Here is a 56,703-nt window from a genome sequence, read left to right as displayed (position 1 = left end):
CGGAATTTGGGCCTCGGGGCCGCGTAGCCCCGGCCGATCAGGCACACCCAGAACGAGTCCTCGATCGCCGGCGTCAGCCGGTGCGCCTCGATGGGCAGGCCCTGCTCTTCGGCCGCCCTGCGCATCGCGGCCAGTGAGGCATCCACCCAGGCTGCGACGACGGGGTTCTCCACGCCGGTGTCCGTGCTGATGACGTGGACGACCTTGGTGCGCTCGGCGGCGGGCAGGCCGACGAGCGCCATCCACACGAGCATCAGGCACAGCGTTGAATCCTTGCCGCCGCTGTAGCCGACGACCCAAGGCACGGAGTCAGCGCGATACAGCTCACGGATCTCGTCGAGGATGCCGCGGAGCCACTGCCCCATGCTCCCTCCCGCGAACGGGACGGTGCGCGTGGGGGAGAGGCCCAGGAGTACAGGAGGACGCATACGGAAGCCTTCGTGTAGAAAGCCGGTCGAACCGGCTGCGGTGGCCCGTCCCGCCGGAAGCGAGGCCGGTTCGGACAGGGACGCGGACGGCGCGCCCCTGCCGCAGGAAGCGATCAGTGGTCGTCGTGGATCCTGCGCACGATGGCGGCGGCGGAGGCGCCGAGGGTCTCCAGACTGTCGGAGGTGGACACGTCGGTCAGGACGGTGCGGCTCTCGTCGCGGAGGTTCGCCGAGACGTACAGGTGTCCGTCCTGGACTGCAAGGTTGTACCCGCCGCCGACGTCGTCCCGGTGCTCGATGCACGCGCCGTCGTGCCACTCCCAGGGCTCCGCCGACCAGCCATCGCCGAGCAGCCGGGCGGCGGCGCTCCCGATATCGCTGACGCTGAACCGCGCGGGATCCTGCACGAGGCCCGCTGCCGTGCGCAGCAAGGCGAGCACCGCAGCGGCACCGTGCGCACTCGTGATCTCGATAGACGGCGAGGAGATGTGGCCGTCGTCGCCCGCCCACAGCACCGCGTGGCCGCCGTTCCAGCGGATGTCGGCCACTCCGGGACGGGAGCCGTAGGTGACCGAGGCACCGCCGACCACCTCGGCAGCGAGGGCCGCGAATTCCCGGACCGTTGAGCGGGTCTGCACTGTGCGGGCTTCCAGCTCCGTCACCAGCTTCTTCCAGGCCGGAAGGATCTCCGTGCGGATGGCGTCGGCGACCGCTGCCGGGTCACCTATGGTTCCCGACACCTGCCCGTCGAAGTCCGTGCGCCTGCGCCACACCAGGTCGCCCCGGGATCGGATCTGCACGCGGACCTCGGCGCGCGAACGTATCGGCGAGGTGGTGGAGACACCGAGTTCGATGCCGGGGCCGTCGAGGACGGCGAACGTCGACGAACCGCAGCCTGACGCGCTCCAGCCGGACCCCAGCAACTGGGCGAGCTGGACGGCGTACTGGAGTGCGTAGCGAGCAACGGGCATGGAAGGCTCCTGAAGAAGAGAAGAGAGGTGGTGGGGTGCGGGCACGGGTTAGTTTTGGAACGGGTGCCAGTGGGCCGCCGCTCGGTGCGGGAAGACGGCGGCCACGATCGCGGGCCAGTCCGTTCCGCGGTGCTCACGGGGTGATGCCGGGCGGGCCGTCCAGTCCTGCGCGCCGGTGTCGTCGGCGAGAAACGCCTCACGTAGGCACTCGCCGCACAGGCCGGCGACCGGGGAGGGGTACTGCTGGTCGTCCTCGGCGGGGCGGTCGGGGTGCAGCAGCGCGTGGCGGGACGCCGCTTCGAACAGCATCCGGGGCCAGTTGACGGCCCCGGCTGAGCGTTCGAGGATCGCCGCCGCTCCGTCGCGCATGTCGTAGTAGGCGCTGGTGGGCATGGACTCGTACTGACGGGTCCGGCCGTTCCAGCGCTGGTTGCCGAGGACGTCCTGGGTCAGAACGCGCACGACCGCTTCGCGGTTGGGCATGGGTGACTTTCTGGTGCGGGCCGGTCAGTAGCAGAGCGCGGCGCCGTCGAACCAGGCATGGTCGGGCACCCGCGCGCCGGGGAGGACACCCGAGATGACGGGGCAGGGTGCGAAGGGGACCTCGGCCAGGCGGACTTCGGAGGCGAGCGGCTTCAGTGCCGTGAGCATGTTCAGGAAGTCCTGGCCGATCAACGGGTTCGGACTGGGGAGGTTCATCAGGAGACCGGGGTGCGAGGCGTAGCCGAGCCGCTGGTAGAAGGGCTCCAGCGACGGGCCGTGGATGAGCATCGATAGTCCCCAGCCGGCTTCCCGGTAGCGCCGTTCGGCGCGGCGGATCAGGGCCTTTCCGATGCCTCGCCCGCGGTACTTCGCGTCGACGGCCACCCCCTGGATCATGGTCACGCGATGCACGAGGGCCAGGGTCAGCGGGGATCCTCGGAGTCCCGGGTGCTCCACGAGCCAGTCCGGGGGCCCGGCCAGCAGTGCGCCGACCGGCTTTCCGCGCTGGTCCTCGGCGATGAGGCAGAGGTTGAGGTTGTGGGAGAGCGGGGGTTCGGGAGCCAATCCGAGCATGAGCCGGGCCGAGTGGAAGGGCGAAGGATGATCAGGGTCCGCGTGTCGGATCAGGCTCATGAAGGCCTCACGATCGCGGTGTCCGGCGTCGCGGATGCGGAACGGGGGGCGGGGGCGTCGAGAAGACATACAGGTGGTCCTGAGATGAGGAAGGAGAACGGGCGCCGAGCGCCCTGAAGCGGATACTCGGCGAGCGCCGCATCCGTTGCTCTAACTGTACATGAATAAAAGCAATTAAGCAATACACCTAAGAGTTGTCGGTCGTCCACCGGTCGCCGGTCCGGACGTGGCCGGCGCGCACCCACTTGGCCACGCGGTCGGTGAACTCCGCCCGCGCGAACCCTTGCCCGTCGCGGACGACGAACCCCTCGTCCAACTCGGTGTCCGTCCGGCTCTCGAAGGCTCCAGGCAGAAGGCGGGCGTCTGCGGGGCGGGGGCCCCGCGCGAGCACGGGCACGGTCGGCAGTCCGAGCATGTCTGCCCAGGCCGCCGTCTCGTCCCACGACAGGCAGTCCTCACCCTCCCAGACGGAGAACACCATGAACGGTGGCAGATCCCGCTCGTAGGCGATGGAGTGCGGGACGGTCAGGTCCTCGCCGCACACACGGACGCCCGGCGGGATCGATGGGCACACGGCGCCGGCGAAGGCCCGCATCCGGCTCTGCCACGGCCTGCTGCGCCCTGAGGGGGAATGCCCGTACATTCCGCCCGCGTGAAGAGTCGTGTTGGCTCCGTCCATCTTCATTGTGGTGACGAGTTCGCGGCCCGGCTCGGGAACGAACCGGGGCCAGACGCACCAGACGTCGTCGGCGGTGGCACCCGGAGAGCCCGGCAGATGCGGAGTACGGGGGTAGCGCGGCAGCGGCTCAGTCACGGTAGAGCCCCACGGATGCCGAAGAACCGGGGATCTCGGGGCCGCCCTGTTCGCGGGCGAGGGAGTGCAGCAGTGCGCGGTGGAAGTCGGTGAGATCACCGGTTCGCCACAGTCCGGCCATGCGGCCGGCGCCGAGCACGACGACCGGCCCGCGGAGGGGCTGCGGCGGCACCTGCCGGGTTGCCCGGTGGACCAAGGTGGTGGCCAGTTCGTTGACCGGCAGAATGGCGCCGGGATCGGCGGCGTCCTGCCGGGAGATCACGCACAGGGCCGTCTCACCGTCGGCTGCCGCGAACCGGACGAAGCGCGGGTCGCCGCCCAGTTCGTCGCGCAGTACGGCTTCCTTCAGCGGCCAGGGGCCGGGCACGTGTGTATTGGTGGTGACGGAGTCGGTGTCGATGCGGACTCCGGAGCGAGTGGGTGTCACGGGTGGATCTCCTTGGGTGAAGGGCGGTGCTGGGCATCGGTGGTCGTGGGTGACCAGGTGTCCCGGGTCACCCGGCCGCGCGGTGTGAGCGACCACATCTCGTCGGGCTCCTCGCCGTGCTTCGGGACGGCTTGCGATGCCGTGCGCTTCCAGACGAGCAGACAGGCGGTGGAGTCGGCGTCCGGGAAGTCAGCCATCGGCTTCGCCGACGGCGGCACGGCGTGGTTCACGCCGTCGTAGTAGGTCGGGCCGTGCCGGTGAGCCGCGCGCCACTTGAGGGCCCATTCGGGAATGGCCTGGTTCGGGGCGAACTCCAGCGGGCCGCTTTCGGCCGGCCGCAGCCGACGCGATGGGATGAAGGCGAAATAGACAGTCAAGGGCCTGGAATCTCGTGCGCGGCGTAGTGCCGTGGGTCGGAAGAAGCCAATCTGGCGACGCGGCGGTCAGATCGACGGCATCGCCAACAAGCAGCTGTAGTCACAACCTACTCTATGCAATCCAATTAAGCAATTTGCTTCTCGGTGTCCCCGGCCCTCGCAGCCTGGCATGATCGACACCATGGATGGTCTCGTGATCGCGGCATGTGACGGTGCGTCCAAGGGCAACCCCGGTCCGGCCGCCTGGGCGTGGGTCGTGGCGGACGCTGATGGGTCCCCGGTGCGCTGGGAAGCGGGGCCGCTGGGCATCGGCACCAACAACGTGGCCGAACTGACCGCCCTGCAGAAGCTGCTGGAGTCGACACCGGCCAAGGCGGCGCTCCAGGTGCGCATGGACTCTCAGTACGCGATGAAGGCCGTCACTGTCTGGCTGCCCGGATGGAAGCGAAACGGCTGGAAGACCGCCAGCGGGAAGCCGGTGGCCAACAGGGATCTTGTCGAAAGTATCGACCGTGAACTCCACGGCCGACAAGTCGAATTCGTCTATGTCCCCGCGCATCAGGTCGGCGGAGATCCGCTGAACGCCATCGCGGACCATGCGGCGAGCCAGGCCGCGGTTACCCAGGAGGCAGCCGGAACGGTCCACGGGGCGAAGACGGTTCCCACAGCGCCCCCAGCCGCGCCAGCAGCAGGCCGTGCTGGGAAAGCCACGAGCTCCCGGGCGGCCGGCAGCAGAAAGGCCGGGCGAGGATCCCGGACCATCGCCGCGAAGTTCAACGGCAAGTGCCAGTGCGGCCGCGCCTATGCGGCAGGGAGCCAGATCGCCAAGTCGGCCCGTGGTTGGGGGCACCCGGAGTGCGTGATCAACTGAGGGGCCCCGCACTCCTGCGCTTCCTCAGAACAGGCCCACCTGGCCCGCCTCCGCCAGCTCCTCGCTCCGGGTCCGGGACGCGGGCGAGGTGCCTGCGGGCGCGTGTGGTGCGAGCGCCCGGCGACTGCGCAACTCATCCGCGTTCGCCCGGCGAACCATGACCTCGTGCTCAGCGAGCCCATCGAGGGCCCCCACCGAGTATCCGACGGTGGGCTTCTCCAGATGCGCTCGAAACCGGGCCAGCAACGCCATTCGGTCCGGGCCGTACGCGGCAAGGATGGCAACGACGACTCCGGACGGATGGCGGGTGTCGCGCAGGGTGAAGCCGTCCGGCTGTTGCGCCGCGGGCAGATCCTCCACCTCGTACTGCGACAGCCGTTCGGCACCGAGGCCGGTCAGCGCCTGAGCGACGGTGTGACTCCGGGTGGGACGCACTGCCGCCGTCGCCGGTTGGACCGGCGGCCTGCGAGAGGCCGTCTGGTCGTCGCCGTACGCACCGCCGCCCCCGGGTGACCGGTCCATACCGGACTCACCGGTCTCGACTCCTTGTGGCATGGGCTGTCTCCTCGCGCTGTCAGAGGTTGGCTGGCAGGGGCGGGCCGCCCCTGCCAGCAATGAATCGTGGTGCGGACGTGGCGCTCAAGGCGCGTCGTCAGGGGCACCGCTGGTCTTGGATCCGGGGCAGCCTTCGTGGTCTTCAGTGCAGGCATGCACACCCAGGATCGTGACACCGCCCTCTGCCGTGGCCAGCAGCGCCATGGCCTTTGCCAGGGCTACCCGGGCCGATCTCTGGTGGGTGCCGCCGAACTGCAGATCGTCTCCGTGCGCCGCGATCGTGTCGAGAAGCTCTTCGCGTATGCCGTCGATCTGCTCACGGGATTGTCGGCTCTGCTCCTCGATCGCCAGAGGAACGAGGAAGCACAGGAAGTCGGCAAGGCGGGAGCGAAACAGTGGTCCGGGCAGAAGCGGGCGTACCGCCTCGTCCGAATCCGTCGAGTCAGGCACCCGGATCACCCGGCCGAACACTCCGATCGCGTCACGCGGCATGTTCTGCCTCGCCTTCGCTTTCCTCGGTGACCTGGGTGTCGAGGACCTCAAGCAGCTCGGCGAACCGGGAGTAATCGACGGTGTCCGAGGTGCATGCGTTGTCGAGAATGGCCGGATCGAGGTCCCGGATGTGCCGCTCGATCTGGGTGCGGCTCGGCACGCGGCCCCCGGGTACCTGGAGGGTGAGCTGAACGTCGTGCAGGGTCACCCGCAGGGCCTTCACCTGGACGGTATCGGTGTGGTGGGTCATGTGTGGCTTTCTTGAGAGTGGGGCACCGCAGTCCGGTGCCCCTGATCAGGCGGCGCGCGCCGGCTCGGGCCGCAGCACCGGGGTGAAGCGGGCGTACGGGGCGAAGTCGCTGGCGGTGACGCTGGTCTCGTAGATCGTGGAGCCGACGGCCTCCACCGTGGCGACACCCTTGCGAAGACAGGAGTAGATGCCCTTGAGGAGCGACGTAGCCGATTCGCGGGGCTGGAGTGCCCAGTCCGACTCCGGCCAGCGCGTTTCCACCTCGTATGTGGCAGCCAGCTGGGGAATCGGGGGCATGAGCCCGCTGCTGGTGAGCGTGACCGGCTGCGGCCGGGCCGCGAACCGGGTTCCGTCGAGCGTCCCCCCGCAGCTGTACCAGCCGTTGCCGCTCAGTGCGGCACGGGCCGACGCCATCAGCTGTACCCAGTGCTGCCGCCGGGTGTTGAACCACTCTCCGCCCGTGGGCAGCCGCTCAAGTCCGTCGACGACAGGGCGTACCTCAACGATGTCGGGATCGTCGGGAACGGCGTAGAGCCGTACGCCCGTCGCGGGCTGGGGGCCCTTCAGTACCTGGATGTCGGCCTGGAGAAGAGCGTGAGTCATGCGGTCGACCGTCCCGGTCATCGCGCGGGGGAGGAAGCGCCACCCGATCCCGTCGGGCCCGCACTGCACCGTGAGGATGTGGCCGCTCGCCGTTCCCGAGCACCCGCCGCGTCCCGCGTCGCGCAGATGGAGGCGGAGTGTGTCGAGGACTGTCTCCGCCGCCATGGGACGGCCGCCCCGGAAGGCGCCGTGCTCCTTGCTGAACGGCTGCGCCTCGTATGCCTCGAAGAGGTTGGGCGGCAGTCCTTCGAGGTCGCCGGTCAGTGTCACGGTCAGCGGCACGGAGGGTCGGAGAGGGCGGGAGGGCGTGTAGAGGGCGGACGGAACGCGGACATGCATGAAGATTCTCCGGGAGAGTGTGGCGGGGCGGCGGGAACGGCTGTCCGCCGCGGGTCTGTCTCCGTCCGGCCGGGCTCCGTCAAAGGCGCGTCGGCTCAACGGGCGGGAGAGGAGCGGCATTTCGCCGCTACACACCAACCTACAGAAGTAATTGCAATTATGCAATATCAATTCCGGTGGTTTGACTGACCCGGCACGATCACCCCTGCCTCCCCCGGCCGGCGGTCGGGCAAGTCGGCAGGGAGATACGCGCGCAGGATCCGGCCTCGTCGAACGAACCACCTCCCGGTCGCGGTCACCGACCACCGGTGGGCCTCATCGGCAACTGGCATCTCAGCACACGCCTGGTGGCGCTGTGCCAGCCCCCACGGCCCCAGCGGGCCGGGAGCGCCGAGCAGCAGCCCGTCATCCTCGCCCTCGCACCACAGGTAGGTCACGCCTCCAGCGAGAACCCAGTCACCCGGGCGCAGGACCGCGCCGGGCAGCGCACTGCTGTACGGAACCGGGCCGGGCGCGAAGAAGGGCGCTCCGGCTTCGGCGAGCGATTGCCGCGAGCGGTAAGCGGTGCGTACCTCCTCGTCCGAACCGAAGGGCCGACCGCGCTCGTCGGCCCAGGCACCGTCGCCATCGCGGGTGTACGTCGCGGAACGCAGGGTGAACCGGTCGCCGGTCTCAAGACTGCGTGGCATCGGGGGAAGGAGCAGGGAGTTGGACATGGTTCCTCCAGGGTGAGCCGGCCGCGAAGGGCGTGCGGTGCCGCGGGTTCGTCGCAGAAGCCGGGAAGGCGCAGGCGGCGGCCGTCGAGGTGACGGCCGCCGCGGTGCACCGAGACGGTGGGTGGTGTACGGGTCAGGCGGGCAGCGCGGTGCCATACGGGCGCAGCAGCCTCGGGCCGAAGACGTCCAGGAGGTCCCACTGCTCCGGGTGTGCAGAGTCAGAGAGGAGCATGCACACGGGCTGTTCGGCATCGTTGCCGAAGAACGGGTGCCCGTACAGGTGGAACTGCTCGGGATAGTTGTCGAGGATTAGACCTGCGGCGCGCATCGGCTGCAGGAGGTTCGTCAGGTCATCGCCGGTCCGCGGAAGTCCAGCGGCCCGCCAGACGTGGATGAGCTCGCGGTGGCGGTCCGCGTCGAGCTCTGGAAGAGGGTCGTGGAAGTGGTGAAGGATGCTGCCGTCGGCGGCGCGGATGCTGTGTAGTTCCAGGTCGCGGCCGGTCTCGGCGTCGTAGCTGTCGTTGATGTGGAATACCAGGTAGGCGGCGCCGGGGATCTGGGCCCGCAGCGTGTCGGCGATCAGGAGCGCGAGGCCCTGCGCGTCGTGCTGCTGGTCCTCCTGGGTCCGGCGCCAGGTGATGGGGTCTGCGTAGTGAACGGGCGCACCGCCCAGGGCGTCCCGCAGCCCGCGCACGGCGCGGACCGCCCGCCCTTGGAGAAGGGCGTAGACGACGGGTGCGGCATCACGGTACGCGTCGAGATCGGCGTTCTCGTCAAGGAGCGCCAGGGCGGCCCTGATGTCGTCGGCGAGGTGGCTCGGAGGGCTCGTCGTCATGGTGGTGGAGATCCGTTCGTGCGGTGGCGGGGGAAAGGCCGAGAGGGACGTGGACGTTGAGGGTCAAGGGCGGGGAGCCGGCCGCTGCTCCAGGCGCGCGGAATCGGCACGCGCGTGCTGGGCTGTGTAGCCGGAGTCGCAGTGCGAGTAGCAGTACGCCCCGGCCGGCGCACCGCACCCTTCGCAGCTGTCGTCGAAATCGGAGGGGAGGAAGGGGCGCAGCGGTGTCCCCGCTCGGTCAGGGTGGGTCACTGCTGTGGTTCCGTTCATGCGGGGTGGGGCCGGGCGGCCATGTCGGCGAGGACGTGCGCGGCGAGCCGATGCTCGAACAGCGCTACGACGAGCAGCAGTTGGGTGGTGCTGGCTGCGTAGTCGCGGAAGTGCGTGCTGGTGAGGGCCCTCACGTAGCCCGGCCAGATGCGGTCCGGCCTGCGATCCGGGAGGACTTGGAGATGGTCGGGAAGTGTCTCGCCGTCGGGGCGTACCCAAAGCTGGCTGCTGGGCGATTCCATCTCCTCCTTGGTCCAGCCGCGGTTCTCCAGATAGCTCTCCACCTGGGAGGGCGTCAGTTGGTCGACGGCTGTGCTGTCGAGGAATACGTACTGCTGCAAGAGCAAGGGTGCCTCCGGAGGGCGTGAGGTGTGGTGAGGGGAACGGCGTGCGGGATCAGGCCTTGGTAATGCGGCGTCGGGTGCTCCCCATGCACCCTGCGTGTCGGCAGAAGCGGCTCGCGTCCGCTTTCGAGGCCCAGCTCAACGACGGCTTCGCCAGTCGTCGAGCGAGGCCGCATCCGGCCCAGGGGTCGGGGCCGCTGCGGTAGACGACGGTCCGGTGGAGCTTGCCGCCGGGGGCCGCCTGTGCCTCGCCGACCACCGGGCCGGTGCCGTCCAAGAGGTACGCGGAACTCACTCGTCGTCCTCTTTGGTCTCGCGCCGCCAGGCGCGCTCTTCCCACCGCTTGATCACCCGGCGGGTCTTGCGGCGGCTGTTGCGGCGCCTCTGGCCCCGCATGCCAGCACCCTGGACGTGGGGAAATTCGTCGCGCTCATGGCTGAGGCGCTTGTAGTTCAGGATTGTCAACGAATGATCTCTCGGTTCGTGCGGCCCCGTCGCACCGTGCGGTCGGCGGCCATCGATCCCACGGGTGCGGGCTGGGGTTCCGTGCCCGGCTCCTACGGGATCGGCGAGGGGCGTGGTCGATGCCGCGCCCTGCCTTCTGATCACATCATACATGAAATAAATCAATTAAGCAATTCCTGTTTGGTGGGGAAGGCATTCGGTGAGATCGCACCCGCCCACGCTGCAAGAAACCAGAGCGCCGCATGTCACACGGAGCGCCGTCTGCACACCTCTATGGGCATCACCGGCCATCAGACCAGGGAGACGCGTTGCCCAGCACCTTGACGACCCCGCCCCGTCGTGACAACCCCTTCGACCTCTCCGACACCGTGCCCTCGCTGGACGACCGGACCGCATGGCGCCGTTGGGCCACACGCGAGTCCTACCCCACGGCGATGAGTGAGGTACCCGCGGCTGGCCCGCTCATTCCGGAGGCCAGCGACGCGCAGGCCACCGCCGAGGCGCAGATCATGGCTGCCCTCATCGACGAGTACGGCATGCACCGGCCCTACACCACGGAAGGGCCCTACGGCGTCGTCAGTGTGACGCCCCGGCGGCACGTCCTGAGAATACGAATTTCAAGCAAGCAGCTTCCCCGCTGGTTCCGCGTCCTTACGACGGCGCTCGGCTCCCCCCGATCCACCGGCCTGCCGGTCGAGGTGACGGACGACGGGCTCGCTCTCGCGGTGCTCGGGGCCCGCATCGAGCTCCTGGGCGTCACTGAGGCGCAGTGGCAGAGCGTCGTGGCGAGCACACCCGCAGAAGCTGGCGCACGCCGCCCCCTGGACGAGAGCCTGACCCGGCAGATGTCGGCGACGCTGCGCCGGATCGGCCTGCTGTGGGACGTGGCTGAGCGCTACTCAACTGTCGAACTGCTCCTGGCGGAGCATGCGGGAGCGTCCTATCTGCTGGATGCTTCACCCGGGCCCCACGGCCCCAGCGTGATTCCGCTGTGGACCGCGCTGTCGCTGCCCCTGGAGCTGTGGCCGTGCCCGCCGGCTCCCGCAGTCATCGACGCGCGAGCGGCGGTGCTCGCAGCCGTCAACGCCGCACACCCGTCCCGCGCGGCGACCGACCCGGTGCTGGCTCTCTGCTACCTGGCTGACGTCGAGGCGGCGGAGGCCTCCCTGCGGGCGGCCGAGCATGCTCTGACGGTCGCGCAGTCCGTACTGACCGACCCGACCTACACCTCGGTCTGGGACGGTGGCGGATGGGCCGGCAACTGCCGGCGCCGGGACGGGAGCGAGAAGTTCGTGGCGCACGTGGAGGAATTCCTCCCGCCCGGGACAGAGATCCTGCTCATGGCACCGGAGACCGACATTGTAGAACTCGGACATGTGGTCCTTCGGCCGCATCACACGGAGCTGGGCCCCGAGCGGCTGGTAGGGGATGAGGTCCATGAAGTCCCTCTCTCCTGGGGGACGAGCGCCTACATCGACCTGCTGGACTGGGCGCTGGCCGCGGCAACGAGCCCGCCACCGCGCGAGGTATCACCGGCGCAGCTCAGGGCGGTCGACGACGACGGCGGGCTCCGGGCCGCAGCCAGCCGCGCCGCAGTGCAGATCACCGAGGCGCACGAGGCGATCGAGAGCGCGGCGAAGCACTCGAAGCACCGCCAGCCACACACTCACCGCCTGGTCCAGCAGGTGCGGGTCGCAGCCGACGCCGATCCGAGCTTCCATGACCTAATCCTTGCCGCCCACGAACGCGACGTCCTGAGCATCATTCCGCTGCTCGAATCCCTCACCTACCTCTGGGGAAAGGTGTTCTCCGCCGCCGGCGCGAGCGACGGGCACTGGAACCGAGACGAAGACGGGGAGTTCCCCCACAGCTTCACGGGCACCATCAGCTGCTGGACCGACCTTCCGCCCGCCACCCTCAGCAGCGAGGAGGCCAACACCAGCTCCGTGGACAGCGCGTCGTTCCGCCGCCACCTTGCCGCCCACCGGGCCGCGCTGGACCCCTTCGTCTCCTGTTACCTGGCGGCCGCCGACAGCGCCACCGGAACGCAAGACTTCGAGGACCGCCACCGCGCCGGTGTCGAAGCGCTCCGCCGAGCCGACCTGCCCGCGCTCCAGGCCCTCGACCCGCGGCAGCCTCCCCGCGACAACGGCCGGTTCCTCCGCTTCCTCGCCACCCTGCCGCTGGGCCTGCACGAGCTCGACGCGTGGTTCGACACGGTGTACCCCAGCGGGGAGGCCGCCGCCTGAGCCCGGGGCGGAGCGGGCGAGCCCCGCTCCGCCCCGGGCCACCGCCTCGCACTTCCCCGCCCGTTTCCCCAGGTCCCGACGCTCCTCGGACCCGCCGAAGACCGGGTATCCACCAGTCGGCCAGCCTGGCGAAAGCCCTGTCCGCGAGGCCACTGCCTGGCAAAATGAGCAGCCGGGGAGAATGCACCGGCAACGGTGCTGAGCGAGGAGCAGTGCGTGGGGGCAAAAACGATCAGCGGCAGGTTTTTACTGCTCCCGAACACTCCCCGGACTGGCGGCTTGTCCGAAGTCCGCAAGGCCGTGGACACGACCAGCGAAGAGGGCGACTACGCAGCCGTCAAGCTCCTCAAGCAGCGCGACGACGAAGTCACCCAGATCTTCCTTGAACGGGAGACCGCGGCACTCAGGGCCCTCGACCACCCCCACATCGTGCGAATGCTCGACTCCGGCTGGGATGCCGAGCACGACCGGTACTTCATCGCCCTCGAATGGATCGACGGGAGCCTCAAGGGCGAAATGGCCGAGGGCCGGCCGGTCGCCTGGGCATCCTTTTTCTCCCGCATCGGCAAACCGCTCGCTTCGGCTCTCGCCTACGCGCACGAGCACCAGATCGAGCACCGGGACCTGAAGCCGGGCAACGTCCTGATCGCCGACGACGGCACGGTGAAACTCGCCGACTTCGGCATCGCCAAGATCCTCTCCAAGGCCGTTGTCAGCGACCACACCGTGGCCGGGTACCGCTCCAACCTCTACGCGCCACCGGAACAGGGCGATGCGATCCCCTACGTACGGGACGTATACAGCTTCGCCGTCCTCACGATCCAGGCACTGTCGGGCGGTAAGGCGGCCGACTACCCCGACCTCGCCCCGATCCTCGACGAGCTGGAGCTTGAGACCGAGGTCCGCAACATCCTCCGGTCCTGCATCGACTACGACCCCAAGCTGCGCCCCGCGAACGCGGCCGTACTCGAGTACCAGCTCCTGGAGGCCGAGCAAGTCTGCGGCAGCCGGCAGGCCCGGCGCCGGAACTTCGTGTGGCTGAAGATGACCCGCCGGGCCGCCGAATCCCTCGGCGATGTCTCACAGGACAGCAGCGACATCGACTGGGACCAGGCTCGGTCGGCCGTCCTGGCGGACCTATCCGGCCCGGTCCATGCCGACTACGGCTACAACCAGCAGACCGGCGAGGTCGACAGCGCAACCCTTCGCATCTTCGGGCGCTCCCGCTTCCTGCGTCTGGTCTCCGACGAACACAACCCTGACCGCTGCGTGATCATCTCAGCCGAGGACCGCCCGGAGGAGTGGATGGCCAAACGGCGTGAGCGCTCCGTGCCCGTCGGGCCGGTCCTGACCTGGACCTTCGATGACCCCGGTGAGGACCCCGCCTACGACGGGCTCACCCTCCTGTTGCAGCGCCTCGACACGCATCTCGACCAGCGGGAGAAAGCAGCTCAGGACCGCCAGACCCACAACCTCGGAGACCTCTTCAACGGTTGGCGGCGCCTGCTCGAAGCACGCGAGGAACTCGCCGCCGGCGGACGCCAGCCCCAGGAATACGACCGCGTCGACGGTCACGGCCGCACCCGCGTCTTCCACTTGGCCACGCCGACTGCCACTTCACTGATCGGCGAGGAATGGTCGGTGGCCGCCTACCCCTACAGTCGGCCCGTCGACCGCGGAGAAGTGACCGCCCAGACCGAAGACACCCTCGTCGTCCGCTTCGCCCGCCCCGATGCCGCCCTGCCAGGCCGCGGCGTACTGCTCCCCTTCCTCGGGCCCAGCCAGAGCGCCATCAACCGCCAGCGCGACGCCCTGACCAACGTCGCGGCCGGCCAGAGCGTCAACCCGGCTCTCCGGCAGATCATCGACAACCCGGCCAGCATCACCCACCGGCCGCCCACCGACGTCACCACCTGGTTCCGTGCCGACCTCGACAAGAGCAAGCGCGACGTCGTCGCCCATGCCCTGGGAACCCAGGACCTGCTGCTGGTCGAAGGACCACCGGGCACCGGCAAGACCACCGTCATCGCAGAAATCGTCGAGCAGACCCTCAAACGCGACCCCCACGCCCGCATCCTCATCGTCAGCCAGACCCACATCGCCATCGACAACGCCCTGAAGAAGATCGAGGACGCAGGCATGACCGGCCTCGTCCGCTTGGGCCGCCCGGATGACCCACGCGTTGCCGAGAGCGCCCAGCCCCTCCTCCTCGACCGGCAGGTCAAACGCTGGACCCAGGGCGTACGCACCCGCGCAGAGAAGTACCTCGACGCCGTCGCCGCGGACAACGGGATCGAAGCCCGGCACCTGAAAGCAGCCCTCCTCCTGGAGGAGATCGCCGCTGTCGCCGGCGACCTCGAGCACGTGAGCCGCAAGCTCGACGCCCTTGCCAGCCAACCGGCCCCGGACCGTACTACCTCGGCCCGGGAACTGGGCGAGGAAGTCGTGACCATCCGCGCCCGCCGAGACCAACTCCACGACCAGCGTGCCGATCTGTTCGCCGATGCGCAACGCATGCTTGCCGGGGAACTCACCCTGCGCGAGGATCTCAGCACGGTCGATGCCCGCGATGCAGTCGAAGCTCTCCTGGGACCCGCCGGCCAGGGCCGCGAGCTCATGCGGCTGTTGCGCCTGCAGGGCGAGTGGCTGCAGCGCATCGGCACCGACCAGAACCTGATCACAGCGTTCCTGCGGACCCGCCAGGTCATCGGTGGTACAGCCCTGGGATTCCTCGGCCACCCCGCTGCCCGCGACCTCGAGTTCGATGTGTGCATCTTCGACGAGGCGTCCAAGGCGACCGCCACCGAAGGCCTCGTTCCCCTGGCCAAGGCCAAGCGGTGGGTACTCGTGGGCGACACCAACCAGCTCCCGCCGATCGACGAAGATCTCCTCCGCGACGAGCAGATCATGTGCGACCACCAGCTCATCCCTGACCTGGTGACGACGACCCTGTTCCAGTACCTCGCCAACAACACCGACTTCCCCGTCAAGCACCTGCTGCGCGAGCAGTACCGCATGACGCCGGCCATTGGAAACCTGATCTCCACATGCTTCTACGACGAGAAGCTGCTTTCCCCCAACCACCACAGCCTGCCGGGCTACGACCAGATCAACAGACCCGTCCTGTGGCTCGACACCAGCGAGTTGCCCGGACGGCGTGAGTCGGAGCGCACTGCAGCCGAGACCAGCATTTCCAACCTGCTGGAGTCCAAGCTGGCAGCCAGACGCCTGGAAGTCATCGACCAGGCCATCGACAAGCAGATCATCAAGATCCCCGACGGCCGCCCGTTCGAAGTCCTCGTCATCGCCCCGTACGGACGACAGGTTGAGGAACTCAGCCGCCGTCTGGCCTCCCTCCGGCTCAAGCACATCACCCCCGAGGTCCTGTCCGTCGACGCCGTCCAAGGCCGCGAATGCGACCTGGCAGTCTTCTCGGTCACCCGGAGCAATGCCCGCTCCCAGTTCGGATTCCTCGGCCAGCCGTACTGGCGCCGCATCAACGTCGCCCTCTCCCGCGCCCGCTACGGCCTCATCGTCGTCGGAGACGCCGCCTTCTGCCGCAGCAAACCCGGCGCCCTGCGCGACGTCCTCGACTACATGAGCTCCCACCCCGAGGACTGCGAGATCCGCAATGCCTACCTTTAGCCCCGACAGCCTCCTCGCGGTCCGCTTCCACAACGCCCGCCCCGGCCTCGAACTCGCCGCGATCATCGACGCTGCACTTCCGGTCGCACTGATCACCGCAGACGTCCTGGCCCAGGACCGCAAGCGCCTGGCGCTGCTCGATGAGTTCGTCCTGCGCTTCGTCAACAACAAGGTCCCCAGCGAAACCGCCATCGCGGGGATGCTCGGCCTCTCCGAACGCATGGTCAGCCAGACCGTCGCCGACCACTTCAGCGCGGACAACCTCACCTACGCCCTCCCAGCCCCCAGCCAGCCCGGCATCCGCACACTGCGACTGACCGCCCGCGGCGAACAGACGGCCCGCGAGATGGCCGCCATCACCCCCGTACGAGTCGACCAGCCTGTCGTCTACGACCAGCTCCTGGGCAAGGTGCGCCCCTACGACCGGCACACCGTCATTCCCCGCGGGCAGGCCGAGGAAGCCGGGATGCTGATACTGCCCGCTGTCCACGGAGCGCTGGTGGAGATCGGCGACATCAGCGCTGGCGACATCAACGCCTTGCTGCGCGAACGCGGCAACACCGACCGCGAAGTCCTCCAGGTCCGAGACGTCACCCAGGCCAAGGCCCGGCGAGTCATGCCGGCAAAGCTCCTCGTGTACGCCGACTCGGACCGCACCGACATCCAACTCGGCGTCGTCGTTGACGGGGAACTCAGCCACCATCACGAGATCACTCTGATCGGTCTCGGCGGGGCTGCCTTCCTCGGCATCGTCGTTGAGCCGGCCGCCGAGCGGCCCGCCCTGGAACCCGAACTGGAAGAGGCCCGAGTCGCCCTGCCGGAAGTCACCCAGCAGCGCGCCGAGCAGGCGGCACTGCAACTCGGCTCCGCACCACCCGCGCCGGCCGTCCCCGCCGAGCCCGGCCCCCAGTACGACGAGATCCGGGCCATCGGCGTCTTCGAACATCCCGAATTGCTCGACGACGCTCTCACCCAAGCCCGTCGCAGGCTCCTGATCATCTCACCGTGGATCAAGAATGCGATCGTCACCACGGAGTTCCTCAGCAAACTGGAAAGCCGCCTCACCCGCGGGGTTCGCGTTCACATCGCTTACGGCTACGACGACAGCGATGCCAAGACGGACCAAGGCGCGGTCCGGAAACTCACCAACCTCGCCGCCCGGTACCCCGCCAAGTTCACGTTCAGCCGGCTCAAGAGCACCCACGCCAAGGTCCTCGTCTACGACGACGTCTGGGTCACCACCAGCTTCAACTGGCTCAGCTTCCGAGGAGACCGTGACCGTACCTACCGCATGGAGGAAGGCAGCCTTGTACGCAACCGGCAGATCACCGACACCCAGCACGCCCGATACGTCGAGCTGATCGACCAACAAGGCTGGTAGAACCCTGTCCGACCCCGGAATGTCAGTGGCCACGGCTACGGTCAGCGGCATGACCTCGATACCTTCGGCCACCCCCACCGGCTGGCTGCTGCGCGTCTCCGCGACTTCGGCCCCCGCAGACCCCGAGAACTTCGAACAACAGCGGCAACTTCTGCGGGCCGTAGCCGGGTTCGACCCCAACACCCGCATCTGGACGGCGTACATCGGACAGCTGGACATCCGAGCGCTGGACGTCCTGCAGCAGCTGTACGACGCAGCCCGCCGCTTCAGCACCGAGGTTCATCTCGAACCCGTCGCTGCGCCGTCGACGTGGGAAGGCCCCACGTTTACTGCCGACGGCGACGTAGCCGCTCTCCTTGCAGCGCGAGCTGATCAGGGGCGGGCGCTCGGCCAGCTGCACATCCACTGAGCCCCGGTCGCCACGCGCGGCCCCCGCCAGGGGCAGCGGCTGTGACGTTGGCTCACGCAAGACCTGGCATGCTCACCGGCCCATCGTGTCTGAGGCCGTTGCCTTAGAAGTCATCTCATTTGGCGAGTCGGCGGTAGCAGATGAGGGTGCAGGCGATGCTGGTGAAGGCGAGGAAGTGGTCGGCCTTGCGTTCGTAGCGGCGGTGGAGTCGTCGGCAGCCGGCGAGCCAGGACATGGTGCGTTCGATAGTCCAGCGGTGTCGCCCGAGTCGCTGTGAGGTCTCGATGCCTTTGCGCGCGATGCGGTGCCGGATTCCGCGTCGGGACAGCCATTGCCGCAGGTGGCGGTAGTCGTATCCCTTGTCGGCGTGGAGCTTGCCGGGCCTGCGCCGACGGGGGCCCCGGCGGGAGCGGATGGGTGGTATGCCCTTCACGAGCGGGACCAGGGCCTGGCTGTCGTGGACGTTGGCGCCGGATACTGCGATAGATATGGGCAAACCGGTCCGCTCGGTGATCAGGTGGATCTTCGACCCGTACTTGCCCCGGTCAACAGGATTCGGACCTGTCAGGTCCCCCTTTTCAGGGCCCGCATGTTCACCGAGTCGATCGCGCACCTCGACCAGTCCAGCTCGCCGCGGCACCCGAGTTCGTCGAGGACCAGGCGGTGCAGCTTGGCCCAGACCCGTGCCTTCGTCCACTCGGTGAATCTGCGGTGGGCTGTCGCACCGGACGGACCGAACGACGCCGTGGGCAACTGCTGCCACGTGCAGCCTGACGCGGCCACGAACACGATCGCCGCCAGGACCTCCCGATCACCGTGACGACGCCGACCGCCACCTTGCGGCCGCGACGGCGCCTCCGGCACCACCCGCTGGAACAACTCCCACAACTCGTCCGGCACCAGCCGCTCAACGATTCCCGCCATGGCCAGCAGCCTACCTAGCCAATTGAGATGACTTCTTAGATGGCGGAACCGCCCGAAATCGGGCCTGCGCCGCACTCCAGCTCAGATTCGTCCGCCGCGGCATGTCACACGGAGGACCGTCGCCACACCTCTATGGGCGCAAGGACACACCACCGCGCACCCGAGGACGGCTGTCATGAAGAACGCCATCGCCGAGAGGCGACACACAGATCAGGTCGAGGCTCCGCCTCGCGGAGCTCTGGAGCATCGACGCCAGCCCGTCGCCCGCAGCAACGCCCGCCACGCGTGGGAGAAAGCGCGCGTCCGGCAGCCGCTTGCAGAACGTCGGGCGACCGGGGCGACGGAGCGTGACACCGGGCTCCAGAAGCCGGAACTCTCGTTCTCCGCCGAGTACCGAGAGATCGAATCGCCCAGCCACGTGGCGACGAACTTCGGAGTTCCTTCCGGGACTCTCGTACTCGAGCGGAACTACCGAACGCGCTACCTGGCGGAACCGCATTCCCTCGGAATCGTCCGGTCCTACCTCCTGCGAAACGATATCGCCGCGAACCCGGCACTGCTCGACAGCACTAACGAGCCTTGGCCGGGCGGCACCCAGTCGCAACTTGAAACCGTTGGAATTGAATTCGAGCGAATTACCGAGCGCGTCACGGCACGGGCAGCCAACGCGGAAGAATCCGTAGAGCTGGGCCTTCGCGAACACGAGCCAGTCCTCGTGCTGGAGAAGGTTGCGCGGGACACTGCCGGGATCGTGGTCGAGGTAGCCCATATCGTCCTTCCTGCAGACAGGACAACCCTCGAATTCGTGACCCCGCTTGACCGGTGGTGAAGCAACGGGGATCAGCGCCGCCAGGCAGGCCACGTGGCAGGCATGGTGTCGAGCACCGGAGGAGGGCGGCACATCAAGCGTTGCCGGCCGCGGATGCGGATAGGCGCCAGGTACGAGCGGACTGTCCGGAGTGAGGGGTACCGATCTGCCGCGGGGGCGGCGCCACGGTAGATCAGTACCCTCCGGCGGGCTCGGGGATGTACAGACGCGGGTGGCCAGAGCGCCAGTCGACATTGACGAGTGGGCAGTCGGCATCCAACTGCCAGACGCCAGGCCGATCGTCGTCGGAACGCTGGTAGTGGGCGTCCAGGCGGAGAACCCGGACGACGTCAGGCCGTCCCTGATCGTCTGATCGCAAAAGGTGGAGCACAGGGTGGCGGGCCAGCACGGCGAAGCCGGCCGCGGCAATGTCGTGGCCCCAGCTTGGCGGCACCCAGAGCTGCACGTATACGGGACCGGCGTCACGGGTCGAGTGGGTGAAGCCGCTGTCGGACACTAGATCCGAGGCGGTGGTGGCGAAGCTGACCGCGAAACCAAGGGCCGGGCTGGGCAGACGCGGGTCATCGGGACCGACCTCGACCGGTTCCTCGGGGTCGAGGAAGGTGTTGCGCTCCCGAACGATCTCGCGGACAGCGCTCTCGAGATCGCCGTTTCCGCTGTTCCGCTGCGTAAGGGCGCGACGCATATGCAGGAGAGACGTGGAGGCGAGCGCGGCACCCAGTTCCGCTCGAACCGCGGCGAGTTGAAGCGGGTCGAGTCCAGCGGGCGGCTCCTCTTCGGCATGGGTGTGTTGCTGCACGTGGTCGACCAGGCGGTGCGGGTCGAGTAGAGCCCGGTATCCGCCGTCGACGGGCGGCGGACCGATCTCCGTTGCGACGGCGGTCGCCTGGTCCGCGGCGAGCAGGAGCGCCAGGACAGCGCGCATAGCGGCGGCATGCCGGTGAGCGGCGGAATCCTGTCCTGGGCCGCTGTCGGCCAGACCTGCGAGGTAGGCCCGCGCGGCAGCCGTCAGTGAGACGGCATGGGTGGCAAGGAAGCCGGTGAACGCGGCCGAGTCGACGGCAGCACGGTTTGCGGGCTCGGCGGCGGTGGGGCGGGGAGCCTCCAGATACTGAAGGAGCCCGGCTGCGGCGCTTGCCGCCGTGCCGTCCGGGAGGACGTGAGGCAGAGAAACCCATGACCTGCCGCTGCTGGGGCTGTCTTTCAGGAGCTCGTCACCCCACCACCCAACGACACCGTTCAGCACGTCGCCGAGACTCACGTGCCACACCGGCACCGGGGCGGACGGACGAACCGGGATCAGGAGACGCCCGTCGCGGCGGGCACCTCCTGGGGTGCAGCGCAGCTGCTGCACTGCATGGTCCGCATGCCACTTGGCGAAGCCGACACCGCTGGCTCCACCGCACCCGTATGTGTGGGTCGCCCCGTGAGGTGGAGTCTCGCCGACGTTCCAGGAGGAGCTGCCGGAGACGGACAGGGGGAGCAGCAGGCTCCGGACTGCCGCTCCCGATTCTTCCTTCACTGTGGCCGTGAGCGGGGCGGTAGCACCCGGGAGAGTCTCGACCGCGCGCCAGCGCCCCGGGCCGGCCTCCTGCCACGAGAGTGGTGGAGCCTGCGGCGTTCCTGCTACCTCGGCGAGGACAGCGCTCAGATAGGTCAGCCGCCAGACCAGAGCCGCTCGCAGAGCCGCGTAGCCCGCCGTGCCCCAGGCCGAGGGCGGATCGTCGATGAGCGCCACCAGCTCGAGTTCCGCCGCCGCGCGCAGAGATTCCTGCCGGGCGCCCCGGTCCACAGCGAGCTCGGCGCTCGCTGCCGCATCCGGCTCGCCGCCGTGGGCCTCCACGGCATCGGCCACCGCTTCCAGCACCCACTCGCGCGGCACGATTCCCAGGACCGCGCTGCGCAGGGTCTCGCCATCCAGCTTTTCGGCGTAGCGGCACAGGCTCCGGTGCACCGACCGGGCGGGTGGAGCCAAGGCCTCGACATCGCTGCGCGGTCTCAGCCGGCCGTGCCACACCCAGATCCGCGCGAGTTCTATCCAATCGGGCAGCTGCGGTTCTTCGGCGACCAGGTCCAGCGCGGTGGTCAGCGCTGCCCGTGCCGGGTCACTGTTGAGGCCGGGTTGCCCTGTGAACCGGAGCAGCCCGTCGGCCAGAGCGTCAGGATCGCAGCCGAACGACGCAGCTGCACGATGACGTCGCATATCGGGGAGGACAGACTCGGTCATGCGCACTCCACCTCGACCGTCCAAAGCAAAGAGGCCGAACAGCCACGTCGGCACCACGAGTTGATGCTCTCCCGTGCGTTCATCACCAGGTTATTGTTGCACCGGATCCGAGCCTATTCGGCGGCGGAGCCAGGTCCGGGGAGAGGTGACCGCCTGAAGGTGAATCTCGACGCATCGGGCACGAAAATGATCAAACGTGATCACTTCCCCGCTGCTTCCTGCTCGGCGTCGGCAACGCCGCCCTTCACGGCATCACGGTCCCCTAAAGTCGCAGTGACCAGGGGAGGCGTCGTGGGCAAGGCGAGCAGGGCAAAGCGGAACCGCAGGGGACAGCACCACCACACGGGCCGCACGCTCGGAGAGCCGGACGTCATCCTGCCCAGCAGCGGTGAGCACAGCCTGGCCAGCGGCTACTCCCTGGGCATGTACACCTACGGCAAGCAGCTCGTCTCGGGCCAGATGCCCGAATGGCTCCAGTGGGCCGATCCGCTGGATCTGCTCTTCATTGGACTCTCCTGCGAGCCGGGCTACCTTCCGGAAGACGGCGAGTACGTTCTGGCGAACGGACGCGAGGCGTGGCTCGACAAGCTCCGGCCCACACCCTCGTGGGAGGGCGTCGAGGACCTGGTGCGCCTGATGGTGCGCTTCGCCGCCGAAAGGCAACTGCCTATCGACAGCTCCGACTTCCACCTCCACTTCGCTCAGCGGCTGGCTACCGAGACCACACTGGCCTGCCGCCGCCCACTGCCGGCTGACCTGCGCCCCGCCAGCGCCCTGGCCGACAGCCGGACGATCGCCGAACCCCAGGCCTTCGCCCGTGCCGTGGCAGGCCGTCCGATGGCCGACGGCAGCGAACTGGCCGACCTCCTCCGCCTTGCCGAAGTCGACCTGGACGTTCCCTGGGACACCACCCCCCAAGACGCCCTGCGCCTGGGTATGCGCCGGCTGAGGCGCTGGAGCATGCCGAGCCAGATTGTTCCCGCACTCGCACTGTTCGCTGGGATTCACGGCTTCGACGACCAGGACACTGCCGACTTCCCGGCCTTCGGCGCGCGGGCCTCAGCCTGGCTGACAGGCATCCCTGAGGGCACGCCCTTCGCCGAGCTCGCGGACACGGTCTGCGCAGGGGTGGCCGAGCGACGCGCAGCAGCCGACATCCTGCGCGAGATCCTGGCGATGCCGCAATCAATGCTGCCCGTCCCGGAGGAGGACTGGGCATGGAGGTCATCGGCGGGCCTGGCCGCCGTTCGTGAGGCAACCGCACTGGGCCTGAGCCCGCTGACCCGCCGCGGCCAGATCATCCCGATGGACCCCGTCCAGGACGCGATCATGGCGGCCCTCGAGGACGAGCAGGAGGCGATGGCCCTACGCAGCACTCAACGGGACGCTTTCGGTCGGGCGCTGCCCGACGACGGATGGTTCGCCCAGGCCCGACGCCTGGCCGCGCGGGAGACCGTCGCACCACCGCGCTTCTCCGCCGCAACCGCCTATGCCACGGAGCGCACCGGTCTGATGCCGCCATTTCCCGCCGGATTCCCCGACCCGGAGCATCAAGAGCGGTGGGATCAGGCGGTCGCCGAATACTGCAGAGACCACTCGGGCGCCGATCACGACGCTACCGTCGAAGGCCTGCGCCGAGCGCAGCAGATGCTGGCGTTCGAGACCTTTGTCGCGCACCGCCATCCTCGCCTCGGCCAAGCCGTCGTTGCCGACCTGCAGGCCCAACCGAACAACTGGCGCGCGGACATGCTCGTCACCGGGTTCCCCTGCGACGCAGCGGACGAACTTGCCCAGCCGGCCGTCCGTGCCCGCCTGGATGAACTCGCGCGGGCCTTCGACGTCGCCGCCTCCAGCATCAAGGAGGCAGTCGACTTGGTGGCTGCCAACCCGTCAGGACTGACCTCCTTGGACAGCCAGGAATCCGCGCGCTCCCTGGCGCCCGCCTTCTTCTGCGCCCTCACAGTCGTTCTTCACGCGAACTGACGCCAACGCCCGCTCATGTGGGCCGGAAGGCGGCGTGCCCCGGCGGAACGGCAGAGGTTTTCTGTCCTCTCCGGGGCCAGAAGTATTTCGAGGCGATCTCGCTTCCAGCCGCGGGAAATATAGCCGTACCGCTGATGACCTGCTGGTGCATAGGGTTGGAACTGCAGTCGCAGGCCGAAATGGGGAGAGGCGGCACCAGGTGGAGCTGGAAGAGAACTGGGGCGAACATGCGGCGTGCCGGGCGACCGACCCGGAGGAGCTGTTCGCCGAAGGCGTGGCACAGAACAAGGCCAAAGGGGTCTGCTTCGGCTGCCCCGTTCGTACCGAATGTCTGGCACACGCCCTCGACCAGCGCATCGAACATGGCGTCTGGGGTGGCATGACCGAACGCGAGCGCCGCGCACTGCTGCGCCGGCGTTCCACCGTGACCTCCTGGCGGCGGCTCTTGGACACCGCACGCCAGGAGCACCAAGATCAGGCCCTCGCCGAACTGGGTCGGAAGCGCGGGGCGCCAGCGGACCTCGGCCAGCCGACGCCCATAGCCCTCCGGCCCTCAATGTCCGTTATCGACCCGGCCGCCTGAACGGCAGGACGACCGCGCTCGTTGGAGAACCCGGACGACCGCTGCACAGCGCCTGGTGACTGGCGTGCCACGGGCCGGCGTCCTCCACAACCAACTCCAGCTCAGAGACCGCGCAGGCCCGGCACGTGGCGGTCTGCGTATCCGGGTTGTAGAAGTACAGCGGGCGGGACGCCGGAGCGTACAGCCCTTGGGGGAGACGCTTCTGCCCGGTCATACGACTGATTTCGCGCGGGCACCGCTGATCTCTGTGAGCAGAGCGGCCGCGGCCTCGCCCTTGGCCGCGGCCTTCGTTGACGCCGAGGCCCCCGCGGAGAGCTCGTGGCCGTCGCATGTGGCGTGGGCGGTGCAGGCGAAGACCATCTGGTGGCCGGGCCCCTGGCTGGAGTAGGTGTACGTCAGGCCGCTGATGACCCGGGTCTGCTCGAGCTCGTTCAGTGCAGATACTGGTGACCGGCCCTCAGCGGGCGCGGGTGCCTTTGCGGTCGGTGCCGCCCTCACGGGGGCTGGGGTGGCCGAGTTCTGTGATGGGTCGGGCAACCCGGCCAGCACGGCCAGCAGACTGAGGGCAGCTTGGTGACGTGCTGCCTTCTTGGTCGCCGCCGAACGCTCGGCTCCCGTAATCCGGCCCTCGGCAGATGCCCACGAGGCCCGGGAGGTGAACACCGGGCAATGGGACTGGCCTCCAGCGTCGAGGGTGAACTCCGGCAGCGGCAGCCCGTTGACCTGGGCGTGTACGGACAGCACGGAAACAGCTGCCTCCGGTGCCGCGGTGATGGCCGACATGCAGGCGGTGCGGGCCGGTTCCCAGGCGGGCCCGCCGGCGACGACCAGGACCAACTGCTGCTCCAGCGAGGTGAGCTGGTGGCCGACGGCACGTCGAGCGGTCTCTTCGACGAGTGAGGCCCCCGCGACCTGCTCCTTGCAGCCTCGCTTGAGGACGGCGTGGAAGGCGGAACTGTCGAGTGCTGAGTAGTCGGCCGAACTGGAAGCGGCTGCACTCCGGGCACGCGAGTGCGCGGACGACTTTCGCGATTCGTGCTCGGTCTGCCGGTCCCGACGGGCCCCTTCGGTGAGTGCCTGTGCGACACCCTGGAGTTCGTCCTGCGTGTACGGGGTGTCCGTGCCGTCGAGATGGCTGAAGATGATCCTCTGCACGACCAGGTCCGCGTAGCGTCGCAGAGGCGACGTGCCATGGAGGTATCCGGGGAGGTTCAGACCCCAGTGCCCGCCCATGAAGGGCGCGTACTCGGCTGCTCTGAGCGTCATCAGGGTGCGCTGCTGTAGTGCCTGCAGTCGTGTCTCTGTGCCCGCTGAGAAGGCCAGGTCCAGGTCCTCAAGGAATGTCTCCCTGGGCGGGGTGACCCTGGCCGCGGAGTGGTTGCGGAAGAGCACAGGCAGGTCACGCTCGGCGGCCCAGCCGGCCAGTGCGGTGTTCGCGGCGATCATGCATTCCTGGACGATCTTGTAGGCGACATTCCGCTCGAAGGAAGCAAGTCGCACGACGGTGCCGTCTTCGTCGGTGGCCCACCCGGAGAGGAGGTCGTACAGGGCGAGCGCACCATGTGCCCGGCGGCAGGCGAGGAGCACTTCACTCACCGCAGCGGCTTCCCGCAGCTCCTGGTGCAGCGGATGGTCCGCGTCGTGAACAGCGGACTCGACCTGCGAGTGGTCCATGGCCACAGCGCCGTGAACCGTCGCCCGCTCGACCTCGACGTCTCCCAGGCTGCCGTCGGGGCCGACCTTCATGCGGACCGCCATGGCAGCACACGCGCGACCTTCCGCCAGCGTGCGCCGCTCCTCGACCGGCCGCGGCAGCATCTTGGCTGTACCGCGCCAGCCCCCGTAGGCGGATTCCCGCCGGCGGAACGCCTCACGGTCCACATTGCCTCCCGGAGCGACGCCAGAGGCGACATCCGCGACATAGACCGTGAGCTGCCAGCCATCGCTCGATGGCTGGACGGAAATTGCATCGTCGCGGTCCACCGTGCCCTGGCTGTCGATCATTACGGGAGTAGCGAGGGTGGTGGGTGAATCAGAGACGGATCGAACGCGGGACAACTGGGGGTTCCTTCCTGACTGGGCAGCTTGTCGTAGAGGTCCAGGCAGGGCCCGTACGACAAGGTGTCTTTGCTCATGATGCCGAACGGCCATCGACGGCGGGTCGTAATACGCGACGTTGCTGTACCGGCACGGTCAATTCAGCATGTGCTTGGTGCGTTCCTCCTCACGTCAGGGCCAGGCCGACCGGGCTGGTGTGCTCGGCTGCTGTGTTGCCCACGCCCCGGGGGTGCGGCAGCGGGCTGATCAGCTTGCTGAACTCCGCAACAGCGCCTCGGTTCCTCCGTGTCCGTGTGCACCGACCAGCTTGCGGATCTGGGCCTCCAGGCCCTCGTTGTTGATCTGTGAAGCGCAGTCGTCCGCATCGTCGTGCAACGTTTCGAAGGCGTCGACGAAGCCGAGCTCGGGACAGGCTCCGCTGTTGACGAGGCGGGATGACTCTTCGTGGACGGTGTCGTAGACCAGCTCGTCGACGTCGACGGCTTCCAGACCCAGCTGTCCGGCGAGACGAATCAGGTCCTTGACGCTCTGCGAGTGGTGATCCGGCTTGTCCAGGTGTGATCGGGCATCGCTGGTGGGGTCGGTTGCGTTCAAGGTGTTCTCCTGGTGGATGAGGTCTGACGCAGGTGCCGGGCGGCAGGGGCTTACTGGGCTGGACTTCGAGGCCGGCGCCGAGGGTGGGGAAGGGACTTGCCGTGCCCTGCGGCCGGGGCATGTGTTGCCCGCGTGAGGAACCGGCCTTCCCGGGCGACGGCGTCGTTCCGCAGCCGTGCGGGGCTGCGGCCGCGCCGCGCAGCGGGCCGGGGACTCTGCAGCTGGTAGAGGCTGTGGACGTAGGCGCGGGTCTGCGGCTCCCAGACGCGGCCGAGGATGTGGGCGATCCAGGCAGCTGAGACGACCGGGCTCACGGTGTCGGCGATCAGCTGTGTCTTGTTGCGGATGCCCTCGCCGCGGCCGACGTGGGTCCAAGGGAAACCGGCCCGGAAGCCCACCGCACGGCCCAGGTCGGAGTGGTTGACCTTGAGCCCGTCTTCCTCCCGCGCCCAGCCGTAGGCGGTCCCGGTTACGGTCGTGCCCGGCTCGTCGGCGCGGAAAGTGCCGCCCCCCTTCGGCCGCCCGGTCAGGGGGTTGATGCCGCGCACGCCCCGGGTGGCGACCTTGTGGCCCTTGTCCCAGCCCATGCACGCGGCCCACGTGGTGACAGGGAACGGTTCGCTGGGCCGGTAGTCGATGAAGGGGCGCGAGTAACGCATGGCCACCATGAACGTGCGGTTTTTCTTCGAGGCGGCACCGTAGTCGGCGGCCTCGACGAGGGAGAAATCCGCGTACTCCCACCCGGCCGCGTAGAACTCGGACCGGATGGCCTCGACCACGTACTCGGCGGCCGGGGCCTTGAGCAGGTTGGAGGACTGCTCCATAGCTACCCAGCGGATTCGGCCGTGCCGCGCCTGAAGTGCCAGCGGCCAGATGACCGCTTCCGCCATGAGCCCGGTGCGCTCGTCCTCCAGCGCCGCGAGCGGCGCACGGACCTCTTCCCACGTCTCGCCGGTGGGCGGCGCGTACCCCTCCATGCCGTCCCCGGCATCGTCGACCGTGATGAACCCGGCCGCGACGGCGGCGTAGCCGATGACGTCCTCGACGATCTGCATGGCCTCCTGGGCCAGGCCCGCGAGTTTGCCGCCGGGAGAGAGCGTCTGACACGGCGGCGAGAGGATCACCGCGACCACGTACCGCAGCGCGGGATGCTCGGGAGCCAGGTCCGTGACCGAGGCACAGATCCGCCGGAACCCGGCCGCCCGCGCCGTGGCGCACGCGGCCGGCGAGTTGTCCACGCCCACCATGTCGACCGGCTCGCCCAGCACGTGCTCGATGCCCTCGCACCAACCACCAGAACCAGCAAACAAATTCACGATCCGGATGGGGGCGTCCGGCTCGGGGCTGTAGAGCCACTCGACGGGCCACGGTCCGGCCAGGTCGGCGCGCTCTTCATCGGTCAGGCCGGCGATGTAGGCGTCGCGCTCGGCGTCGTCCAGCAGATCGATGTCGGCCACGTGCAGTCCGAGAGCCGCCCTCACCTTCGCCACGGTGACCCGGGCCTCTTCCACGGTCCAGTACGCCATGTGTGCCTGCGCCCAGATCGCATGGCTCGCCTCCTCCAGTTCCCACCGGCGCACCCAGCCCTCGTCCTCGACCGGCCGGGGCAGACGCCACCGGTGTGCAAGGCCGATGGCTTCGTACGCGTCACGGATCTGCTCCGCATGCGCCTCGGCCGCCGTCAACGCGGACGTGCGTCGGGCGGAGGCAAAGGCGAGCTGTCGTTCTGCCGCAACGAGCGGACACGGCGTGAGTGCTGGGCTGGCGCTTTCGCTGTCCAGGGTGTCGGGGGCTCCGCGGTCAGAACTGCTGTCGGGCACCCGTGCGGAGGCGGGTTCGGCGGGCGAGGCGGGCTGCTGTCACGGGAGCAACGAGGTCCAGGCCGATGGCCGGTGCCGCGGCAGGGGAGAGCATTGCTTTTTTTCTGAGTATTCCGGCACCGACGTTGATCGGTGATGCGGGAAGAACGGGGTGGCTCCGGACGGTCGGGCCCGGCCACCTTCGAATGTCGTCTCCGGCCGTAGCGGGACGCTCGCCCTGCACCTGGAGACCGGGGCGAATCACGGGTCACTGGTCTGGAGGAGGGCCCGGTGGGGCCAGGGGGAACCTGGCCCCGAACCGTGGCGGGGAAGCCCGCTGACCGCAGTAGGAGACACAGCGGGGGGAACCCGCGCGAGGCTCCTCTCAGCGGGGGGAGCCGGTCTTCACGCGCAGCCCGCTGCCCTTGGGGCGCTTGCTCGCAGCGCTGCGCCCGGTCGGCGGGACGGGGCGCTCGCCGCGGACCATCGCGGTGAACGCGGCACCCGGGCTGAACTTGATGTGCTTACGCCTGGGGATCAGGACAGATGCACCGGTCTGCGGGTTGCGTGCGCGGCGGGCCGGAGTGTGGACCGAGTGGAGCCGGCCGAACCCCGTCACGGAGATGTCGTCTCCGTTGAGGACTCGCCGGACCATCGTGTCCAGCACCAGGTCGAGGGCCTCCGCTGCCTGGGCCTTGGGAATGCTGCCGTTGGCTGCGATCTCGTCGATCAGCTGCTGCTTGTTCAAGTAACTTCTCGTTTCCGCTTGTTGAGCCGAGTGCTGGGAAGGGTTCCTCCCCAGCACCAATACTCATACCCTACATGAAATATGTGAATTAAGCAATTATGTTCGGGGTTCTGTCTTGGGCTGGGGGGTGTCGGTGTCGGCTGCGGCGGGCCGGTTGGTCTCGACGCGGAGCGCGACGATGAATGGCCCATTGCCACAAATGCTTGGGGCCGGCGCGGTGGCGGGAGACCGCGATGTCACGCGAGGCGCCGCCGGGGCGGCACGGGGCGACGGGCGCGGGAGCCAGGTCGAGCAGAGCGAGGTGGAGGCGCTCTGCGTCCGTGGGGGCGTTCGGACCCGCTCCGCCCTGGGCGCGGGCGGGGAGGCGGTCGGGCGGTGCGGGGAACTGATCCGGTCCGGTCATCGGGACGGCCTGAACGCGCTGATCACGAGACAGGCGAGACTTTCGCGCAGCTCATCGCGCGATCCCCAGGCCGAGAGTCCCCCTTCGTGGGTTGCCGCTGATGCCAGAAGGGTCGCCAGGGAGCCCGCCAGCGCCCTCGGGTGCGCGGCCGGGGCCGCGTCGGTCCGACGTGCTACGGCATCGACCAGGGGCTGCGCGACGGCACTCAGCAGGTGGTTGCGGGCCTGGACGAACCGCTCGTCGCCCTCCGCTGCCATCGCGTCGATCGCGCCAAGAGCCGCCTTGTGCGTCCTCCAGAAGTCGAACAGGTGGTCAACCGCCTCACGCGCACCGGCCAGCGTGCCGTCCTCTGCGGCGGCAGTGAAGACGTCGTCGAGTACGCGGCCCTGCTGGGCGACATGAATGGCCAGGACCTCAAGGGCGTCCTCGAGAGAGGCGAAGTACTGGTAGAAGGCGGCGGGGGAAGTGCCGGCGGCGCGGGCGATGTCGACGACCTTGATCTCGCGGAACGACCGCGAGTCGAGGAGGGGGGCGAGAGCGTCGACCAGGCGCTGCCGGGTGGCGAGGGCGCGCGGCCCTGCGATGCGGCCGTCAATGGCCACGACGGTACTCGTCGTCCTGGGGTTCATGATGCGTCCTTCACGAATCATCGGACGGAGCGGGACTCAAGTTCCCCCACGCGTCCTTGTCTGCGGGGCCGTCAGGCGGCTGCCGATTGGGAATCTACATGAATAAATATAATTAAGCAACATGCGGGCGGGGTCGCGTCGCCCACGCGACGCGGCCCCGCCCGCAGTGGTCAGCTGAGGTGATCACCCAGCAGCTCGGCGAACGCGTCCGGAGTGAGGACCTCCACGCCCAGCTCCAGCGCCTTGACGGCCTTCGAACTCAGCTTGCCGTCCCCCGCGGCCGCAGCGACGAGGTAGTCGGTCTTGGCGCTCACACTGCTTCCAGCCCGGCCACCCGCCTTTCCGATCAGCGCAGTCATGTCACTGCGGCCCAGGCCATCGAATGGGCCGGTCATCTTGCCGGTGACGACCACGGTCTTCCCGGCCAGCGGCAGCAGACCGGAGGTGACGGAGGCTTCCTCCGGCTCCGTCATGTTGACGCCCGCGGCGATGAGCTTGTCGATGACCGGAGCCTGCTCGGCGATCTGTTCCGCGATCAAAGGTGCCTTCTCCGCGCCGATGCCTTCCACTTCACGCAGCGCCGACGCATCGGCCTCACGGATTTTCTGCATGGTGCGGAAATGTGCCGCGATCCGACGGGACATGCTGCGCCCGGTTCCCGTGACGCCGAGCGCGCAGAAGATCCGGTTGAGCGGCAGCTGCTTGGCCTCCTCGATCTGCTGGACCAGCTTGACGCCCCGCTTGGTGCTGCCGGAGGCCGCACTGAACTGCTCGACCGTGAGGCCGAACAGGTCCCCGATGTCGGCAACCGCGCCGGACGCGACGAGCGCCTCGACGTACTTCCTGCCCAGGCCATCGACATCGAGCTGGTCACGTCCGGCGGCGTACTCGATCAGAGCCGGGAGGCGGCACGCGCTGCCCTTGACGCAGCGCCACCGCTTCTGGCTCTTGTCGATCCCATCGCCGCAGTTCGGGCACTTTTCCGGCAGGGGGATCGGCTCGGCGCCAACCGGCCTCAGGGCCACCACGGGAGCCTCGACCCTCGGGATCACGTCGCCGGCCTTGTGAACGGTGACGGTGTCGCCCAGGCGGAGGTCACGCCGACGGATGTCGGCGGGGTTGTGCAAGGTGGCCCGGGACACGGTGCTTCCATCCACCTCGACGGGCTCCAGCTCGGCGGTCGGCGCGAGCACGCCGGTCCGCCCGACCTCCCATGTGACGCCCTTGAGGACCGTCATGCGTTCCACGGCCGCGAGCTTGTAGGCGATAGCCCAATGGGGAAACCGGCTCCCCACACCGGCAGCGGCCTGCTCAGCCGCGTCGTCGACCTTGACGACCACACCGTCGATCTCGAACGGCAGCAACGCACGCTGCTCGGCGATCTCGTTGACCCGCTGCTGCGCCTCGGCCAGCGTCCTCACCACACGGACTCCGGTCGGTGTGTCCGCGACCGTCTGCACTCCCGCATCGGCGACCGCCTTCAGGATCTCGGTGTGGCTGGCACCGTGGGGCAGGAACGGCGCGCCCGGAAGGTCGATCGCACCGAACGCGACGAAGGTCAGGGGCAGTGAGTACGCGCGGCCCTTGGCTCGCAGTGTGCCGGAGAGTCCGTTGCGTGCATTGGCGAAGGCCTTCGCGCCGTGCGCGAGGCGGACCACGTTGGCGTGCTGAAACTGCTCGCGGGTGAACACCATCTCACCGCGCACTTCGAGGGTCACCGGCTCCGGCAGCTGGACGGGCAGTCCGGCGATGATGTCGTCGGAGCTGATGAGGTGGCTGATGTCTTCGCCGTACCTGCCGTTGCCACGCTGGATGATCTGGGTCAGGCGGCCTTCGCGGTAGCGAGCGGCGATGGCGTTGCCATCGAGCTTGACCTCAACGGCCCAGCCGCCCACTGCCGGGCGGCCCAGTCGCCGATCGACTGAGGCACCCCAGGAGAGGAGTTCCGCCGGGCTGAAGATGTTGTCGAGCGAGAGCAGCTGCGTCGTGTGGGCAACGTCGCCGGCCAGGGCCGCACCTGCACCGACCTTGCCGGTCGGCGAGTCCGCGGCGACGTCCTGCGGGTGGTCCTTCTCCCAGTCCGTGATGGCACGGACAAGCCGGTCGTAGGTCACGTCGTCGAGGAGGCTCTTGCCTTCGCCGTCGCCGTAGTAGTCCTCGGCGGCCGCGACGGCCCGTCGTACGGCCTGCTGGTACTCGTCACGGGTGGACAGTGCCTGATCAGGGGTGAGCGTGGTCATGGAGTGAATCCGTTCGTGTGTGTCTGGCAAAAGAGCGGCGGTGCTGGGTGTGCACCGCGGTCGGAGGGGGCTCCCAGACGGCGGACCGCGAGAGACCGGAGGGGTGGAGCACATCGGGTCAGCGCTGGCTGTCAGGGAGGGGGTCGTTGTCGGGGATGGTGTCGGCGATGTGGGCGAGCTTGACGCGGAGCGTGAGGGACAGAGTGACGTAACCGGGCACCACGTCGGGGTGCTGGGCGTCGAGCAACCACTCCTCCACCAAGGCCAGACGAGCGCGCAACTTCGCTTCCTCTCTGGCGAGATCAGGAGAGACCAGGTTGACGGGAGCGGGTGGCTCAGGGGCTCTGCCCGTGACAGGAGCGAGGACGATCGTGGTGAATCCGATGGGCAGACCAGTCTCGGGGAACCGGCTGGCAAGGATCTCCGCGTCGCGGAGGGCGAGAGCGGCTTCCTGCGGTACGGAGCCCGCCCCGGCCACGGCGGGCTGCTCGGCTTCGACCAGTGCGGTGACCACTGAGTTGAGCAGTTCCGCGATGTACCACAGGTGACCACGGGCGGGATGGGGCACAGAACGCTTTTCGATGACGGCGGCAAGAGCGCCGGCGATCTCGGCTGCGTGCTGTGCGGGTGCACTGTTCACGGATTGTCCTTACGGAATGCGGGGCGACGTGGTGAGAGGGGCGACGCGGTCATCGGCAGGGCTGCGTCAGGCGTGCGCTGAGTGCCCGGGGTCAGGTGATCAGGCCGTTCCTGCCGAAGCGGGCCGAGGGCGGCACATCACACCCCTCGATGAGGCCGCTGACGATGCCCGCCGGGGCCCCCGGGACCTGGGCGATCCGGACCGCGAGGGTGAGCGGCTTCACGGCAGTCTGGTGGCCGGGCATCCTCCGTACCTGCACCCCGTTGGGCAGCGCGACGAGTAGGCAGTCCTGGCCCGCGGTGTAGCCGTGCCGGGTGTAGAAGCGGGTCAGCGCGGACGGGTGCTCCAAGGTCAGTAGCCGCAGCCCTGCGCTGCGGCTGTGCTGCTCCGCCGCGCGCAGCAGTGCGCTGGCGATTCCCTTCCCGCGGTGGTCTGGTGCGACGGCGACGCCGCCGATGTACAGGACGCTGCGCACCAGTTCTCCGCGCAGCGGGTGTGTCTCGGTCCAGTTCGGCGGGCTGGCCATGAGTGCCCCGACGATCCGTCCATCGACGCGGGCGATCAGGCACAGGCAGTCCCCGTGCGTCAGCCGGCCCGGCGGAAACGACAGGGCTACGCCAACCAGGTCGGGAACTGGCTGCCCTGGGTTGACCAGGGACAGGAGGCTGGTGACGGCCTCCAGGTCCCGGTATCGGGCGCGTGCGATGCGCACGGAGGGAGCGGGGCCGCGCTCGGCGGCATGGATGTGCTGCATGGGTTCCGTTCGGGAAAGCGCTGATCCACCGCGAAGAGCTGCGGCAGAGGCCCGGGCGCGAGGAGTGCTGGTGCGCGAGAAGAGCGGAGCGGAGGCGGGATCGGCGAGGAAGGGCGCCGATCGCCCCGATCTATCCTAAGTCTACGTTCTTAAATGCGATTATGCAACATAAATCGCGGGTGTTATCGCTCAGGGGTGGGGTGTTCGCCGTCATGGCGCGGCTGCTGCGCCAGCAGCCAAGCGGGTCCGGACCGCCGCTCGGGAGCGTCGGGGAATGCGAGGTAGAACTCCAGGACTGCCAGATCCCGAGCTATCGGGTCGCCGAAGCGGAACTTGGCGCGTACGAGATCACCTTCGGGTGTCATCCCTGTGATCCGGTCCTCCGCCAGTGTGTACGTATGCGTGAGGCAGACTTCGATGCGGTCGCCGGCCGCGTGCAGCCGCGGGCATACCTGCAGAGCGTAGGCCGCGCACGACAGGTGGAGAGGCGGCTCCAGGTAGTACGCGGCGTTGGTCTCGCCGATGAAGGCGAGCTGCTCCGTGGTCGCGATGTACTTGGTGCAGAGGCCGCACCGTCGTCGGGTCATGAACTCACGCTGCCGGACCGGGCATTGCTCCCCAAAGACCGGCGTTCCGAGTCCTGGCGTGCACCGGCAGGTGATGTGGCCGCCCAGCTCGGGGCTCCTGGTCAGGAGGATCGAGCCGTCGTCGTCCACCCCGTGCCAGGCGATGTTGCCAGGTACGGGCCGCCCCGCGCTGTTGCGGGGCAACTCGGCGACGCGGGGCGGCATGGGGACGGTGCGCCAAGAAGCGCTCATGAGAACTCCAGGGTTGAGAAGGGGATGAAGTCGTCCGGGCGGCCGGAGAGGATCAGAGGAGCCCGAGGGACGGATAGAGCCCTTGGGCGGAGAGGAAGGCGATTCCGTCCGGCCATCGCTGGTCATCGCAGCTGCGCGGCTTTTCGAAGTGGACGATCATCGGGTCCGTGATGTGCGGAAGCGGCTCCGGGCTGGGGTCGAGGAGCGTGCCCTGCCTGCCCTTGTATGTGTCGATCACTCTGTCGCCCACCAAGAGTCGCCCCGTCAGGAAGCGATGGAGGCTGTGTTGGGCTTTTGAGTACGGGGCGAGGCGTTTCAACAGGACGTGATAGCGGTCCTTGACGGCTCCGGAGGTGCCGTTGGACAGCATGTGGAGCCGTAGTCCGTCCATGGTCCGGGACTGCTCCCGATAATCGGGGAACGCTGCGGCGCTGCCATCGCGCGCCAGCAGATCGACGGGTGTGTCCCAGATTGGGCATGCCTCCGAGGTGGAGTCGGTGAGGACGGCGACCTGGACGGGGCCGACTTGGAACACGCGCCGCACCGTTCCGGTGCGGCCGTACGGGTCTGTGGCCGTGCTTCCCAGCCAGTCGGAAGCGGGGAGCGGGGTGACGAAGTCGTCGGCGCTACGCATGCTTTAACTGTACGACAGTAAAACCATTTAAGCAACTATCAAGAGTGCTGTTCGTGGACCCCCGGCTCTGCGAGGCGAGTAGCAGTGCAGGGCGTCGTGGGCTTGGCTCGCGCTCTCCACTGCGCTGAAGGCAAACTCGCCGACACCCAGGGGTGTCTGACGGACAGCGCAGGCCGGTATCAGTGCGCGTGACCTCGTCTACCGTGTCGTGCCATGACGGTCCTCATCATCGGCGGCAGCGGGTTCCTCGGCACGGAGCTGGTGCGCCAGGCGGCAGCGGCGGGTCACTCGACGGCCGCGACCTTCGCCTCCAGGCCCCGCAGTACCCCAGAGACCACGTGGCACGCCCTGGACCTGCGAGACGCCGACCGCGTCGAAGCGGTCGTCGCGGCCGCTGCTCCGAGTCTCATCGTCAACGCGACCAGCGGCTACGCCAATTGGTCCGTCACGGCCGAGGGTCCCATCCGTCTGGCGATGGCCGCGGCAAGGTACGGCTGCCGTCTGGTCCATGTGTCCAGTGACGCTGTCTTCTCCGGCATCAGCCGCGTCCACTACGACGAGACCTGTCTCCCCGACCCCGTGACCCCCTACGGTGCGGCAAAGGCCGCAGCAGAGACCGGCATCGGCCTCCTGGCCCCGGATGCCGTCATCGTCCGCACCTCGCTGATCATCGGCGACACCCGATCCGAGCACGTACGTGCTGTGCACGACCTCGCGGCCGGCACGCGCGACGGCGTCCTGTTCATCGACGATTTTCGCTGCCCGGTACACGTCGAGGATCTGGCCGCAGCGCTGCTAGAACTCGCGTTCTCCGACGCGCACGGCATGCATCATCTCGCGGGTGCCCATGCCGTCAGCCGGCACGAACTCGGCGTCCTTATCGCCCAGCGTGACGGGCTCGACGCCTCCCGCCTGCCTGCGGGCCTGCGGGCCCAGAGCACCTTTCTCGGGGCACTCGACGTCCGCCTCGACAGCCGCGCCACCCAGCTCAAGCTGCGGACCATCTTGCGTGGCGCCCGTCAGTTCCTGACCACGACGGCGTGAGAGCCGAACGACGGGAGAGCGGCAGGGGTGAGGGGGTTGATCGGTGTTGTTCGCACCCTCGGTTGCCGCACTGTTCCTGGCTTCCGGCAGCGCCCGCCTCGACGTCGGCCCGCCGGCCCCGCCCGCCCGCCGCCCCGTCCACGGTCGCGGTCGTCGGCGCGCCCAGCCCGTGCGTCCCGCTGTCCCACGGGAGTGTCTCTCAAACACCCTTCAAAAGATCTTGATTGGTCGTGTCAAGAGAATCCGCTCCTCAAGGCTCTAGGTATGTGAGGGGCGGGACGGACTCGCTCCTCGGTGCGGAGCGGGAGTCATGAACGAGAACGGGCTGAACATTGATGTGGCGGCCGAAGCGTGGATCCGGCGTCGAAGAGGTTGGCCAAGGTGGGTGCTGACTGCGGACTTCTTTGTCCTTTGCTGGATGGGCGACCGGACGTGGATGCACGGGCAGGCCAGGCGCCGAATCAGTAGGGAGTTGGCGGCTGCGCCTGCCTTTCCGCGTATCCGCGGAGTCGCGCGGCGAATGCCGGTTGAGAGTGATGAAGTTCTGGTGACTCGTGGACCTGGGGCTCCGACCGGGCCGCTCAGCTCCGCTCCCGCACCGCTTGACCCGCAGGCATCAGCCGCGGCCGGCAGAGGCGGTCACCAGAGGTCGGCACAGGCGAGGACGTAGCGGTGGTGGAGCGGGTTCCCGCTGCCGCTACGGGAGGGCGTTGCAGCCTCGATAAGAGCCTTGATCACCCCGTCGCGGCTCCCCACCTCGGAACGGACCTGACAGATCATCGGTGAACAGGCAAGATCGGGCGTTATGAACGCTGGAGAGATATCTGAGCATCCGCCGATCTACGGCCGTATGGTCAAGGAGCGCGGCGACGTACTGGCCGAGACGCGGAGAGTCGCCGAGCAGACAAAGCAGCAAGCGCGGAAGGCACTGGACTGGAGCGGCCTGCGGTCAACCCGCGAGCAGAGCACGGAACGGGAAGAGCGCACCTTCTCAGCCTTCGGATGAGTCTCCAGAGGCCTTGCTCGTCCACCTTGCGACCCCATCTAGTCGCCACCACCGGCGTCGGGACGGCGGGGGCAGCGCCGGAGGATCTGGTGCGCGGGGTGGGGCCATCAGGTCCGGAGTCAGGCCCACCCGGTCCGGGTGAACGCAGACCGGTACCTCGTCACGGGTATAGCGGTGACCGTCCCGCTCATTGAACGGCCACGCCGCGCTACTGGGGCGATCAGCCACCATGAACCGATGGCGCGGCAGCCGCAGCGCCGGGCAGATGCCGCAGCAGCGGTGGTCGCAGTCCGGATCGGTGAACGGCCCCTCGGCCCCCGATGCATCAGGCGTATCAGTGGTCACGGTCCTCCACGGGGGCGGTTCGGCAATGCGCTCCGTCCCTTTCCTAGCGCCGGGCGGTTCCATTCGGCCGGACGTTCTGCCTCGGGCTGCGGCGGATACAGCACTCCCTTGCCGGCGGCCAAGTCGACGGCGATGCCCACGGTCACCCACTGCGTGCCGTCGAACTCCTGGATGGCTCGCGGGCGTTCGGATCGACATGGGACCCGCGGTGCGGCCCGTCGGTCAGCGGTACAGTCCGCAGCCGGCCCGTGGCCCAGGCACGCCGTTCGGCACGCTTGCGCGCCCAGTTCCTCAGCGGCTCGTCATCCATGGGGTCAGGATGCCGTATCCGGCACAGATTTCGGGCGTCGAGCGGGAAACACGTCCGAAAGGGAGGTCCGATCGAAACTGTGCACGAATTCGGCATTCACCGATGAGAAGCTCAGTCATTGCGACTACCGGTTGGTGCGGTCTGACGGGACGTTCTGGTCAGCGATGACGCGGAGGTACGCGAGAGCATCGACCTTGCGCGGAATGGGGTCGGAATAGCTTCGACCGCCGTCAGCGGAAACGATCCAGCCGGTATACACCGCCCCGTCGAGACTGGGCGAGTGGCGGTTGGCCTCCGCCAGAACTGGGCTCCCACCCACCCTCGGGGTGCCATCCTCCCAGGCCAGGTTGGTATGCGACCAGAGCAGCGGGCGCGGATCGTTGGCGACGGCGAGGTAGTGGTCGTGGTGCAGCTCCACGATGCGGTACGGCGCGGGCACCCTGGCGGAGCCCACATCGAGCATCTGCCAGGTTTCGACGGCTTGTTCGTCATGAGCCAGCAGCTCGGCGGATTCCTGGGAGCGGAAGAACTCTGCCATCCACGTACGTGCTGCGTCGAGGCTGTCGGTGCGGTGGAAGCGCCGGTGCCAACTACTACTCCATACCCGCAGTCCCGCAGCCGTCAGATGCTCGTCGGCGAACTCGATGAGGACCGGCTGAGGACCGCTGTGGAAGTGGGTGATGCGGAAGACGACCTCGTCTACGACCGCGTACTGGATGTCACGCTGCCCACGGCGGCTGCGACCGGTGATCGGGTTCTTGCGCGTGAGCTTGATGTACTCGGCGAGCATGTTGAGTTCTCCTCGGTGGATGCAAGGCCCCAGTTACGGGGTGGGTCCGGCTGCGGGGGCCTTGGGGAAGTCGTCGGCGGCTGTCCACCACGGATCGGCGCCGGTGCCCTCCTGCGGGCGGATCAGGATGAGGGACTCGGTCTGATTCCGGACGCGCCGGGCGAAGACGTCGAAGAGGCGGCCGTCCTTGTCGCGAATGACCTCGGTGGGATCTGGGTGCGCGGCGGGGTTTTCGTCGAGACCACCTAGCCGCTCGGAACGAATGCGCTCGACGGCGCGATCGACGCCTGCTCGGGTTTTATAGGTGCCTGTACACCACCCAGCGCGGAATAGATCGAATCGTTGGTGATCTCCTTGCGCGGGCCAGTGGCGCCTGGTGACGAGCGGGAGAGGCGAATAGTCAACGTACGACGGGCGGGCGGTCACGGTGGGCCCTCCAAGGGGGTGGTGGGGTGTTGGGCGGCTGTGTTGGGCGGCTCCTCCCAACGACCATAACCCTACGACAGTAAAGACAGTTATGCAATTAATTACGTCCCGGTTGGTCGTCCCTACCCGTGTGTCCCGCGACGGCCGGCAGCGCTCTTCGGCTGCACGTCCCCGCTGACCCGTCAGGACCGAAGCCCGACGTGCTCGCCGCCTGCGCACGGGTGAGGGTGTGCCCATCTACTCAGGACGGCGTCGGCCGGGGCTGAGGCGGGCGCGGCGGTGGTGCTGGGCATGGGTCCTTCCCGGACGGTTCGAGAGGGGGTGAAGGAGTTTCGAGGGTTACCTGCCCACTTCGCTCCCGGTGTTCATGTCGATCGTGAGACGCTCGCCCTGTTCGTCCTCGACATCCAGCACGGGCGGCCATGCGTCCGTGGCGTAGCTCAGTAGCTGTTCGTACGCGAGCCGTACCGCCTCCTGCGGGGTGGACGCATCGAAGTTGCAGTGCCAGGTGACGGAGTAGACGAGCTCCCGAGGCTTCTCAGCGGCCGACTGGGCGCGTTTTACGACGTCGGAAGAGATGACGGCCAGGGGCCGGTTGCGCAAGACGATCGTGCAAGGCTCGCTGTTCTCAGCGGGGGCCAGGCAGATGAAGCGCATCGCGACGCCGGCGACTCGGTCGGGCTCGGCCAGCGTCCAGGTCTCAAGGTCTTGGCACTCCGCACATCCCCCACATGGGCAGTCGACGCCGACTGCGTGCGGATTGGCCAGGTATGGGGCGGGGATGTGCTCGGTCGGTCGGACGCCGGCCCCGTCCGAGAACTTGGCGACCACGAGATCACCGGCGCGCACATCGCTGGCCCGGACGGCCACGGCGTCGTCCAGAGTGAGCCCATGGGGGAGGGGCAGGAAGTCATCGCCGGTCGGCCGGTCGGTGAGGGAGAGTCCGCCAGAGCTGTCAGAAAGGGTCAGGATGCGCATGTCGATTCTTCTTACGGTGTCGGGGGTTCAAGTTGTAACGGGCTGAGTGCACGGCGAGCGAGGGCTCAGCCGAGCGGCTGAACCCCGATGATGGGGTCAGTTGCTTGTGGAAGCGGTCAGACGCTGGGTCCGGCGCTGCACTGTTCCAGGGGCACCACGACGCCGTTGGCGTTGACGTATCTGCCGAAAGCTTTCTCGGCCTCGCTCTGCTCGACCTCGAAGTGTGCGAGGAGGTCCGCCGGGGTCGCCTCCGGGTTCTCCAGGATGTATCGCCGGGCGGCGTTTGCTGCGTATGTACGCGCCATTACCCAGGACTCTTCGAAGATCACCTGGGGACTTCTTCCGGTCAGAGATATATCGTTCATGCCTATTCCTGAGGTACGTGTTGGGTGGGATGGGGCCCTCGGACAATTCATTGTGGGTTTCACCCGCATGGTGTTCCTCGTCGGCCTGCGTGGACGGTGGCTCGTGGGCGGGCGAGGCTGGCGGCCCTTGCCGATTGTGTCCGCTCCGAAAAGCTCACTTCCTTCTGGAAGCGAGGTAAGCATCCAAGAGGTCCCTCATTTCGCGGGCTTTCTCCAAACTCGCTTCCTCGGAGCAGTCGCAGCCGTCGACGTACAGTTTCCCGTTTTCTACCGTGAGGCCGTGACTCGTCTCGGAGACGGCGACCTTGACGGTTTCTCTTCTCGTAAGGGCCTCACGGAACTTCTTGAAGTAGGGCCTGGATGCCATGCGTGGTTCTCTCCGTACTGGTTCAGCGGGGGCCTGTGAAGACGACACTGGGGGCCTCGCCCGTGCGCGGGGGGCACATACCGTAGGGCTGTTGGCAGAGGCCTCGGCAGTGGGTGCAGCCCTCGTTGGGGAGGTGGTTGCACTGCTTGCCGCATGGGTTGCCGGTGCGTTCGCGGACGAGTTCCACCTGGTCGGGCCAGATGCCTCCGTCGACACCGGGGAAGAACAGGAGACCGTCCAACTTGCATGACACGCCGCGGACTTCCCCCTGATGTGCCGGGTGCAAGATGCGGACAGTGTCACCAGCCCTGTATCGGAAGCGTTCCACCTGGTCGGGCCGGAGGCCTTCGCCGACTCCGGCGAAAAACAGGAGGCCGTCCTCCACGTGCGACACGGTGCGGACCTCCCCGTGATGTTGCGGGTGGTGCAAGATGCGGACGGTGTCGCGGGCGACATAGCGCATGGATGGCTCCAAGTGTGAGCCGCTGAGCGGCTGGGGTGGATTCGTTACCCCGGCGGGGCATGTAGAGGAGTCTACCTAAATATTTCCAATTAAGCAACTTAGATGTGTTGTCCTCCGTGCGGCCGCCGCCGGGCCGCCCATCCGCATCCGGAGGGCAGCGCCACAAATTCCGGCCCCAGAAGGTGGTCGATAGGGTCCACCGCATGGGAATCCACTTCACGACCGCTGTCGTTCCCGCGGAACGCTCCGGTGCGGACACTGACAACGCGGTTCTGATCTTCGCGGCTGACACTCAGGACGACATCGCTACTCTGCCGTTGCCGGTGGCGTTGCACGTTCAGGACAACGAGTTGGGGTGCTTCGCTCCGCACGGGCAGATGCTCGGCGCTCCGTTGCGGGTCTCGGACGCGTGGGTTGCCGCGGCCTCGCCGACGGGGTCCTACGATTCTCAGGCCCGGGTGTGCGTGGTGTTGGAGCCTCTGCCCGAAGAAGCCGGGACCTGCCACGTTCCGGTACGCGAGGGTGTGACCGAACAGGGCCTGGCCTCATGGGTAGGGGATGTTGTTGCAGGCCGGTACAAGATGGCCCTCCGGTCGGTGCGAGTCTCGATCGGGAACCCGCTCCAACTAGACGCCGCCCTCGGCGCACCGACGCAGCTCCCCGAGTGGGCGGAGATCACGCACATCCCGTAGTCCGACTAGGGGGACCTGGCCGCGCGCCGGCCGCTACCGCGCGGCCAGGCTCCGCCCCGCGGCCGCCTGCGCCCGCCGTGCCGCCCCGCCCCGTCCCGCCGGGCCGCCTGCGCGCGCCGGGCCGCCGTGGAGCGGGATCGCGGGCTGTCCCGGCGTGTGGGTGCCGTGCTGCGCCCGCCGGACGAGATCTGCGGCGCGGCACCGCCGCTGCACCGGCCCTACTGGCTTCTGCTTTCACTGCGCCACCGTCCTTTCCTCACCTGTCGGGGCCGCTGGGCAGGGCTGACCTACGGCGCGGCATAGGGGGGGGTGGAGGTCGCGCACATCCGGCCCGGCATCATGTGGCAATGGTGAGAGGAGAGCGCGACGCATGCCTGTGACGCAACCGGAGTGGTTCAGTGATCTTGATGCCTGCTGGTCTCCTGCGGTCGGCGAGGATGTGGCCCGGCATGTGGAGCCGGTCGGCATCGACGACCACATCCGCCTGCACGTGCGATGTTCGAGCCCGGCCTGGCGCACCCAGACCCGCCTGCTCGGCACCTCGCTGACCGCCCGCGTCAACGAGCTGCTCGCCCCGAAGACGAAGATCACGGGCATCGTCGTACAGGCAGCCTCCGGTGCCCTGCCTCCGATCATCCGGGATCGATGGCCGGACATCGTGGGCGAGGACCTCGCCGACCAGGTCGAGCCGACCATGCTCGGCGCCCAGGGGCAGGAACTGTGCACACTGGCGGTATCGGCGGAGGCCCGCGACGAGGCCGGCCGGCGCGTCCCCGAGATCCTGGCCCGGATCCGTGAACTGATCGGCGAGGGCTGCGCCATCACCCGCTGGTCGCCGAGCTCGCTGCTGCCGGCCGTGGTGCTCGTCACCGGCTCACCCGAGGTCACCGACCGGCAGGCCGTCGAGGACGTGCTGCTGCAGATCTGGCATGACACGGTTCAGGTTGTGGGGACCGAGCACACCCTGATCCTGGAGCACGGCTGCGAAACGGCGGTCGACCGCTTCGTGAGCGAATGGGTCGGACGCCTGGAACTGCCGGACGATGCGGGCCTGATCTCCGCTCCGATGGCTGCGGACACAGCACACCACTACGACCAGGCCACTCGACCCCGCGACCAGCATTCGACGGCCCGCCACCCTGATCTATGCGTGGCGATCATCCGCCACTCCGGCGAAGTACTGCCGCTGGAGAAGCAGGCGAGCGATGCCGGTATCCCCGTCCAGCGAGTTCTCCTTCCATAGCGGCCGGTCCGCCCCGGCCCGGCCGCCCTCAGGAGGTGGCCGCTCCGCGCACGCCGGGGCGGCCTGTCCCGAAGTCCGCCGGTGTCTCGGTGATGAGGCACTGCCCACCCGGACGACGTCGGGCAGGCTCGCGGCCTCACCTGATACCAGCGCGTCCTGTCACCCCTCCTCGTCGACGCCGGGCAGGACGCGCATACGGCGCTCCACCGCGCCCGCGCCAGCGGCGCCCACAGCGCGAACCGGCTCGTACGGATTCCACAGCGGAGCTTCCCGACGCTGGTCCCGGTCCCAGCGGGGTGCGCCGACCAGCGCCACCACCCGGTTGAGAGGCACCCGGACCGGGCGGTGCTGGCCGCCGGGCTTCAACGCCAGCTCACCCTCGCCGACGTCGTCGAGGGTTCCGTACAGACTCGCCCAGACGCCTTCGCCACCCTCGGGCCCGCACCACGCGTCGACGCGCAGCACATGCCAGCCCAGCCAGGACTTCAGCTCCTTGAGGAGCGCGGTCTCCTCGCTCCCGCCCGGGATCCAGCAGCCGTAGCCCTCGCTCAGCGCGGACGCGGTCTGGTAGGCCCGCTCGTCGGCGTCGCCGCGCTCGAGCCGGTGGCCCGCCGCAGCCCGGGCGCGGCGCTGCTCCGCGACTGCCGCCGGCACCTCGGCCGGTCCGCTGTCGGCGTCCACGGGCAACAGGGGGAAGGCGGTGCGCAGCAGCTTCAGCGCGGCGCTCTGGTCGGTACGGCGGCGGCCGGTGACGGGCCCGCCGGCCACAAACCGGGGCGGGTGGTGCCTGCCCTGGGCGGCCTGCTCCTTCTCCAGCTTGGCGACGATGTGCCCGGGCGCGGCGATGACCGCCGAGTAGGAGGGCCCGGTGGCGTCTCCGATGTCGCTGAAGTAGTCGCGGCGCCGGAACCCGAAGGGGACCAGGCCGAGCACCGGGGAAGCAGCGAGGTAGGCGATGGGGGCGTCCCGGCCGTTCGTGAGCGGCCAGTCGTGGACGAGCAGCAGCCGCGCCGCCATGTGCGCCGACTCAGCCTCGAACTCGGCCTCCAGCCGCGCGCAGGCCTCGGCGATCGCGCGCGGCCACCACACCGCGAGCTCGTGATCCGCCCAGGCCGAGGGGCTGGCGTACCCCTCGCCCCGGGTCTGCGGCTGAGGGAGGCAGGTGACGTCCACGACGCGAGCTCCGGCCAACTCCTTGGACACCGCGTCGTGGACCAGCCCGGCCGTGCGGGCGGCGCCGATCCCGCGCGAGCGGGCCGCCAGCCACACCCCGGACACCAGCGGCCACACATCGACTTCCGGCTGCGACTCGTATCGCTGCGGACGCCGGACGGACTTCCCGGCGACCGCAGCGGTCACCTCGGCCAAGACGCGCCGCTCCGGGCTGCCGGCCGTGCGGCGCACCGCATCACGGGCACCGTTGTAGGCGTCGACCTCCGGACAGTCCGCGGCATATCCGGCCAGGAACTCGACGAAGCCGGCCTCCAACTCCTGGCGGGCCTGCGCCAGCGCCCGGGCGTCCTTGGACAGCTTGCGGTCCCTGCGGGCCCGCTTGAGCCAGGCTTCGAACTGCTCCTCCTGCCCGGGCTGGGGCTGCGCCGCGTAGCGGGCGTAGCCGAGCCAGGTGCGCACCGTCCGGTCCGCGCGGGCGCGCTGGAGAGCCACCGCCTGCTCGGTGGTGAACGCGGCGGCCCGCCACAAGGCGTCCGGCGCGTCCGGAAGGGAGACAGCGCACTTCTTGCAGATCTCGCCGAACACCTCGAACAGTGGGTAGGTGGCGGCGTCCGCCGCGGGCCGGGCGTAGCGGCAGCCGCCGTAGGAGTAGCGCCGCAGGTCGGAGTGGGGGACGTGATACTTCCCGCCGCCACCGCCGGTCAGGGCGACTCGGATAGCGGCGAGCGCGGGCAGCTCCACGCCCAGGATCTCAAGGCCCTTAGCGGAGATGGCAGGAAGGGACTGTGCCACGTCTCAGCCCTCCTGTCCGGCAGCGGAGGGGGAGGGAGCCGTGCCCGAAGCGTCAGCATCCGGGCCACCGCCGGCGGCGGCGATGTGGTGGCGGGCCAGGGCGTCAGCGAACTGGGCGGAGAACTCGACCAGCTCCGGCAGCGTGTAGCTCGACGTGAGGGCCCGCAGCATCATGGAGACCTGGATCTGCGCGAGGTCGGACGCGAACCGGTGCTCACGGGCTCGGTCGAAGGCGACCAGCGCACGTCCCGCGTCCCCCACGGCCACACTGCCACAGGCCCTGGCCCATGCCCGCAGCGTCGCGGGCAACGACGACTCCGGAAACCCGGCCAGAATCGTCATGGTGGGCAGGTCCCACACATCCCGCTGGAAGACCTCCTCGGCGGTGGTGAACCCGTCGGTGAAGTCGACCGCTCCCACCAAGCCCCGCCAGTTCTCCTGGATCTGCTGCTCAAGCTGGTCCAGCGAAGTCCGCCACTCCCCGTGGGTCTCAAGGCCCCGGCCCTGGTTGAAGGACGCGATGCATCCGGCGCCCAGGTAGAGCCATGCCGCCGCGAGGTCCTCGCTCTCCGCCGCCTCGCAGTACGCCGCGAACTCGGCGCGCTCGTCGGCGTCCTCGTTCTGGGCGACCAGGTCGGCGACGAACAGGGCGGTGAACCGGCCGAGCACGGCCAGGGCACGCTCGGCCCAGGGGGCAAATTCCGACAAGGGCACGGGCTCGACGGGCGTCTCCAGCAGGGAGGCGTCGGCAGCGAGGAGGATCTCCACGGCCTGCTCCCGGCCGGCCTTGTCCAAGCCCGCAGGAAGCAAGCCCTTGCGCGCCGCCTCGGCGACCCGCCGCAGCGCCTCCTGGTAGCCGCACCCGCAGGCCCGGTTCAACGCCCGGGCGATCTGCTGCTGGTGGCTGAGGTTGGTCTTCTTCTTCGGTGCCATGACGAACTCCTGCACATCCCTCGCGATGCCGTCCCACCACAGCAGCCGCCAGGGAGCGTACGAGGCGTCAAGGACAAACCGGTACGACCAGTCACATTCGCATCCGAGCGGCCGCTCGATTCACCCTCGACCAGAGGTGGGCCCGGCCGCGGCGCGCACCCGCGAAGTACGCCGCCACGACGATACAGGGCAACGATCGCACCGCGTGCGGTGACGGCCTACACCCCCGGGGGCGCCCGTCAGCGGCGGGCCTCTGCGGCAGCCTTGCGCTTGGCCTCGACCTCGGGCGGCAGCGGGAGAACCGGCGTGGCGGCCGGGTCGGCCGGCCGCTCCTCCTTCAGGCCATCGGGCCCGGTGACCATCGACCAGCGGCTGACTTCGCGGACCTGGTGCGCGGTCCCAGAGCGAGTGACCGGCCCCCGTCGTGTCCGCACTGCCCGTGTCGAACCAGGTGACGATCCACCCGGGTACAGGCAACGCCGTCTCCTTCCGCCGCGCCCGTTCGCCACTGCTGCCCCAGCAGCCTCAAATTCCCATCCTTGTGGACTCTTTGCCGCAGTTCTTCTCCTGCCCGGATAGAGGGCGGGCCGGTCAGGCCCGGTCGACCGACACGAAGGAGAAGGCGATGGCCGAGACGAGGACCGACCGCGCGACGGACGCGCAGACGATCACGGTGGGGATAGCACGGCGGCCGGGCACCGAGCCCCCGTGTGCTGACGGGTACGACGTCCAGCGGCGCGGACGCCGGGTGTGCGCCGCCGTCGTCGACGGGGCGGGCCACGACGAAACCGTCGTCCGCTACGCCCGGGTCACGCCGCCGGTGATCACCCACATCGGCATGACCATGGGCGGTCTGGCCGCGCTGACCACCGCCGGACAGATGGCCCACGCCTACGACGTCCCGCCGCACGCCTCTGCCGTCTACGCCCGCATGGAGCCGGGCCAGCCCACCACGGTCCACTGGATCGGCGACTGCCGCGCCTACGGCTGGGACGGCAAGGTGCTCACCCAGTGGAGCACCGACCAGACCATGGGCCAGTACTTGCGCCGCAACGGCGTGGCCGTGGAGCTCGCGGCTATGGCGGCCGCGCCGGTCTCGACCGGCCCGGGCAGTCACCGGGGCTGATCGGGCTCCGTGGCGGCGAGGAACTCCTCCAGCGCCGCGGCGTCCAGGAGGTCGATCCAGGCCATGCCGTCGGGCAGGGGACCGGTGTCGGCGGCCAGCAGGTCGGCCGCTTCGCCGCCCACGGCGAACACCGCGCGTATCGCCGCCTCGTGTCGCCGACGTAGCGAAAGTTCGCCGGGCCCGGCCGAGGAGAGCCCGGCCAGGTAGGCGCGGGCGGGCGGGGTGAGGAGGACGGCGTGGGAGCGCAGGAAGTCCTCGAACGCGGTGCTGGCCGGGTCAGCGTCGTTGGCCGGATCGCCGAGCTCGGGGCAGGGAAGGGAGCAGTCGTCGAGGAGGATTGCGACGAGTCCGTGTTCCTGGTTCTCGTCCTGGTGCGGCAGGACCCGCCACCCGGCTCCGGGTTCCGGATGGTTCGCCTCGGACCGGTACTCGTCGCATACCGCCTCCAGCAGCGAGCGCAGTCCCAGCACCAGGACGGCGGGGTCGCTCATGGCGAGCGTGTCGGGTTGCCGCGGCACCAGCAGGCGGTAGCGCAGTTGTTGGCGCACGGTCGGTGCCTGCGCCGCGTAGGCGGCGAGGGTCTGCTCCGCGCCGAACCGCGCCGCGGCCGGGCTCGCCTCGCTGCTTCGGGCGTCGGTGTGGAACGCGCCGCCGGCGGAACGCCAGCCCACGCTCCACCGCCAGCACTCGCGGGACGCGGCCGCACCGGTGGAGCCCCACATCGGGTCGTCCCACGAGGTGAAGGGGTGTGGCTCGACGGATTCAGCGGCTACCTGGGCTTCCAGGGGCTGGGGTGCGCCGGGTACGGGCACCCGTGCGGTGAGCCGTTCGCCGTCGGTCTGCCAGTCCAGGGAGGCGGGCGGGAGCGCGGAGACGCGCAGCAGGGCGTCTCCGAGGCCGGCCAGGCGGATCAGGAGGGCCTTGCGGACGGCGCCGTTCTGCTCGGGGGTCCAGTCGTGCGGGTCCACGTGGTCGAACACCTGGAGCAGTTCGGCTTCCCGGGCGCGGCGGCCTCGTGGCGGTGTCGCGGCATCGGGTAGTGGCTCATCGTCGTCCGCCCAGTCCCGGGCGAGGACGGGTTTGTCGTAGGCCAGGGCGACTTCGCCGCGGGTGAGGGCCAAGCCTTCGGCGGCCTCGCGCAGTTCGGCCGCCGACAGGGCCGTAACCAGCGCTGCCAGGTCGTCGACGAGGGTGGCGGCCTGCCACGGTGTCGGCGGCAGCGTGATCGGCAGGGCCGGCCACTTCTCGGCCGTGTCCTGGAGGTCATGGACGTAGAGGCGGACATCGAGCGGGACCTGGTCCAGTGCGGTGAACGCCCGGGCCACTAGCTGCGCCGCGAGGCCGGGACCGGGTGCTGGGCGGCTGCGGAACACGCACACCGCGCCGACCAGCTTCTCCTGGTTGGGGGGAACCCCGAACGCGGTGGCGGCCAGCCCGGTCCGGGACGTGGGTGCCTGCTGGGTCATCGCCGGGGGACTCCTATCGGTCAAGAAAGGGGACAGCAAGGCCGCGGGCGTGAGGATGCCTGGCCAGCCAAGTACCTACAGCGTGACTGCCCACCGGCCGCGGGAGAGCGTGGTCTCTCCGTCCGGTGTGATGGTGACGCGGGCTCCGTTCACGGGCAGCTCCCCGCCGATGATGAGGCGGTCGAGGACATCGGTCAGCAGATCCCACAGGCGGCGGGGGCCGCCTTGGTGGACGGTCGGCAGATCACGGAACTTCTGAGTGCTGGCGCGGGCCCAAGAGCCGTCCGGGTGGGCCATCCACACGGTGCGCCCGCCGCTCTCGTGCTGCTCAGTGCGGTGCTCGATGCCGGGCGCCTCCAGCTCCAGGGTGGCGTGCACGGCCCAGGAGTCCGGGACGTAGGTGAGCGGGTAGCGGCTGACGGACGTCCCCCCGACCTCGTCCGCGGCCTGCCACACCTCGGCGGCCGGTGAGGCGTCGTCGTAGTCGTTGCCGTGGCGGGTGCGCATGAACGTGGCCTGGTCGGAGGCGATGAAGCCGCGAGCGCCGCCATCCGGCGTCTTGTCCGCGACGAGGATCATCGCAGTACCGGTGATGGTGGTGACCAGCCGGCCGCCGGGGCGCAGCGCGGTCAGCCACGATGGGGGGACGGGTCGGACGGAGACGGTGGACACGATGCGGTCGACGTCGCCGGGCAGCGTCTGGGTGATGTCGCAGACGGCGGTGCGCGGGTGCAGGCCGATGCTGGCCAGCCGGTCGGCTGCGGCTTCCACCAGGTAGGGGTCGATGTCCACACTCATCACGAAGTCGTCGCCCAGGCGCCGGCAGGCCAGAGCTGTGCCGTACCCGGTGCCGGTGGTCACCAGGGTGCGGGAGCGGTCACCGAGCATCGCGTGCCGGTACATGGTGGCGATCAGGGTGGGCAGAGTCGAGGACGAGGTCGGCCACCTGCCGTACGGCACCACGGTGCCTGGCTCGACGTGATCGGCATGGTCGGTGCCGATCCGGGTCACGAGGGTCTGATTGCGGTAGGCGGCCTTGAGCCAGGCTTCGGGGTCGTCGGGGCCGTTGCGGGCCGCCCGCCCGTGGGTGTCCCGCTCCCACCAGTTCGGCACGAACAGGTGCCGGGGGGTGGAGGCGATCGGCCCCCACCACGGCGACTCCGGCCGCAGATGCCCGTCGGCAAGACGGCGCGCGTGAGGCTCCCATTCCAGATCCACGTCCCTACAGTCCCTTCGGCGTCCGCTCGCCTGTCCGTGTCAGCCGTCGTCGTCGGCCGGCCCGCAGGGACCGGAGTTGTCCGGTCCGCACGAGCTGTCGTCGTTCGGCGCGCAATCGGGAGGGCAGAGCGCCGCGCCGGCACGGCGCGGAATGCTCGCGGTCACCTCGGCCCACCGGTCACTCGCCAGCACCGACGCCAGACTCGTGTCCTTGACGCTGCCCGCGGTCAGGAACCTCCCCATCTCGCACACCGACACGCTCCCGTTCGGGAGGACGGCCGCCTTCTGGTCCCCGCACCGCCCGCACAGCGACGAGGTCGAGGGCAGCGCGGCGCCTGCGGCGTTGCCGACGGCCCGCACCTCGCTGACGTGCACTTCGTGGACGCCGAGGGCCTGCATCTCGGCGCGGGCCCGCTCGGCGCGCTCGTGATCGCCTCCGTCGAGGACGGCGACCTTCAGCCGGATGCCGCGCCGTACGGCCTCGACGATGTTGCCGCGCGTCGCCTTGTGCGAGCCGTCCCGGCCGGTGACTGCGTCGTGCTCGGCCGGGACAGTGCTGTGGTACGTCGTCGCCAGCCGCACGTTGGGGTGCTCGAGCAGTTGCCAGTGCTCGTCGCGGATCCGCAGCAGGTTGCTGTAGACCCGCACGCGGAGACCGGCGTTGACCGCCCGCTGCAGCATCCGGGCAAAGGCCGGGTGCAGGGTGGGCTCCCCGCCGATCAGTTGGATCTCCTCGGTGCCGAGGCTGGCGGCTTCGTCGATGGTCCGGTTCCAGTCGTCCTCGGTCATGCTGCCGTGGTTCTGCGTCGGCCCGGACTTGGCGTAGCAGAGGGTCGGACAGGTGAGCTGGCAGCGGCCGGTGATCTCCAGGGACAGGAACCGCAGCGTGGTGGGGGCGGCCTCCAGAGCGATCGTCATGACGCGATCGTAGGCCGCGGACCATCAACTTGCCTGCTGTTGCGACTACTTAGGGCTCGTAAAGAATCAACACGTTGGTTTGGTCTCTGTCGTGAGGGCCGCGCCGTGTGCGGTGGCGTGGACGAGGAGTCCTGCCAGGGTGCTGAGGTGTGCTGCTGGGGGCTGGGATGTGTGCGCGTGCTGGTCCATCAGTCGTCGGATCTCGCTGGTGGCGTGGCGGATGGTGTCCTTGCTGACGGCGAAGAGGTGGGCCAGCACGGTGGGTGGCAGAGCGAGGTTTTGTTGCAGCACGGTGGCCAGGACCCGGTCGGTCAGGTCGAGTTTGGCTTTGCGGCCGCCGCCCGCGGCCCGGCGCCGGGTGCCGCCGTCGCGTCGGGTGGCCGGGTCCTGTTTCTGCAGCGCCTGCCAGCCGGGGGTCAGGGTCTCGGTCAGCTCGGTCAGTGCGGTGCAGGTCATACCGGTCAGCACGGGATGTGACAGGGCACCGCGGTCGAAGACTGCCGCCGGCCCGGGCGTCGGCGGCCTGGTGTGGCCTGGCGGGCTGGCGGGGTGGGGGTGCACGGTGTAGTTCCATTCGCCGTGGAAGGCATGCCCGGTGACCGGCACCGCGTTCAGCTCCGCATCGCTGACCTTCACACCGGTGGGATAGGTGCCGGTGTCGAGTTCGGCGTGGACGGTGAGACCGGTGCGGGTGGTGGTCGCGGCGATGGACTGCACGACGACCTCGTGGCTGTTCAGCGGTCTGCCGCGCCAGTTCATGGTGATCGCGGAGAACAGCCGATGCTCCACCTTGTTCCACTTCGATGTGCCCGGCGGCATGTGACAGACCGTGACGGCCAGGCCGGTCCGGGCGGCGAACGCGGCCAGCTCGGTCTTGAAGGCCCGGGTGCGGTAGCCGTTGGAGCCGCCGGCATCGGCAGTGATCAGCAGACGTCTGGCCTGCGGGTAGTCGAGGCGCCCTTGCCCGTTCCACCAACGGCCGATCGATTCGACCGCGAAGGCTGCGGTGTCGTGATCCGTACCGACATTCACCCAGCCGGTGTCCGCCGCCAGATCGTAGATGCCATAAGGCAGGGCCTTGCCCAGTGCATCGCCGGGGAAGTCATGGACGTCAACCCGCACGGGTTCACCGGCCGGCCGCCACTGACGTCCCGCATTCTTGAACTCCCCGACGACTTCCTTCTTCTTCGTGTCCACACTGACCACCGGCTCACCCTCCGCCTGATGGTCCTTGACCTGGTCGTTGATGTACCGGAACTGCGCGTCCCGGTCGGAGTGCTGAGCGCCCTCAAGGGTCTTCGCATTGGCCTGCAGACTGAAACCGTTCTCCCGCAGCAGCCTGCCCACGGTCGGCGCTGACGCGGCATGGCCCTGCCGCGTCAGCTCCCCGGCCAGAGACCGCAGCGACTTGGTCGTCCACCGCAGCGGCGACATCGGATCGCCCCGCTCATCCGGCTCGACCAGCGCCAGCAACGCCGGAACGAGCAGCCGGTCAAGCTTCTCGGCGCTCTTGCGACCGCCGCCGTCCCGGCGGACCCGGCCATCGGGCAGTGGGTCCTCACCGCCCTCCAACTCAAAGACACCCTTCCGCACCGTCGTCTCGCTCACCCCTGCGGCACGCGCGACGGCCCGGACCCCGCCGTGCCCCAGCAGCCGGGCCTCGGCGGCCAGCGCCAGCCGCTGCTGCCGCTCATTCAGATGAGGAACAACACTCCGAATCTCAGGGCAAGTTGGTCACGAACCTCGCTCGATATGCGCATACCACACCAACGACAGGGAGGCCGTGAAGCAACGTGTTGATTCTTTACGAGCCCTTACTTCCGGACGATGTAGGAAGGCCCCACTCAGATGACCGGCTCCAGTCCCATGGAGCGGATGAAGGCCCGGTAGCGGACGATGTCCTCGTCCGGGTTGCCGCCTGCTCCTGGACGGGTGCCACGATGACCAGATTGTCACCGTGCTTAGCAAGGGTTTGGTCAGCGTTTTCGTCCCACGCCAGTGCCAGAGCCGGCCCGTCGAGGCTGAGCGCGATGTACGGCGGCTCCGTGCGTGACTCCGGGCGCGGCCTGCGCGGTTTGCCCACCTTCATGAGGACCATCGGCAACTCCATCTCCTCAAGGCGCAGGGCGGCGCGGACATAATGGGCGCCGACCTCACGTCCACGCTTGTACAACGCCGGGGGCGTCCCCAGGACACGGCCCCCTCGCGCGGCGGAATCCGGGATGGTATAGGCCGCCGGCTGCTCCCGGTGCCGGACCTCGCGCCTCGGCCGACTTCCGTCCCGCCCCTGGCTTAGAAGTCATCTCAATTGGCTAGGTAGGCTGCTGGCCATGGCGGGAATCGTTGAGCGGCTGGTGCCGGACGAGTTGTGGGAGTTGTTCCAGCGGGTGGTGCCGGAGGCGCCGTCGCGGCCGCAAGGTGGCGGTCGGCGTCGTCACGGTGATCGGGAGGTCCTGGCGGCGATCGTGTTCGTGGCCGCGTCAGGCTGCACGTGGCAGCAGTTGCCCACGGCGTCGTTCGGTCCGTCCGGTGCGACAGCCCACCGCAGATTCACCGAGTGGACGAAGGCACGGGTCTGGGCCAAGCTGCACCGCCTGGTCCTCGACGAACTCGGGTGCCGCGGCGAGCTGGACTGGTCGAGGTGCGCGATCGACTCGGTGAACATGCGGGCCCTGAAAAGGGGGACCTGACAGGTCCGAATCCTGTTGACCGGGGCAAGTACGGGTCGAAGATCCACCTGATCACCGAGCGGACCGGTTTGCCCATATCTATCGCAGTATCCGGCGCCAACGTCCACGACAGCCAGGCCCTGGTCCCGCTCGTGAAGGGCATACCACCCATCCGCTCCCGCCGGGGCCCCCGTCGGCGCAGGCCCGGCAAGCTCCACGCCGACAAGGGATACGACTACCGCCACCTGCGGCAATGGCTGTCCCGACGCGGAATCCGGCACCGCATCGCGCGCAAAGGCATCGAGACCTCACAGCGACTCGGGCGACACCGCTGGACTATCGAACGCACCATGTCCTGGCTCGCCGGCTGCCGACGACTCCACCGCCGCTACGAACGCAAGGCCGACCACTTCCTCGCCTTCACCAGCATCGCCTGCACCCTCATCTGCTACCGCCGACTCGCCAAATGAGATGACTTCTTAGCACCTGCCTCTCGCCGGTTGATCAGGCGGCCACCAGGTCGGCCGCCGAGAGGAGCATGTCGAGCTGGAACCCGGCCGTACAGGTCAGGGGAATCGGCTCCGGCCGCAGCGCCTGCTCTGCGGTGACGAGCCACCGTGCGAAGTGGGCTTCGACGCCGGCCCGCGCCGAGGTCCTGGCGGCGTCGGCGCCGAGGGCGAGTTCTGCGTCCAGGGCGCGCAGAACCATGCCGGCGGTGCGCAGCGGGCCGAGGTGCGCGAGGTCCTGGCCGGCTCCCGCCTGCGGGTTGCGCCGGTAGGCAGCGGCCATCAGGGCGTGGATGCCGAGTCTGTCGGTGATGGCGGGCAGGAAGGGGTCGTCCGCGCGGGGCGTCAAGAGCGCGGCGGCCGGCGCGAGGACGGCCGCCGTGTCCTCGAGATGGCGGGCGGCGTCTTCCGCCGGGAAGTCGTGGGGACGGCTGGTCCACATCGGCGTCTCGGTCGCGAAGGCGAGGGCGGCCCCGCGCGCGTGGGCGTGGTGCACGCTGCTGGCGCCGAACGGCCGCCGCCCGCTGTCCGGGGCGGGGGACATCTGCTCGGCGGGCGGGAGAACGTAGACGCCGGGGCCGGGCGAGGCCCACTCGATCGCGTCCGACGGCTCGGCCTCCACCAGCAGCCCGTGGCGGGCGGAGGCCCGCTCCAGGATCGGCACGAGCGCCGGATGAGGCGCGGCGGACAGGCAGAACGTGCCCCCGCTGTCGCTATTGTGAAGGCTGACCAGGCAGTCGGGAGCGGCACGGTCGATGGCGTCGGCGACGGCCTGCCCTTCGGGCAACACGGCGTCGAAGCCCGCGCGGGGCAGGCACCAGTCGGGTTGGTCAGCCTCCGCCTGGCGGAAGAACCGGCGGTGCGTTCCTGGGCGGCCTCCCGCTGGCCGCCGGCGGGCCCTGCGGCTGCCGCCGCTCCGCCCGCGTCGCCCCGTGCTTCCGCCCCGTCCGCGGCTTCCGCTGCTCCGCCTCCGCCCCTCCGCGCGGCTCCGCCGCCGTCTCACCGGCCCCGCTCCCCGCCCGCCACCGCCGCCACTCCCTGCCCGCCCCGCTCCCGTGCTTCCGCCCCTCCGCCGTGCGCCCGTCTCGCTCCCGGGGCCCGCCCCTGGTGCCTGCCGCTGGCTGCCCGCCTGCTCCCGGTGCCTGCCGCTGCTCCGCCCCGCCGCGCCCGCCCCGCTCCCGTGCCGCCCCGCCCCGCCGCGCCGCGCCCCTCCGCCGCGCCGCCGGCCGGCGTGGCGTGGTGTTGGGCTGTTGTCCTGGTGCCTGCTGGTGCCTGCTGGTGTTCGGTGATGTTCGGTGGCGTTTACCGAACATCACCGAACACTGGTGGGCTCGACGACGACCGCCGGTTCCGGACGCCCGGCGCCCGCTGGGGTCTGGGGCTTGTCGAGGGTGTGGTGCTGGTGGTGCTGGGGTCGCGTTGGGGGTCTGCTTGCGGGCTGTGGTGCCGGATGGTGGCCGCCCCCTGGAGCGTGAGGGCCGGGACGCCGTCGGCCGGTTGGCCGGTTCGGTGCCGGGCCGTTGGCGGCTGCTGGTCGTGCGGTGCTGCTCGCCCGAGGTCGCTTCCCGCCGGCCCGGCCGCGCTCTGCCGGGCCGGCGGCCGCCGGGGCCGTGCCTGCTCGTGCTGCTCCGCGCTGTCCGGGCTGGTGTGCTGCTGCGCGGCCTGCGCTCGGCTGTCGGTCCTGGCCGTCGTGCGCGCCGCGTGGTCCGCTGGTGCTGGAGCTGCCGCCGGAGCCCGGGGTGCGGTGCGGTTGCTGCCGTGCGGGGGTGGTGGGGTGTTCGGGTCCGTTCGGTGTCCGGTGCGTGTCCTGGGCCGGGTGTGGTTCGTCGGGCCGGAATTCGGCCGCGGTGCGCGCGGAGGTGAATTCCGCAGCTTTGGCCCGGTGTTACGTGTCGAATTCGAGGGACGTTACGTAACACATTTCGGGCCCGATCCGTTACGCTTTCTGTTACGGGTTATGACGGTGAATAAGTGATGCCGTACTGCGGCTTATTGCTGGCTTTTCGTGAATGCCCGTCAGATTCCTTCGCCGTGGGTCTGGAAATGTATTTTCAGGTGCCATCCGAACCCATCGGTAAGTAATTTGGTGTAGACCACTTGTGATCCGCCGCATTGTGTGTTTATGATGGACCGTCAGAAAGCATCGGCGCCCGGCAAGTTGCGGACCCACTCTTGTTGCTGCCATACTGTAACCACAACAGAGCGGGACCAAGGAGCCCGGAGGGCGACGCGGGGCCCACCGAGAACAACAACGCCAGCCACTGACCAGCGAAAACACACGTCAGAGGCACACAGACCAAACCGGCCAGCACCCCGGACCCCGAAACCGAGACCCGCCGCCGGCCGACAGAGACCCATCGAGAGTAACGAACTCCGGCCCACCGTTCTCCTCGGCGTTGCGGAGCAACGCAACAACATTCCGTCGCGAAGTGACGGCGCGTCATGTTGCCGGG

55 protein-coding genes and 2 pseudogenes (1 of these 57 only partly in view) are annotated in these 56,703 nt (G+C 69.0%); 14 read left to right on the top strand and 43 right to left on the bottom strand.

Annotated features, from left to right (window positions below; genetic code table 11):
* The 7 genes from dndC to OG413_RS43730 form a co-directional block, all read right to left on the bottom strand.
* On the bottom strand, positions 1–365 hold the start of the coding sequence (gene dndC / locus OG413_RS43760) for a DNA phosphorothioation system sulfurtransferase DndC (protein ID WP_266815593.1). The gene continues 1,192 nt to the left of window position 1, outside the view; the window shows 365 of its 1,557 coding nt (coding positions 1–365); its start codon is at positions 363–365; its stop codon lies beyond the left edge, outside the window.
* 176 nt (positions 366–541) lie between these two features.
* Positions 542–1,399 (bottom strand): hypothetical protein, encoded by an 858-nt coding sequence (locus tag OG413_RS43755; RefSeq protein WP_266815592.1) that lies wholly within the window; start codon positions 1,397–1,399, stop codon positions 542–544.
* Between the two features lie 48 nt (positions 1,400–1,447).
* A complete protein-coding gene (locus OG413_RS43750; RefSeq protein WP_266815591.1) occupies positions 1,448–1,882 on the bottom strand; it encodes a hypothetical protein in 435 nt (144 codons plus the stop codon).
* A 24-nt stretch (positions 1,883–1,906) separates the two neighbouring features.
* Positions 1,907–2,515, bottom strand: a complete 609-nt coding sequence (locus tag OG413_RS43745; RefSeq protein ID WP_266815590.1) for a GNAT family N-acetyltransferase — start codon at positions 2,513–2,515, stop codon at positions 1,907–1,909.
* Positions 2,516–2,702: 187 nt separating this feature from the next.
* Positions 2,703–3,329 carry an RNA ligase family protein gene (locus tag OG413_RS43740; protein ID WP_266815589.1) on the bottom strand — a complete coding sequence of 209 codons (627 nt, stop codon included), beginning with the start codon at positions 3,327–3,329 and terminating at the stop codon, positions 2,703–2,705.
* Positions 3,322–3,756 carry a hypothetical protein gene (locus tag OG413_RS43735; RefSeq protein WP_266815588.1) on the bottom strand — a complete coding sequence of 145 codons (435 nt, stop codon included), beginning with the start codon at positions 3,754–3,756 and terminating at the stop codon, positions 3,322–3,324. Before OG413_RS43735 ends, OG413_RS43740 begins: the two co-directional genes overlap by 8 nt.
* Positions 3,753–4,133, bottom strand: coding sequence for a hypothetical protein (locus tag OG413_RS43730; RefSeq protein ID WP_266815587.1), 381 nt, complete (start codon positions 4,131–4,133; stop codon positions 3,753–3,755). Before OG413_RS43730 ends, OG413_RS43735 begins: the two co-directional genes overlap by 4 nt.
* Before the next feature lie 181 nt (positions 4,134–4,314).
* Here OG413_RS43730 and OG413_RS43725 point away from each other — a divergent pair, with 181 nt between their 5' ends.
* Positions 4,315–5,004 carry a ribonuclease H gene (locus OG413_RS43725; RefSeq protein WP_266815586.1) on the top strand — a complete coding sequence of 230 codons (690 nt, stop codon included), beginning with the start codon at positions 4,315–4,317 and terminating at the stop codon, positions 5,002–5,004.
* Positions 5,005–5,028: 24 nt separating this feature from the next.
* On the opposite strand, the gene OG413_RS43720 is transcribed toward OG413_RS43725, so the two are convergent.
* The 9 genes from OG413_RS43720 to OG413_RS43680 form a co-directional block, all read right to left on the bottom strand.
* The gene (locus tag OG413_RS43720) at positions 5,029–5,559 is read right to left on the bottom strand and encodes a hypothetical protein (RefSeq protein ID WP_266815585.1); all 531 of its coding nucleotides are present in this window, start codon (positions 5,557–5,559) and stop codon (positions 5,029–5,031) included.
* A gap of 84 nt (positions 5,560–5,643) precedes the next feature.
* Entirely contained in the window at positions 5,644–6,051 is a 408-nt protein-coding gene (locus OG413_RS43715) for a hypothetical protein (protein ID WP_266815584.1), read from the bottom strand.
* Positions 6,041–6,301 carry a hypothetical protein gene (locus OG413_RS43710; RefSeq protein WP_266815583.1) on the bottom strand — a complete coding sequence of 87 codons (261 nt, stop codon included), beginning with the start codon at positions 6,299–6,301 and terminating at the stop codon, positions 6,041–6,043. The genes OG413_RS43715 and OG413_RS43710 overlap by 11 nt, the downstream gene beginning before the upstream one ends.
* Before the next feature lie 45 nt (positions 6,302–6,346).
* Positions 6,347–7,243 (bottom strand): hypothetical protein, encoded by an 897-nt coding sequence (locus tag OG413_RS43705; protein WP_266815582.1) that lies wholly within the window; start codon positions 7,241–7,243, stop codon positions 6,347–6,349.
* A 167-nt stretch (positions 7,244–7,410) separates the two neighbouring features.
* On the bottom strand, positions 7,411–7,959 hold the full coding sequence (locus OG413_RS43700) for a hypothetical protein (protein ID WP_266815581.1): 549 nt from the start codon (positions 7,957–7,959) through the stop codon (positions 7,411–7,413).
* A gap of 133 nt (positions 7,960–8,092) precedes the next feature.
* Positions 8,093–8,794 (bottom strand): hypothetical protein, encoded by a 702-nt coding sequence (locus OG413_RS43695; RefSeq protein ID WP_266815580.1) that lies wholly within the window; start codon positions 8,792–8,794, stop codon positions 8,093–8,095.
* Between the two features lie 266 nt (positions 8,795–9,060).
* Positions 9,061–9,411 (bottom strand): hypothetical protein, encoded by a 351-nt coding sequence (locus tag OG413_RS43690; protein ID WP_266815579.1) that lies wholly within the window; start codon positions 9,409–9,411, stop codon positions 9,061–9,063.
* Positions 9,412–9,460: 49 nt separating this feature from the next.
* Positions 9,461–9,703 carry a hypothetical protein gene (locus tag OG413_RS43685; protein ID WP_266815578.1) on the bottom strand — a complete coding sequence of 81 codons (243 nt, stop codon included), beginning with the start codon at positions 9,701–9,703 and terminating at the stop codon, positions 9,461–9,463.
* The gene (locus tag OG413_RS43680) at positions 9,700–9,873 is read right to left on the bottom strand and encodes a hypothetical protein (protein ID WP_266815577.1); all 174 of its coding nucleotides are present in this window, start codon (positions 9,871–9,873) and stop codon (positions 9,700–9,702) included. Before OG413_RS43680 ends, OG413_RS43685 begins: the two co-directional genes overlap by 4 nt.
* 308 nt (positions 9,874–10,181) lie before the next feature.
* On the opposite strand from OG413_RS43680, the gene OG413_RS43675 reads away from it, so the two are divergent.
* The 4 genes from OG413_RS43675 to OG413_RS43660 all read left to right on the top strand — a co-directional run bounded on the left by OG413_RS43675 (position 10,182) and on the right by OG413_RS43660 (position 17,557).
* Complete coding sequence (locus OG413_RS43675; protein WP_266815576.1) at positions 10,182–12,122, top strand: hypothetical protein; 1,941 nt, start codon at positions 10,182–10,184, stop codon at positions 12,120–12,122.
* Positions 12,123–12,401: 279 nt separating this feature from the next.
* Entirely contained in the window at positions 12,402–15,767 is a 3,366-nt protein-coding gene (locus OG413_RS43670) for a serine/threonine-protein kinase (RefSeq protein ID WP_266815575.1), read from the top strand.
* Entirely contained in the window at positions 15,754–17,148 is a 1,395-nt protein-coding gene (locus OG413_RS43665) for a phospholipase D-like domain-containing protein (protein WP_266815574.1), read from the top strand. Before OG413_RS43670 ends, OG413_RS43665 begins: the two co-directional genes overlap by 14 nt.
* A 49-nt stretch (positions 17,149–17,197) precedes the next feature.
* Complete coding sequence (locus OG413_RS43660; RefSeq protein ID WP_266815573.1) at positions 17,198–17,557, top strand: hypothetical protein; 360 nt, start codon at positions 17,198–17,200, stop codon at positions 17,555–17,557.
* Positions 17,558–17,672: 115 nt separating this feature from the next.
* Here OG413_RS43660 and OG413_RS43655 read toward each other — a convergent pair.
* A protein-coding gene (locus OG413_RS43655; protein ID WP_266815542.1) for an IS5 family transposase occupies positions 17,673–18,481 on the bottom strand; the annotation gives its coding sequence in 2 pieces (ribosomal slippage) (positions 17,673–18,134 and positions 18,137–18,481; 807 coding nt in all).
* A gap of 175 nt (positions 18,482–18,656) precedes the next feature.
* On the opposite strand from OG413_RS43655, the gene OG413_RS43650 reads away from it, so the two are divergent.
* On the top strand, positions 18,657–19,310 hold the full coding sequence (locus tag OG413_RS43650; protein WP_266815572.1) for a UTRA domain-containing protein: 654 nt from the start codon (positions 18,657–18,659) through the stop codon (positions 19,308–19,310).
* Between the two features lie 172 nt (positions 19,311–19,482).
* On the opposite strand, the gene OG413_RS43645 is transcribed toward OG413_RS43650, so the two are convergent.
* Positions 19,483–21,537 carry a hypothetical protein gene (locus tag OG413_RS43645; protein ID WP_266815571.1) on the bottom strand — a complete coding sequence of 685 codons (2,055 nt, stop codon included), beginning with the start codon at positions 21,535–21,537 and terminating at the stop codon, positions 19,483–19,485.
* Here OG413_RS43645 and OG413_RS43640 point away from each other — a divergent pair.
* Together OG413_RS43640 and OG413_RS43635 are read left to right on the top strand one after the other, a co-directional pair.
* Positions 21,502–23,520 carry a hypothetical protein gene (locus OG413_RS43640; protein ID WP_266815570.1) on the top strand — a complete coding sequence of 673 codons (2,019 nt, stop codon included), beginning with the start codon at positions 21,502–21,504 and terminating at the stop codon, positions 23,518–23,520. The two genes, OG413_RS43645 and OG413_RS43640, sit on opposite strands and share 36 nt — an antisense overlap.
* Positions 23,521–23,719: 199 nt before the next feature.
* A complete protein-coding gene (locus OG413_RS43635) occupies positions 23,720–24,103 on the top strand; it encodes a WhiB family transcriptional regulator (RefSeq protein ID WP_266815569.1) in 384 nt (127 codons plus the stop codon).
* A 210-nt stretch (positions 24,104–24,313) separates the two neighbouring features.
* Here OG413_RS43635 and OG413_RS43630 read toward each other — a convergent pair whose 3' ends face one another.
* The 10 genes from OG413_RS43630 to OG413_RS43585 form a co-directional block, all read right to left on the bottom strand.
* Positions 24,314–26,107, bottom strand: coding sequence for an RNB domain-containing ribonuclease (locus OG413_RS43630; protein WP_266815568.1), 1,794 nt, complete (start codon positions 26,105–26,107; stop codon positions 24,314–24,316).
* Positions 26,108–26,407: 300 nt separating this feature from the next.
* The gene (locus tag OG413_RS43625; protein ID WP_266815567.1) at positions 26,408–26,755 is read right to left on the bottom strand and encodes a hypothetical protein; all 348 of its coding nucleotides are present in this window, start codon (positions 26,753–26,755) and stop codon (positions 26,408–26,410) included.
* A 50-nt stretch (positions 26,756–26,805) separates the two neighbouring features.
* Entirely contained in the window at positions 26,806–28,440 is a 1,635-nt protein-coding gene (locus OG413_RS43620) for a hypothetical protein (RefSeq protein WP_266815566.1), read from the bottom strand.
* A 499-nt stretch (positions 28,441–28,939) separates the two neighbouring features.
* The gene (locus OG413_RS43615; protein WP_266815565.1) at positions 28,940–29,302 is read right to left on the bottom strand and encodes an HU family DNA-binding protein; all 363 of its coding nucleotides are present in this window, start codon (positions 29,300–29,302) and stop codon (positions 28,940–28,942) included.
* A gap of 399 nt (positions 29,303–29,701) precedes the next feature.
* The gene (locus OG413_RS43610; protein ID WP_266815564.1) at positions 29,702–30,334 is read right to left on the bottom strand and encodes a TetR family transcriptional regulator; all 633 of its coding nucleotides are present in this window, start codon (positions 30,332–30,334) and stop codon (positions 29,702–29,704) included.
* 170 nt (positions 30,335–30,504) lie between these two features.
* Positions 30,505–32,574 carry an NAD-dependent DNA ligase LigA gene (gene ligA, locus OG413_RS43605; RefSeq protein ID WP_266815563.1) on the bottom strand — a complete coding sequence of 690 codons (2,070 nt, stop codon included), beginning with the start codon at positions 32,572–32,574 and terminating at the stop codon, positions 30,505–30,507.
* A gap of 118 nt (positions 32,575–32,692) precedes the next feature.
* Positions 32,693–33,214: a hypothetical protein gene (locus OG413_RS43600; protein WP_266815562.1), complete on the bottom strand. Its 522-nt coding sequence runs from the start codon at positions 33,212–33,214 to the stop codon at positions 32,693–32,695.
* A gap of 91 nt (positions 33,215–33,305) precedes the next feature.
* Positions 33,306–33,968 carry a GNAT family N-acetyltransferase gene (locus tag OG413_RS43595; protein ID WP_266815561.1) on the bottom strand — a complete coding sequence of 221 codons (663 nt, stop codon included), beginning with the start codon at positions 33,966–33,968 and terminating at the stop codon, positions 33,306–33,308.
* A gap of 182 nt (positions 33,969–34,150) precedes the next feature.
* Complete coding sequence (locus tag OG413_RS43590) at positions 34,151–34,786, bottom strand: hypothetical protein (protein WP_266815560.1); 636 nt, start codon at positions 34,784–34,786, stop codon at positions 34,151–34,153.
* Between the two features lie 52 nt (positions 34,787–34,838).
* Positions 34,839–35,420, bottom strand: coding sequence for a hypothetical protein (locus tag OG413_RS43585; RefSeq protein WP_266815559.1), 582 nt, complete (start codon positions 35,418–35,420; stop codon positions 34,839–34,841).
* 213 nt (positions 35,421–35,633) lie between these two features.
* Here OG413_RS43585 and OG413_RS43580 point away from each other — a divergent pair, with 213 nt between their 5' ends.
* Positions 35,634–36,464 carry a sugar nucleotide-binding protein gene (locus OG413_RS43580; RefSeq protein WP_266815558.1) on the top strand — a complete coding sequence of 277 codons (831 nt, stop codon included), beginning with the start codon at positions 35,634–35,636 and terminating at the stop codon, positions 36,462–36,464.
* A 639-nt stretch (positions 36,465–37,103) separates the two neighbouring features.
* Here OG413_RS43580 and OG413_RS43575 read toward each other — a convergent pair.
* Entirely contained in the window at positions 37,104–37,244 is a 141-nt protein-coding gene (locus OG413_RS43575) for a hypothetical protein (RefSeq protein WP_266815557.1), read from the bottom strand.
* A gap of 25 nt (positions 37,245–37,269) precedes the next feature.
* On the opposite strand from OG413_RS43575, the gene OG413_RS43570 reads away from it, so the two are divergent.
* Entirely contained in the window at positions 37,270–37,470 is a 201-nt protein-coding gene (locus tag OG413_RS43570) for a hypothetical protein (protein WP_266815556.1), read from the top strand.
* 341 nt (positions 37,471–37,811) lie between these two features.
* Here the strand turns inward: OG413_RS43570 and OG413_RS47195 are convergent.
* The 6 genes and pseudogenes from OG413_RS47195 to OG413_RS43545 form a co-directional block, all read right to left on the bottom strand.
* Positions 37,812–38,125: pseudogene (locus OG413_RS47195) on the bottom strand (DUF6087 family protein).
* 124 nt (positions 38,126–38,249) lie between these two features.
* Positions 38,250–38,915 (bottom strand): hypothetical protein, encoded by a 666-nt coding sequence (locus OG413_RS43565; protein ID WP_266815555.1) that lies wholly within the window; start codon positions 38,913–38,915, stop codon positions 38,250–38,252.
* A gap of 33 nt (positions 38,916–38,948) precedes the next feature.
* Complete coding sequence (locus tag OG413_RS43560) at positions 38,949–39,341, bottom strand: hypothetical protein (RefSeq protein ID WP_266815554.1); 393 nt, start codon at positions 39,339–39,341, stop codon at positions 38,949–38,951.
* Between the two features lie 339 nt (positions 39,342–39,680).
* Entirely contained in the window at positions 39,681–40,319 is a 639-nt protein-coding gene (locus OG413_RS43555; RefSeq protein ID WP_266815553.1) for a hypothetical protein, read from the bottom strand.
* 116 nt (positions 40,320–40,435) lie between these two features.
* Positions 40,436–40,684, bottom strand: a complete 249-nt coding sequence (locus OG413_RS43550) for a hypothetical protein (RefSeq protein ID WP_266815552.1) — start codon at positions 40,682–40,684, stop codon at positions 40,436–40,438.
* Between the two features lie 154 nt (positions 40,685–40,838).
* Positions 40,839–41,051 (bottom strand): hypothetical protein, encoded by a 213-nt coding sequence (locus OG413_RS43545; protein ID WP_266815551.1) that lies wholly within the window; start codon positions 41,049–41,051, stop codon positions 40,839–40,841.
* A gap of 666 nt (positions 41,052–41,717) precedes the next feature.
* On the opposite strand from OG413_RS43545, the gene OG413_RS43540 reads away from it, so the two are divergent.
* The gene (locus OG413_RS43540; RefSeq protein ID WP_266815550.1) at positions 41,718–42,206 is read left to right on the top strand and encodes a hypothetical protein; all 489 of its coding nucleotides are present in this window, start codon (positions 41,718–41,720) and stop codon (positions 42,204–42,206) included.
* Positions 42,207–42,576: 370 nt separating this feature from the next.
* Entirely contained in the window at positions 42,577–43,449 is an 873-nt protein-coding gene (locus tag OG413_RS43535) for a DUF721 domain-containing protein (RefSeq protein ID WP_266815549.1), read from the top strand.
* Positions 43,450–43,608: 159 nt separating this feature from the next.
* On the opposite strand, the gene OG413_RS43530 is transcribed toward OG413_RS43535, so the two are convergent.
* The 3 genes from OG413_RS43530 to OG413_RS43520 all read right to left on the bottom strand — a co-directional run bounded on the left by OG413_RS43530 (position 43,609) and on the right by OG413_RS43520 (position 46,781).
* Positions 43,609–45,414 (bottom strand): hypothetical protein, encoded by a 1,806-nt coding sequence (locus OG413_RS43530; protein WP_266815548.1) that lies wholly within the window; start codon positions 45,412–45,414, stop codon positions 43,609–43,611.
* A gap of 3 nt (positions 45,415–45,417) precedes the next feature.
* Positions 45,418–46,347, bottom strand: a complete 930-nt coding sequence (locus OG413_RS43525; protein WP_266815547.1) for a hypothetical protein — start codon at positions 46,345–46,347, stop codon at positions 45,418–45,420.
* Positions 46,348–46,586: 239 nt separating this feature from the next.
* A complete protein-coding gene (locus OG413_RS43520) occupies positions 46,587–46,781 on the bottom strand; it encodes a hypothetical protein (protein WP_266815546.1) in 195 nt (64 codons plus the stop codon).
* A 191-nt stretch (positions 46,782–46,972) separates the two neighbouring features.
* Here OG413_RS43520 and OG413_RS43515 point away from each other — a divergent pair, with 191 nt between their 5' ends.
* Positions 46,973–47,473, top strand: coding sequence for a hypothetical protein (locus OG413_RS43515; RefSeq protein WP_266815545.1), 501 nt, complete (start codon positions 46,973–46,975; stop codon positions 47,471–47,473).
* Here OG413_RS43515 and OG413_RS43510 read toward each other — a convergent pair.
* From OG413_RS43510 to OG413_RS43495, 4 genes and pseudogenes are all read right to left on the bottom strand, one after another.
* Positions 47,461–48,939, bottom strand: a complete 1,479-nt coding sequence (locus OG413_RS43510; RefSeq protein ID WP_266815544.1) for a hypothetical protein — start codon at positions 48,937–48,939, stop codon at positions 47,461–47,463. The two genes, OG413_RS43515 and OG413_RS43510, sit on opposite strands and share 13 nt — an antisense overlap.
* Positions 48,940–49,014: 75 nt before the next feature.
* Positions 49,015–50,151 (bottom strand): protein-L-isoaspartate(D-aspartate) O-methyltransferase, encoded by a 1,137-nt coding sequence (locus OG413_RS43505; RefSeq protein ID WP_266815841.1) that lies wholly within the window; start codon positions 50,149–50,151, stop codon positions 49,015–49,017.
* Between the two features lie 45 nt (positions 50,152–50,196).
* On the bottom strand, positions 50,197–51,075 hold the full coding sequence (locus OG413_RS43500) for a radical SAM protein (RefSeq protein WP_266815543.1): 879 nt from the start codon (positions 51,073–51,075) through the stop codon (positions 50,197–50,199).
* A 66-nt stretch (positions 51,076–51,141) separates the two neighbouring features.
* Positions 51,142–52,835 (bottom strand): annotated as a pseudogene (locus OG413_RS43495) (ISAzo13 family transposase).
* A 570-nt stretch (positions 52,836–53,405) separates the two neighbouring features.
* Between OG413_RS43495 and OG413_RS43490 the strand changes: the two are divergent.
* Positions 53,406–54,214, top strand: a protein-coding gene (locus OG413_RS43490) for an IS5 family transposase (RefSeq protein ID WP_266815542.1) whose coding sequence is annotated in 2 segments (ribosomal slippage) — positions 53,406–53,750 and positions 53,753–54,214 — 807 coding nt in all. Because the reading frame shifts where the segments join, the coding sequence is not laid out codon by codon here.
* 34 nt (positions 54,215–54,248) lie between these two features.
* Here OG413_RS43490 and OG413_RS43485 read toward each other — a convergent pair.
* Entirely contained in the window at positions 54,249–55,037 is a 789-nt protein-coding gene (locus OG413_RS43485; RefSeq protein ID WP_266815541.1) for a hypothetical protein, read from the bottom strand.
* Between the last annotated feature and the right edge of the window lie 1,666 nt (positions 55,038–56,703).

It is taken from the genome of Streptomyces sp. NBC_01433 (assembly GCF_026340105.1).
Classification (GTDB): Bacteria; Actinomycetota; Actinomycetes; order Streptomycetales; family Streptomycetaceae; genus Streptomyces.
This window is presented reverse-complemented; position numbering and strand designations above follow the sequence as displayed.

Bases quoted from the DNA above. Each gene is read 5' to 3' on its own strand.
- OG413_RS43755 (WP_266815592.1), bottom strand. From the start codon at position 1,399: ATGCCCGTTGCTCGCTACGCACTCCAGTACGCCGTCCAGCTCGCCCAG.
- OG413_RS43750 (WP_266815591.1), bottom strand. From the start codon at position 1,882: ATGCCCAACCGCGAAGCGGTCGTGCGCGTTCTGACCCAGGACGTCCTC.
- OG413_RS43745 (WP_266815590.1), bottom strand. From the start codon at position 2,515: ATGAGCCTGATCCGACACGCGGACCCTGATCATCCTTCGCCCTTCCAC.
- OG413_RS43725 (WP_266815586.1), top strand. From the start codon at position 4,315: ATGGATGGTCTCGTGATCGCGGCATGTGACGGTGCGTCCAAGGGCAAC.
- OG413_RS43720 (WP_266815585.1), bottom strand. From the start codon at position 5,559: ATGCCACAAGGAGTCGAGACCGGTGAGTCCGGTATGGACCGGTCACCC.
- OG413_RS43715 (WP_266815584.1), bottom strand. From the start codon at position 6,051: ATGCCGCGTGACGCGATCGGAGTGTTCGGCCGGGTGATCCGGGTGCCT.
- OG413_RS43710 (WP_266815583.1), bottom strand. From the start codon at position 6,301: ATGACCCACCACACCGATACCGTCCAGGTGAAGGCCCTGCGGGTGACC.
- OG413_RS43705 (WP_266815582.1), bottom strand. From the start codon at position 7,243: ATGCATGTCCGCGTTCCGTCCGCCCTCTACACGCCCTCCCGCCCTCTC.
- OG413_RS43700 (WP_266815581.1), bottom strand. From the start codon at position 7,959: ATGTCCAACTCCCTGCTCCTTCCCCCGATGCCACGCAGTCTTGAGACC.
- OG413_RS43695 (WP_266815580.1), bottom strand. From the start codon at position 8,794: ATGACGACGAGCCCTCCGAGCCACCTCGCCGACGACATCAGGGCCGCC.
- OG413_RS43665 (WP_266815574.1), top strand. From the start codon at position 15,754: ATGCCTACCTTTAGCCCCGACAGCCTCCTCGCGGTCCGCTTCCACAAC.
- OG413_RS43660 (WP_266815573.1), top strand. From the start codon at position 17,198: ATGACCTCGATACCTTCGGCCACCCCCACCGGCTGGCTGCTGCGCGTC.
- OG413_RS43650 (WP_266815572.1), top strand. From the start codon at position 18,657: ATGAAGAACGCCATCGCCGAGAGGCGACACACAGATCAGGTCGAGGCT.
- OG413_RS43640 (WP_266815570.1), top strand. From the start codon at position 21,502: ATGACGTCGCATATCGGGGAGGACAGACTCGGTCATGCGCACTCCACC.
- OG413_RS43645 (WP_266815571.1), bottom strand. From the start codon at position 21,537: ATGACCGAGTCTGTCCTCCCCGATATGCGACGTCATCGTGCAGCTGCG.
- OG413_RS43630 (WP_266815568.1), bottom strand. From the start codon at position 26,107: ATGATCGACAGCCAGGGCACGGTGGACCGCGACGATGCAATTTCCGTC.
- OG413_RS43610 (WP_266815564.1), bottom strand. From the start codon at position 30,334: ATGAACCCCAGGACGACGAGTACCGTCGTGGCCATTGACGGCCGCATC.
- ligA (WP_266815563.1), bottom strand. From the start codon at position 32,574: ATGACCACGCTCACCCCTGATCAGGCACTGTCCACCCGTGACGAGTAC.
- OG413_RS43595 (WP_266815561.1), bottom strand. From the start codon at position 33,968: ATGCAGCACATCCATGCCGCCGAGCGCGGCCCCGCTCCCTCCGTGCGC.
- OG413_RS43590 (WP_266815560.1), bottom strand. From the start codon at position 34,786: ATGAGCGCTTCTTGGCGCACCGTCCCCATGCCGCCCCGCGTCGCCGAG.
- OG413_RS43585 (WP_266815559.1), bottom strand. From the start codon at position 35,420: ATGCGTAGCGCCGACGACTTCGTCACCCCGCTCCCCGCTTCCGACTGG.
- OG413_RS43580 (WP_266815558.1), top strand. From the start codon at position 35,634: ATGACGGTCCTCATCATCGGCGGCAGCGGGTTCCTCGGCACGGAGCTG.
- OG413_RS43575 (WP_266815557.1), bottom strand. From the start codon at position 37,244: ATGATCTGTCAGGTCCGTTCCGAGGTGGGGAGCCGCGACGGGGTGATC.
- OG413_RS43570 (WP_266815556.1), top strand. From the start codon at position 37,270: ATGAACGCTGGAGAGATATCTGAGCATCCGCCGATCTACGGCCGTATG.
- OG413_RS43565 (WP_266815555.1), bottom strand. From the start codon at position 38,915: ATGCTCGCCGAGTACATCAAGCTCACGCGCAAGAACCCGATCACCGGT.
- OG413_RS43555 (WP_266815553.1), bottom strand. From the start codon at position 40,319: ATGCGCATCCTGACCCTTTCTGACAGCTCTGGCGGACTCTCCCTCACC.
- OG413_RS43550 (WP_266815552.1), bottom strand. From the start codon at position 40,684: ATGAACGATATATCTCTGACCGGAAGAAGTCCCCAGGTGATCTTCGAA.
- OG413_RS43545 (WP_266815551.1), bottom strand. From the start codon at position 41,051: ATGGCATCCAGGCCCTACTTCAAGAAGTTCCGTGAGGCCCTTACGAGA.
- OG413_RS43540 (WP_266815550.1), top strand. From the start codon at position 41,718: ATGGGAATCCACTTCACGACCGCTGTCGTTCCCGCGGAACGCTCCGGT.
- OG413_RS43535 (WP_266815549.1), top strand. From the start codon at position 42,577: ATGCCTGTGACGCAACCGGAGTGGTTCAGTGATCTTGATGCCTGCTGG.
- OG413_RS43525 (WP_266815547.1), bottom strand. From the start codon at position 46,347: ATGGCACCGAAGAAGAAGACCAACCTCAGCCACCAGCAGCAGATCGCC.
- OG413_RS43515 (WP_266815545.1), top strand. From the start codon at position 46,973: ATGGCCGAGACGAGGACCGACCGCGCGACGGACGCGCAGACGATCACG.
- OG413_RS43510 (WP_266815544.1), bottom strand. From the start codon at position 48,939: ATGACCCAGCAGGCACCCACGTCCCGGACCGGGCTGGCCGCCACCGCG.
- OG413_RS43500 (WP_266815543.1), bottom strand. From the start codon at position 51,075: ATGACGATCGCTCTGGAGGCCGCCCCCACCACGCTGCGGTTCCTGTCC.